General features: G+C 65.2%; 50 protein-coding genes, 1 tRNA gene and 1 pseudogene (2 of these 52 running past the window's edge). 35 read left to right on the plus strand and 17 right to left on the minus strand.

Annotation, left to right across the window (positions count from 1 at the left end; translation table 11 throughout):
• The 3 genes from galE to ACNKU3_RS15540 form a co-directional block, all read left to right on the plus strand.
• A protein-coding gene (gene galE, locus ACNKU3_RS15530; RefSeq protein ID WP_418260423.1) for a UDP-glucose 4-epimerase GalE crosses the window boundary here: on the plus strand, positions 1–83 show its 3' portion. The gene continues 934 nt to the left of window position 1, outside the view; 83 of the gene's 1,017 nt are visible here — the last part of the coding sequence; the start codon falls outside the window, past its left edge; its stop codon occupies positions 81–83.
• A gap of 143 nt (positions 84–226) precedes the next feature.
• The gene (locus ACNKU3_RS15535; protein WP_418260424.1) at positions 227–907 is read left to right on the plus strand and encodes a YdcF family protein; all 681 of its coding nucleotides are present in this window, start codon (positions 227–229) and stop codon (positions 905–907) included.
• Positions 908–1,044: 137 nt separating this feature from the next.
• Positions 1,045–2,850, plus strand: coding sequence for a diguanylate cyclase (locus ACNKU3_RS15540; protein ID WP_418260425.1), 1,806 nt, complete (start codon positions 1,045–1,047; stop codon positions 2,848–2,850).
• Here ACNKU3_RS15540 and ACNKU3_RS15545 read toward each other — a convergent pair.
• The 4 genes from ACNKU3_RS15545 to ACNKU3_RS15560 all read right to left on the minus strand — a co-directional run bounded on the left by ACNKU3_RS15545 (position 2,843) and on the right by ACNKU3_RS15560 (position 6,455).
• Positions 2,843–3,250 carry a helix-turn-helix domain-containing protein gene (locus tag ACNKU3_RS15545; RefSeq protein WP_418260426.1) on the minus strand — a complete coding sequence of 136 codons (408 nt, stop codon included), beginning with the start codon at positions 3,248–3,250 and terminating at the stop codon, positions 2,843–2,845. The genes ACNKU3_RS15540 and ACNKU3_RS15545 overlap by 8 nt on opposite strands.
• A gap of 142 nt (positions 3,251–3,392) precedes the next feature.
• A complete protein-coding gene (locus tag ACNKU3_RS15550; RefSeq protein WP_418260427.1) occupies positions 3,393–5,327 on the minus strand; it encodes a M48 family metallopeptidase in 1,935 nt (644 codons plus the stop codon).
• Between the two features lie 185 nt (positions 5,328–5,512).
• A complete protein-coding gene (locus tag ACNKU3_RS15555) occupies positions 5,513–6,106 on the minus strand; it encodes a LemA family protein (protein WP_418260428.1) in 594 nt (197 codons plus the stop codon).
• A gap of 73 nt (positions 6,107–6,179) precedes the next feature.
• Positions 6,180–6,455 carry a PqqD family protein gene (locus tag ACNKU3_RS15560; RefSeq protein WP_418260429.1) on the minus strand — a complete coding sequence of 92 codons (276 nt, stop codon included), beginning with the start codon at positions 6,453–6,455 and terminating at the stop codon, positions 6,180–6,182.
• A gap of 111 nt (positions 6,456–6,566) precedes the next feature.
• Here ACNKU3_RS15560 and ACNKU3_RS15565 point away from each other — a divergent pair, with 111 nt between their 5' ends.
• The 12 genes and pseudogenes from ACNKU3_RS15565 (at position 6,567) to ACNKU3_RS15620 (ending at position 21,987) form a co-directional block, all read left to right on the plus strand.
• Complete coding sequence (locus ACNKU3_RS15565) at positions 6,567–7,745, plus strand: multidrug effflux MFS transporter (protein ID WP_418260430.1); 1,179 nt, start codon at positions 6,567–6,569, stop codon at positions 7,743–7,745.
• 106 nt (positions 7,746–7,851) lie between these two features.
• Complete coding sequence (gene selD, locus ACNKU3_RS15570; RefSeq protein WP_418260431.1) at positions 7,852–8,892, plus strand: selenide, water dikinase SelD; 1,041 nt, start codon at positions 7,852–7,854, stop codon at positions 8,890–8,892.
• The gene (gene mnmH, locus ACNKU3_RS15575; protein ID WP_418260432.1) at positions 8,889–9,995 is read left to right on the plus strand and encodes a tRNA 2-selenouridine(34) synthase MnmH; all 1,107 of its coding nucleotides are present in this window, start codon (positions 8,889–8,891) and stop codon (positions 9,993–9,995) included. Before selD ends, mnmH begins: the two co-directional genes overlap by 4 nt.
• Positions 9,996–10,101: 106 nt before the next feature.
• Positions 10,102–10,953, plus strand: a complete 852-nt coding sequence (locus ACNKU3_RS15580) for a putative selenate ABC transporter substrate-binding protein (RefSeq protein WP_418260433.1) — start codon at positions 10,102–10,104, stop codon at positions 10,951–10,953.
• Positions 10,950–11,612, plus strand: coding sequence for an ATP-binding cassette domain-containing protein (locus tag ACNKU3_RS15585; RefSeq protein WP_418260434.1), 663 nt, complete (start codon positions 10,950–10,952; stop codon positions 11,610–11,612). The genes ACNKU3_RS15580 and ACNKU3_RS15585 overlap by 4 nt, the downstream gene beginning before the upstream one ends.
• Complete coding sequence (locus ACNKU3_RS15590; RefSeq protein ID WP_418260435.1) at positions 11,602–13,107, plus strand: PhnE/PtxC family ABC transporter permease; 1,506 nt, start codon at positions 11,602–11,604, stop codon at positions 13,105–13,107. The genes ACNKU3_RS15585 and ACNKU3_RS15590 overlap by 11 nt, the downstream gene beginning before the upstream one ends.
• A gap of 71 nt (positions 13,108–13,178) precedes the next feature.
• Positions 13,179–13,817, plus strand: a complete 639-nt coding sequence (locus tag ACNKU3_RS15595) for a TetR/AcrR family transcriptional regulator (protein ID WP_418260436.1) — start codon at positions 13,179–13,181, stop codon at positions 13,815–13,817.
• 210 nt (positions 13,818–14,027) lie between these two features.
• Positions 14,028–16,304, plus strand: coding sequence for a TonB-dependent receptor (locus tag ACNKU3_RS15600; protein ID WP_418260437.1), 2,277 nt, complete (start codon positions 14,028–14,030; stop codon positions 16,302–16,304).
• A 23-nt stretch (positions 16,305–16,327) separates the two neighbouring features.
• Positions 16,328–18,487, plus strand: a complete 2,160-nt coding sequence (locus tag ACNKU3_RS15605; RefSeq protein ID WP_418260438.1) for a hypothetical protein — start codon at positions 16,328–16,330, stop codon at positions 18,485–18,487.
• A 36-nt stretch (positions 18,488–18,523) separates the two neighbouring features.
• Positions 18,524–19,939, plus strand: a pseudogene (locus ACNKU3_RS15610) (sugar porter family MFS transporter); the annotation flags it as partial.
• 86 nt (positions 19,940–20,025) lie between these two features.
• Positions 20,026–20,841, plus strand: a complete 816-nt coding sequence (locus ACNKU3_RS15615; RefSeq protein WP_418260439.1) for an acyl-CoA thioesterase — start codon at positions 20,026–20,028, stop codon at positions 20,839–20,841.
• Between the two features lie 111 nt (positions 20,842–20,952).
• Positions 20,953–21,987 carry a hypothetical protein gene (locus tag ACNKU3_RS15620; RefSeq protein WP_418260440.1) on the plus strand — a complete coding sequence of 345 codons (1,035 nt, stop codon included), beginning with the start codon at positions 20,953–20,955 and terminating at the stop codon, positions 21,985–21,987.
• Between the two features lie 60 nt (positions 21,988–22,047).
• Here ACNKU3_RS15620 and ACNKU3_RS15625 read toward each other — a convergent pair.
• Positions 22,048–22,134: transfer RNA gene (locus ACNKU3_RS15625), tRNA-Leu, on the minus strand.
• 118 nt (positions 22,135–22,252) lie between these two features.
• Here ACNKU3_RS15625 and rnr point away from each other — a divergent pair.
• Together rnr and rlmB are read left to right on the plus strand one after the other, a co-directional pair.
• Entirely contained in the window at positions 22,253–24,598 is a 2,346-nt protein-coding gene (gene rnr / locus ACNKU3_RS15630) for a ribonuclease R (protein ID WP_418260441.1), read from the plus strand.
• Entirely contained in the window at positions 24,598–25,350 is a 753-nt protein-coding gene (rlmB, locus tag ACNKU3_RS15635; protein WP_418260442.1) for a 23S rRNA (guanosine(2251)-2'-O)-methyltransferase RlmB, read from the plus strand. The genes rnr and rlmB overlap by 1 nt, the downstream gene beginning before the upstream one ends.
• Here the strand turns inward: rlmB and ACNKU3_RS15640 are convergent.
• A complete protein-coding gene (locus ACNKU3_RS15640) occupies positions 25,347–26,321 on the minus strand; it encodes a hypothetical protein (protein ID WP_418260443.1) in 975 nt (324 codons plus the stop codon). The two genes, rlmB and ACNKU3_RS15640, sit on opposite strands and share 4 nt — an antisense overlap.
• The gene (locus ACNKU3_RS15645; RefSeq protein WP_418260444.1) at positions 26,318–27,661 is read right to left on the minus strand and encodes an MFS transporter; all 1,344 of its coding nucleotides are present in this window, start codon (positions 27,659–27,661) and stop codon (positions 26,318–26,320) included. The genes ACNKU3_RS15640 and ACNKU3_RS15645 overlap by 4 nt, the downstream gene beginning before the upstream one ends.
• A 158-nt stretch (positions 27,662–27,819) precedes the next feature.
• Between ACNKU3_RS15645 and ACNKU3_RS15650 the strand changes: the two genes are divergently transcribed.
• Positions 27,820–28,995, plus strand: coding sequence for a Rieske 2Fe-2S domain-containing protein (locus tag ACNKU3_RS15650; protein ID WP_418260445.1), 1,176 nt, complete (start codon positions 27,820–27,822; stop codon positions 28,993–28,995).
• 29 nt (positions 28,996–29,024) lie between these two features.
• On the opposite strand, the gene ACNKU3_RS15655 is transcribed toward ACNKU3_RS15650, so the two are convergent.
• From ACNKU3_RS15655 to ACNKU3_RS15675, 5 genes are all read right to left on the minus strand, one after another.
• Entirely contained in the window at positions 29,025–29,711 is a 687-nt protein-coding gene (locus ACNKU3_RS15655) for a Crp/Fnr family transcriptional regulator (RefSeq protein ID WP_418260446.1), read from the minus strand.
• A gap of 85 nt (positions 29,712–29,796) precedes the next feature.
• Positions 29,797–30,768 (minus strand): hypothetical protein, encoded by a 972-nt coding sequence (locus ACNKU3_RS15660; protein WP_418260447.1) that lies wholly within the window; start codon positions 30,766–30,768, stop codon positions 29,797–29,799.
• 51 nt (positions 30,769–30,819) lie between these two features.
• A complete protein-coding gene (locus tag ACNKU3_RS15665) occupies positions 30,820–31,806 on the minus strand; it encodes a hypothetical protein (RefSeq protein WP_418260448.1) in 987 nt (328 codons plus the stop codon).
• Between the two features lie 2 nt (positions 31,807–31,808).
• Positions 31,809–32,621, minus strand: coding sequence for a hypothetical protein (locus ACNKU3_RS15670; RefSeq protein ID WP_418260449.1), 813 nt, complete (start codon positions 32,619–32,621; stop codon positions 31,809–31,811).
• Positions 32,622–32,750: 129 nt separating this feature from the next.
• On the minus strand, positions 32,751–33,356 hold the full coding sequence (locus tag ACNKU3_RS15675; protein ID WP_418260450.1) for a hypothetical protein: 606 nt from the start codon (positions 33,354–33,356) through the stop codon (positions 32,751–32,753).
• An 85-nt stretch (positions 33,357–33,441) separates the two neighbouring features.
• Here ACNKU3_RS15675 and ACNKU3_RS15680 point away from each other — a divergent pair, with 85 nt between their 5' ends.
• Positions 33,442–34,239 carry an SDR family oxidoreductase gene (locus tag ACNKU3_RS15680; RefSeq protein WP_418260451.1) on the plus strand — a complete coding sequence of 266 codons (798 nt, stop codon included), beginning with the start codon at positions 33,442–33,444 and terminating at the stop codon, positions 34,237–34,239.
• Here the strand turns inward: ACNKU3_RS15680 and ACNKU3_RS15685 are convergent, their stop codons facing one another.
• A complete protein-coding gene (locus ACNKU3_RS15685; RefSeq protein WP_418260452.1) occupies positions 34,240–35,556 on the minus strand; it encodes an MFS transporter in 1,317 nt (438 codons plus the stop codon). It lies immediately after the preceding gene.
• 71 nt (positions 35,557–35,627) lie between these two features.
• Entirely contained in the window at positions 35,628–36,290 is a 663-nt protein-coding gene (locus ACNKU3_RS15690) for a hypothetical protein (protein ID WP_418260453.1), read from the minus strand.
• Between the two features lie 124 nt (positions 36,291–36,414).
• Between ACNKU3_RS15690 and ACNKU3_RS15695 the strand changes: the two genes are divergently transcribed.
• The 6 genes from ACNKU3_RS15695 to ACNKU3_RS15720 all read left to right on the plus strand — a co-directional run bounded on the left by ACNKU3_RS15695 (position 36,415) and on the right by ACNKU3_RS15720 (position 43,818).
• On the plus strand, positions 36,415–38,103 hold the full coding sequence (locus ACNKU3_RS15695; RefSeq protein WP_418260454.1) for a nitrilase-related carbon-nitrogen hydrolase: 1,689 nt from the start codon (positions 36,415–36,417) through the stop codon (positions 38,101–38,103).
• Positions 38,104–38,268: 165 nt separating this feature from the next.
• Positions 38,269–39,024: a hypothetical protein gene (locus ACNKU3_RS15700; protein ID WP_418260455.1), complete on the plus strand. Its 756-nt coding sequence runs from the start codon at positions 38,269–38,271 to the stop codon at positions 39,022–39,024.
• A complete protein-coding gene (locus ACNKU3_RS15705; RefSeq protein WP_418260456.1) occupies positions 39,021–40,319 on the plus strand; it encodes an acyl-CoA dehydrogenase family protein in 1,299 nt (432 codons plus the stop codon). The genes ACNKU3_RS15700 and ACNKU3_RS15705 overlap by 4 nt, the downstream gene beginning before the upstream one ends.
• Positions 40,320–40,324: 5 nt before the next feature.
• Positions 40,325–41,782 carry an aldehyde dehydrogenase family protein gene (locus ACNKU3_RS15710; protein WP_418260457.1) on the plus strand — a complete coding sequence of 486 codons (1,458 nt, stop codon included), beginning with the start codon at positions 40,325–40,327 and terminating at the stop codon, positions 41,780–41,782.
• Entirely contained in the window at positions 41,769–42,605 is an 837-nt protein-coding gene (locus ACNKU3_RS15715) for an Asp/Glu racemase (protein ID WP_418260458.1), read from the plus strand. The genes ACNKU3_RS15710 and ACNKU3_RS15715 overlap by 14 nt, the downstream gene beginning before the upstream one ends.
• Positions 42,606–42,630: 25 nt before the next feature.
• Positions 42,631–43,818, plus strand: coding sequence for an MFS transporter (locus ACNKU3_RS15720; protein WP_418260459.1), 1,188 nt, complete (start codon positions 42,631–42,633; stop codon positions 43,816–43,818).
• 32 nt (positions 43,819–43,850) lie between these two features.
• Here ACNKU3_RS15720 and ACNKU3_RS15725 read toward each other — a convergent pair whose 3' ends face one another.
• Complete coding sequence (locus tag ACNKU3_RS15725; protein ID WP_418260460.1) at positions 43,851–44,798, minus strand: hypothetical protein; 948 nt, start codon at positions 44,796–44,798, stop codon at positions 43,851–43,853.
• 83 nt (positions 44,799–44,881) lie between these two features.
• On the opposite strand from ACNKU3_RS15725, the gene ACNKU3_RS15730 reads away from it, so the two are divergent.
• The 5 genes from ACNKU3_RS15730 (at position 44,882) to ACNKU3_RS15750 (ending at position 51,404) form a co-directional block, all read left to right on the plus strand.
• Positions 44,882–45,550 (plus strand): hypothetical protein, encoded by a 669-nt coding sequence (locus ACNKU3_RS15730; RefSeq protein ID WP_418260461.1) that lies wholly within the window; start codon positions 44,882–44,884, stop codon positions 45,548–45,550.
• Positions 45,543–46,178 (plus strand): hypothetical protein, encoded by a 636-nt coding sequence (locus ACNKU3_RS15735; RefSeq protein WP_418260462.1) that lies wholly within the window; start codon positions 45,543–45,545, stop codon positions 46,176–46,178. Before ACNKU3_RS15730 ends, ACNKU3_RS15735 begins: the two co-directional genes overlap by 8 nt.
• Before the next feature lie 257 nt (positions 46,179–46,435).
• A complete protein-coding gene (locus ACNKU3_RS15740; protein WP_418260463.1) occupies positions 46,436–49,135 on the plus strand; it encodes a TonB-dependent receptor in 2,700 nt (899 codons plus the stop codon).
• A gap of 102 nt (positions 49,136–49,237) precedes the next feature.
• Positions 49,238–50,962 carry a nitrilase-related carbon-nitrogen hydrolase gene (locus tag ACNKU3_RS15745; protein ID WP_418260464.1) on the plus strand — a complete coding sequence of 575 codons (1,725 nt, stop codon included), beginning with the start codon at positions 49,238–49,240 and terminating at the stop codon, positions 50,960–50,962.
• Positions 50,952–51,404: a DUF2141 domain-containing protein gene (locus ACNKU3_RS15750; protein ID WP_418260466.1), complete on the plus strand. Its 453-nt coding sequence runs from the start codon at positions 50,952–50,954 to the stop codon at positions 51,402–51,404. The genes ACNKU3_RS15745 and ACNKU3_RS15750 overlap by 11 nt, the downstream gene beginning before the upstream one ends.
• 21 nt (positions 51,405–51,425) lie before the next feature.
• Here the strand turns inward: ACNKU3_RS15750 and ACNKU3_RS15755 are convergent, their stop codons facing one another.
• Positions 51,426–52,919 carry an aldehyde dehydrogenase family protein gene (locus ACNKU3_RS15755; protein ID WP_418260467.1) on the minus strand — a complete coding sequence of 498 codons (1,494 nt, stop codon included), beginning with the start codon at positions 52,917–52,919 and terminating at the stop codon, positions 51,426–51,428.
• Positions 52,920–53,037: 118 nt separating this feature from the next.
• Between ACNKU3_RS15755 and ACNKU3_RS15760 the strand changes: the two genes are divergently transcribed.
• From ACNKU3_RS15760 to rplI, 5 genes are all read left to right on the plus strand, one after another.
• Complete coding sequence (locus tag ACNKU3_RS15760) at positions 53,038–53,673, plus strand: glutathione S-transferase family protein (protein ID WP_418260468.1); 636 nt, start codon at positions 53,038–53,040, stop codon at positions 53,671–53,673.
• Between the two features lie 431 nt (positions 53,674–54,104).
• Positions 54,105–54,539, plus strand: a complete 435-nt coding sequence (rpsF, locus tag ACNKU3_RS15765; RefSeq protein WP_418260469.1) for a 30S ribosomal protein S6 — start codon at positions 54,105–54,107, stop codon at positions 54,537–54,539.
• A gap of 11 nt (positions 54,540–54,550) precedes the next feature.
• Positions 54,551–54,778, plus strand: coding sequence for a 30S ribosomal protein S18 (rpsR, locus tag ACNKU3_RS15770; RefSeq protein ID WP_418260470.1), 228 nt, complete (start codon positions 54,551–54,553; stop codon positions 54,776–54,778).
• 39 nt (positions 54,779–54,817) lie between these two features.
• Positions 54,818–55,696 (plus strand): hypothetical protein, encoded by an 879-nt coding sequence (locus tag ACNKU3_RS15775; RefSeq protein ID WP_418260471.1) that lies wholly within the window; start codon positions 54,818–54,820, stop codon positions 55,694–55,696.
• Positions 55,697–55,753: 57 nt separating this feature from the next.
• Positions 55,754–56,203, plus strand: coding sequence for a 50S ribosomal protein L9 (gene rplI / locus ACNKU3_RS15780; protein ID WP_418260472.1), 450 nt, complete (start codon positions 55,754–55,756; stop codon positions 56,201–56,203).
• 129 nt (positions 56,204–56,332) lie between these two features.
• Here the strand turns inward: rplI and ACNKU3_RS15785 are convergent, their stop codons facing one another.
• A protein-coding gene (locus tag ACNKU3_RS15785; RefSeq protein WP_418260473.1) for an ABC transporter permease crosses the window boundary here: on the minus strand, positions 56,333–57,091 show its 3' portion. It continues 411 nt past the right edge of the window; 759 of the gene's 1,170 nt are visible here — the last part of the coding sequence; the start codon falls outside the window, past its right edge; it ends in the stop codon at positions 56,333–56,335.

Genomic DNA, 57,091 nt, shown 5'->3' on the forward strand with positions numbered 1-57,091 from the left:
GCTGGCGCGCGACCCGCAGCGTCGAGGAAATGTGTGCCGATACCTGGCGCTGGCAGGAGGCCAATCCGGATGGTTACAGCTGAGTCCGCGGTGGGCCGGCGGCACCGCGGACTCAGCTGTGACCGGCCGGTGACGCCCGGTGCCTGATTTCGGTTTCGCACTGACCAAGCTCCTGTCTCTACTGGTCTACCCTGTAAGTCAGTGTTTACTCTTGTTGATCCTGGGGATGCTCCTCTGGCGTTGGCGAAGGTTCGCCCTGGCCTGCTGCATCCTCGCCACGTCCTGGCTTTACCTGTGCTCCACGGCCTGGTTTGCGGACTGGGTCATGGGCACCCTCGAGATGCAGTTCCCGCCGCAAGCCCTGTCGGTTATTCCACCGGCGGACGCCATCGTGGTGCTGGGTGGCGCGACCCGTGGATATACCCACATGGCCAGTCACGCCGACCTCAATGCACAGGCGGACCGGCTGGTCCAGGCCGCCCTGCTCTACCGGGCGGGCAAGGCACCGCTGGTCCTGTTTTCCGGCGGCTCGGGCACTGGTGGTCCCCCTGAAGCGGAGCAGATGGTGGGCTACCTGGAGCTGATGGGCATTCCGCGCAAGGCCATTTTGCTCGAGCGCGGCAGTACGGATACCCGCGAGAACGCGTTGAATTCCGCGCGACTCCTCAGGCTGAAAGGCCTGCAGTCGATATTGCTGGTGACCTCGGGCTTCCACATGCCGCGCGCCCAGGCGCTATTCGCCCGCCAGGGCTTGCTGGTGATCCCCGCGCCCACCGATTTCCAGCGTCCGGTCGGCCCGCCCGCTGTGCCGCGATGGCTGCCCATGGTTGATGACCTGCAGCGCACGACCTGGGCGCTCAGGGAATATGTCGGGCTGATCTGGTACCGTTTGCAGGGCTGGCTGTAAAAAACTCTCGACATTTTTCTGTGACCCGCTTCAATAATTCGTTATGGCGACGGCTTGGTGGGGTAGCCGGGGTCCTATACTGCACCTCCAAGGCACCAGTACGGGATTATATGACCCGGTCGACAATAACAGGCCCAATGGCAATCCTGCTGGCGATTCTCGTCAGCAGCCTGCTATTGCCCGCGGCCGGGGGTGCACACGCCGGTACAGCCGCCGCGGATGTGCTCGAAGTCAATGCCAGTGACCTGCACGGGGGGCTCGAACTGCGCGCCCAGTGGCACTTCCAGCCGGGAGACGATAGCGGGTGGGCGGCGCCGGGTTACGACGACAGCAACTGGCAGCGACTGAGCCTGCCACACCGCTGGGAGCGCGGCGGTTACCCGGAAACCGGGCAGATGGCCTGGTACCGCTTGACCCTGCAATTTCCTCTCGAAGTGATGGCCAGCGACAATTTGCGCGGCCAACTCGCCATCTCCATCGGCAAGGTAATGAATGCCTATGAACTTTACGCCGGGGGGCGTCGGCTCGGCGGGGTCGGCCGCATGCCGCCGTTCGCGCAGGGCATCTACGACCAGCAGCAGTTCTATGTCATCCCGGAAGCCCAGATCAGTGCCGAGGGCCGCTTGGTCCTGGCCCTGCGGGTCTGGGGTGGGGAAGACGCCGCCGTGGCCGCCTGGGGTGGCGGGCCCTATGCGGGAAGCTTCCTGGTCGGGGATTACCGCTCCCTGATCCTGAGAGGCGTGGTCGGCGGGCTGCCCGGCCTGCTTTTCTGCGCCCTGAGCCTGGCCTTTGGCGCCCACCACCTGCTGCTCTACCTGCGCAATCGCAGCCTGCGCGCCTACCTCTGGTTCAGCCTGCTGGCCGTGGACATGGCGATCTACGGCCTGATGCTGAGCCAGTGGAAATATCTGCTGCCCTTTGAGTTCCTGACCCTGAAAAAGACGGAATTCGTTAGCTTGTACATCTTTCCGGCCCTGGCCTCGCAGTTGTTGCTGACCCTGATCGACCGCCATGTGGCGTGGCCCTTGCGGGTTTACCAGTTCGGCTACCTGGTGGCGGGCGCGCTGGTGATACTGGTGCCCGGCGCGTGGATACTCTACGCCAGCCTGCCGCTGTGGCAGTTGAGCGTGGTACCGATTTTCGTATTCCTGCCCCTGGCACTGTGGCGGGAGGCCCGCCGGGGCAACCGGGAGGCGCGAACCATCCTGCCGGCGGTGGCATTGTTCCTTGCCACCTGCATCTACGACCTGTTGATCGAAGTGCTCCACCTGGAGGGTATCCGCCTGATGCCACTGGGTTTCCTCGCCATGCTCATGGGCATGTCGTTCTCCCTGGTCAACCGCTTCACCTGCATGTTCAACGAATTGGAACAGGAGGTGGCGCAGCGTACCGCCGAACTCATCGACGCCAACATGCAACTGGTCGAGGCGGCCCGGATAGACCCCCTGACCGGCATGCTCAATCGCCGGGGATTCACCGAGGAAGCCGAGGCTGAGATGTCGCGGATGGCGCGCTCCGGCGAGCGCTTCTCGATCATCCTGGCCGATGTCGACTACTTCAAACGCTTCAACGATGAATACGGCCATATCTGTGGCGACAATGTCCTGCGCCGGATGTCCGAAATCCTCTATCAGCGCACCCGCGACATCGACCAGATCGCCCGCTGGGGCGGCGAGGAATTTATCATGCTGCTGCCCGAAACCGACACCGAGGGCGCAGTGGTGCTGGCGGAAAAGTTGCGCCATGCGGTGGAAAACGCGGAATTCGATTTCGGTGGCGAGCGCATGCGGATTACCATGACCTTCGGCGTCTCCGCTTTTCGCACTGGTGACACCCTCGACAGCTGCATTGCCCGCGCCGATACCGCGATGTACCACGGCAAGAAGAATGGCCGCAACCGGGTGATGATCGGCAAGAGTTCCAGCCTCAGCGTCGTCAGTTGACCTCGCCCCACAGCCGCTGCTCCTTGTACTCGGTATAGCTCATCCCCGTCCACCGGCGGAAGGCGCGGTAAAAACTGTTTACTTCCAGGTACCCGAGTTGTGCGGCGAGGCACTTGCCGGGCAGCCAGCGCTCGCGCAACTGTTGCTCGCAGCGGTACTGGCGCGCCCGGTCCAGCAGGAACTGGTAACTGGTGTGATCCGCCCGCAGGCGCCGCCGCAGGGTGGTGGCGCTGATGCCCAGGTCCTCCGCAACGCTATCGGCCCGGATCCTGGCGAGATCGCCTTCGAGCAGGATGCGCAGCACCTGGTCGGTGGTGCGGTAAGGCCGGTAGCGGCCTGCAGGTGAGTGTTGCGGGTGAGCTTTTCCTCCCCCGTGTTCGAGGTGCAGTGAACTATCCATAAACCATAACTTCCTTGTTGTGGTTGACTGGTGGTGACCGCGCCGGGCGGTAGGTTCAGTCTAGCAAAGGTGGCGCTGGGGGCGCAGGGCTGGCCTGCTTTGATGGAATTGGCCGGGTATGGCTGCCAATACTCCTGCCTTGCTACAGCAGGTCCGGCGCCGGGCAGTCCATTACTGCGGCAATGGCGGCGAGGATCTCGCGTTCCGCGGGATTCAATTCCCCGTCCTCGCTGGCGGCGGCCACCATGGCCTTGAGCAGGCGCGGCTTGAGCAGGGGGTAGAGGCGGGCCAGTTCATGTACCGATTCGCTGAAACCGGCCACCGTACATTCTTCCCGTGGCAGCAGGGCAATGCCCGGCAGTTCGAGTTCCTCCCGACCTGCGGCAAAGGAATCCGCGGTTTCGCCGCTGCCCTCGTGGGCGAGGATGGAGAGCACCACCTGCGCTTGTTGGCTGACCTGGCCCATGCGGCGGTAGCGGGGCGAGCTGGGGCGGACCTGGGTGAACTCCGGGTCGAGGTAATGGCGCAGCAGCTGGTAGAGGCACCACTCGAACAGTTCGGTTTTGGCGTCGGCCTTGATCAGGCCCAGCAGCACGCGCTTCAGCGCAGCGTACTGGCCGGGTGAAATGGCCTTTAATGTAGGCAGGCACAGCTCGACCAGGGGCAGGCGCCGTGGCGCGCCGAGGGCGGCGATCGCGGGGTAGAGGGTGTGGGCTAGTTCCGCCAGGCCGCGCGGGCCCTGCTCCGTCACGATGGCCATTTGCGCCTGGTAGACTTCCGGCCGCGCGTGCAACAGCAGGGCGCAGACGATGGCCTGTGCGCCGAGGGGTTCATGGCTGTGGCGAACCAGTGCCAGTGGAATATCCGCGGCCGCGGCGGTCCGGGCTTCGTAGTCCGCCGCCTCGGCGACGAACTCGGCATCGGCGTTGTCGCCGGTGCTCTCCGCAGTGGCGGCGGCAGTCATGGCCGCGGCGACGATGGCCGCGCGGTCCAGCCCCGGTGTGGCGGTCTGCGTCGCGTCGATGGTGGGGTTGGGGTAGTGGCGCGGTTTGCGCTTGATGTACTCGCCGTTCCAGTCGGGTTCGAGGCGCTGGATGCGGGTATCCAGCGGCGGGTGGGTGGCGAATCCCTGCCACAGCGGGTGGATCACCTGGCCGAAAAATATATGCGACATTTCGCTGGCGCGTGCCGCATGCACCAGAGTGCCGGGCACGTAGCCGCCGATGACCTTGAGGGCGTCGGCGATCCCCTCTCGGTCGCGGGTGAACTGCACCGCGCTGGCATCGGCCAGGTATTCCCGCTGGCGGCTGATCGCCGCGCGCAGGAAGTCGGCAATCAGGCCGCCGAGCCAGCCGAGGGCGCACAGCGCCAGGCCCAGTATCGGCAGCGCGGCGCCGCCCTTGTCGCGGCTGCTGCGGGCGCGACCGCTGCTGCGCAACAGCAGATAGCCCACGTCGCCGACAAAGGTGATGCCCTTGAGCAGCGCCGCCAGGCGAATGTTGAGGCGCATGTCGCCGTTGAGGATATGGCTGAATTCGTGGCCGATTACGCCCTGCAGTTCGGCGCGCTTGAAATGGTCGATGGCGCCCCGGGTCACGGCGATGATGGCATCGGCGGGCACTATGCCCGCGGCGAAGGCATTGATGCCGCGCTCGTCCTCCAGCACATACACCGCGGGCACCGGCATGTTCGCCGCCAGTGCGATTTCCTCCACCACGTTGAGGCAGCGACGCTCCGCCGGGTCGGCAGTCTGCGGCAGGATGCGCTGCCCGCCCATGGCCTCGGCCACGACCTTGCCGCCACTGGAGAGCTGGATCCAGCGGAACAGCACCACCAGCGCCACCGCCCCGGTGATGGCGAGGCCGATAACCCCGGAGCGCTCCCAGCTGAAATAGGCCAGGAAGCCGGTCATGCCCTCGCGATGGCCGGCGTAGAGGTTGTAGTCCCTGCCGACAAACAGGAACGCGGCCACGGCGAGGTTGGTCAGCACGACCAGGATAAAAACCGCCAGAGAAAAGAACACCACCAGCAGGCGGGTGTTGCGGCGGGCGTTGTCCTGGTGGGCGAAAAAGTCCATGGCTGGCGGATAGCCTCAGGGAGCCGGCTGGCTGGGGGTGGTCGGGCCGCGGGTGACTGGTAAAGCCGCTGCCCGGGTGCCTGAAGTTTCGACGGCGCTACAGGGCGCGTCCGTTGAAGCTCCGGGCTCCGGGCATACCGGCTGCGGGCGTACCGGTGCGGCAGCAGTCAGCAGCGGCAGTCGGCTCAGCTGAACTGCACCTTGGGCGCGGCCTGGATTTGCGGCGAGTCGTCGAACTCCAGTAACTGCGCATCGTCCGGGTGGCCGAACTTCGGCGCGAAGAACACCGGCGGGAAGCTCTGGCGGTAGGTGTTGTAGGCCATTACCGCGTCGTTGTAGCCCTGGCGGGCGAAGGCGATACGGTTTTCCGTGGTGGTCAGTTCCTCGGAGAGCTGCTGCATGTTCTCGCTGGCCTTGAGGTCCGGATAGGCTTCAACGGTCACGTTGAGTTTCCCCAGCGCCCCCTGTAGCGCCGATTCCGCGCTGGACAGCTTGCTGATGTCCGCCGCGGCGAGGTCGGTGCCCTTGAGTGCCTGCAGCGCGGCCGCGGCCTCGTTGCGCGCCGCTACCACGGCTTCGAGGGTTTCCCGTTCGTGCTGCAGGTAGCCCTTTGCAGTTTCCACCAGGTTGGGAATCAGGTCGTAGCGGCGCTTCAACTGCACCTCGATCTGGGCGAAGGCGTTTTTAAAGCGGTTCTTCAGGGTAACCAGTTTGTTGTAGATGCTGATGACGTAGATCACCAGCGCCACGATCAGCAGCAAGAGCACGGTACCTGACATGGAAGCCCCCCGGGCGATAATTTGTTGATGGGTTTCAATGTTAGCACGGCCAGATGTTATCGCAGCAAGGCGATCAGCCGGAGGCCTGGAGTAATCCGCTCGCCATCAGTTCATTGAGCAGCCGTTCTACATCCTCGCGCAGCCGGGTTTCCTCTACGTCGTATTCGTCAAGCAGCACTGGAATCATGGCGGGCCATTCGGCGTGTTCGTCAATCAGCTGCCATATTCGGGCGCCAACTTCATCGAGGCCAAAATACTGCTCGCTGGCCAGGTCGAGCAGCACCATTTCGCCGGAGACTTCCTGGAAAATGACCTGTGGAGAGCGGGCCAGGCGGAAAGGGACTGCCACTGGCGATTTCCTCTCGGGTTATAAGTTGGCTTTATAGTATCCTTGCTATCCGCAGTCCGCCGCAACCAGTTGGGCGAGAGTCTAAAGTACCAGCTTTCCCGGAGCTCCCGAGTGCAACACAATCAGCCTATACACGTGGGCATTGCAATCCTGCTCGCGATGACAATGGCCATTGGCCCCTTTGCGCTGGATACTTTCCTGCCCGCCTTTCCTGCCATGGCGGTCAGTCTCGGCACCTCGGTTCACCATATCTCGCTGAGTATCTCGGTGTATGTATTCAGTCTCGCGTTCGGGCAGCTGGTGGCGGGGCCGCTGGCGGACCGGTTTGGTCGCGCCGTCGTGATGCTTTCCGGTCTGGGCATTTTCGCCGTTGCGAGCTTGTTGATCACCTGGGCTCAGAATCTGGAAGAACTGTTGGGCTTGCGCGTGCTGCAGGCCTTCGGTGGTGGCTGGGCGACGGTGTGCGTGCCGGCGATAGTCCGCGACCGCCTGAGTGGCAACGAAGCGGCGCGCTTTTTCAGCCTGATAGGCCTGATCATGATCCTTGCACCGGCTGTCGCGCCCTCACTGGGCAGTGCCGTGCTTCTGGTCTGGGGTTGGCGGGTGATTTTCCTGTTACTCGGGCTCTATGCGGTGGCTGTCGCCCTGCTGCTGTACTTCACGGTTTTTCGTCACCACCGGCGCAGCCCGCCTGCGGATACCGGGTTGAGTGCCTGGCAGCGCTACCGCGCGGTGTTCGCCACCCGCGAGGCGCTGCCCTACATGGTGCTGCAGACCCTCTGTTTCGCCGCGATGCTGCTGTTTATCACCCACGCTTCCTTCATCTACCAGCAGTACTACAGCGCCGGACCCCAGTTCTTCGCGCTCCTGTTTGGCGCCAACATTGTGGTCATGGTATTCGCCAACCTCAGCAACCGCCGGTTGCTCAGGTACTTCCCGCCCCAGCAGATCCTGCGCTGGGCGCTGAGTATCCAGGGCGTCGGGGTATTGCTGCTGGTATTGGTCAGCCTGTTTCAGCCCCGCTTGTGGCTGTTCGTGCCGGCGATGATGATTACCGTTGGCGCCATGGGCGCAATTACGCCCAACACCCAGGCCTGTTTCATGGACCACTTCGGCCGCAATGGCGGCACAGCGGCGGCCCTGATGGGCGCGACCCAGTTCTCGATCGCCGGGCTGATTTCCGCCGGTTCGGCGCTGTTGCCCGAGTCTGTGTCGGCCATCGTGCTGGCGCAGGCTGCCTGCGTCATCCCCTGTCTTGCCCTGGTCTGGCTGCGGCGCCGGGCAGGCTGAGTTCACTTCCACGGCTGATTCAGGTCCGTCGCGGGACACCTCGCGGCACAGCACAGGCGCACCTGTAGTGCTAGACTGGGCGCCAAACCAGGTGAAGCGAACGTCTATGCCGGATCCAGTCAAACTTACCGAGTTCAGTCACGGCGCGGGCTGTGGTTGCAAGATTGCCCCGCGGGTACTCGATACCATTCTCGCCGGGGCCGGCGCCAGCCTCCCGGACCCTGCGTTGCTGGTGGGCAACAGTACCCGCGACGACGCTGCCGCCTACGATCTCGGCAACGGCGAAGTCATTCTTAGTACCACCGACTTCTTCATGCCCATTGCTGATGACCCCTTCGATTTCGGCCGCATCGCCGCCGCCAACGCGATCAGCGATATCTATGCGATGGGCGGGCAGCCGATGATGGCCATCGCCATTCTCGGCTGGCCGGTCAACCAGCTGTCCGCGGAAGTGGCCGGGCAGGTAGTCGCCGGCGGGCGGGCCGTATGCAGTGAAGCAGGTATCGCCCTTGCCGGTGGCCACAGTATCGATTCGCCGGAACCCATATTTGGTCTCGCGGTCACCGGCCGGGTGCGCCGGGAGCACCTGCGCCGCAATGCCACCGCGCAGGCCGGGGACCGGCTCTACCTGACCAAGCCGCTCGGTGTGGGAATTCTCACCACCGCGCAGAAGCAGAAATTGCTGCGCCCGGAGCACGAACACCTGGCCCGCGACTGGATGTGCCGGCTGAACAGTGTGGGCGCGCGGCTGGCGCCGGTTTCCGGCGTAACCGCGATGACCGATGTGACCGGCTTTGGCTTGCTGGGCCACCTGCTGGAACTGTGTGAAGGTTCCGGGCTGGGGGCGCGACTGGACTACCCGGCGATTCCGCTGATCGGCCCGGTGCGCGATTACCTCGAGCGCGGGGCGATCCCCGGCGGCACCAGCCGCAACTTTGCCAGTTACGGTGAGCGCGTCGCACCGCTCACCGAGGAGCAGCGGCACCTGCTGTGCGACCCCCAGACCAGCGGCGGACTGCTGGTCGCGGTGCGGCCCGAGGCCTGTGATGTGGTGGAATCGATACTGCTCGAAGCGGACATTCCCGTCGCGTGCATTGGCGAAATGCAGCCGGGTGACAACCCGCTGCGGGTGGAGGTTGTCGGGTGAACGATACGGCGAACTACGCAGCGCTGTTTCTCAACGACGTGCCGCTGATGGATACCCGCGCGCCGGTGGAGTTCGCCCGGGGTAGCATGCCCGGGGCGATCAACCTGCCCCTGATGAGTGACGAGGAACGCGCCGCGGTGGGTACCTGTTACAAGGAGCGGGGCCAGGCAGCGGCGATCGAGCTCGGCCACAAACTGGTGCGCAATGAGGTTAAATACCAGCGCGTGCGCGGGTGGCTGGAATTCGCCCGGGCCAACCCCGGTGGCTACCTCTACTGTTTTCGCGGCGGCCTGCGCTCGCAGATCTGCCAGCAGTGGATGCACGATGCAGGCTGCGAATTTCCACGGGTGCTGGGTGGCTACAAGGCCATGCGCCATTTCCTGCTGGAAACGCTGGAGGAACAGTGCGGCTGGCGTCAGCTGGTCGTGGTGGCGGGGCATACCGGCGCCGCGAAAACCGAATTGCTGCAGCAACTGCCCAACAGCATCGATCTCGAGGGTCTGGCCCACCACCGCGGCAGTGCCTTCGGCAAACGCCCCGGTGGCCAGCCGACGCAGATCGATTTTGAAAACAGCATCGCGGTGGGCCTGTTGAAGCAGGCGCACCGCGCCAGCAGTGGGCTGACCGTGGTGGAAGACGAGAGCCACCTGATCGGCCGGCTGGCATTGCCCGAGGCCCTGCGCAGGGCCATGGATACGGCACCGGTGGTGCGGGTCGAGAGTTCGCTGGAGCAGCGGGTGGAGCACACGTACGAAAACTATATCCTGGATGCCCTGCGCGAGCGCCAGGCGGAATACGGCGAGCACGACGGATTTGCGGCCTTCGCAAACCACCTGCGCGAATCGCTCTACAATATCCGGCGCCGGCTGGGCGGCGCACGCTATGCCGAATTGTCCACCGTTATGGAGTCCGCCATCGAGGCCCATGGGCGCGGCAACGCCGAGGCCCACCTGGGCTGGATAGAAACCCTGCTGCAGCACTATTACGACCCGATGTACGAATACCAGATCAGTAGTAAAAAGGCGCGCGTGATCTTCTCCGGCCCGCCGCGGGACGTGCGTGAATACCTGCTGCGCTGTGGCGACGTCGGGCTCGCAAGCTGAAAAGCGGGATTAGCCCGGCCGCTGTGCCTGGACGCCATCGGCACCTTATTGCAATGATATCCGGACGGCCGAGCGAGCCCGGTCCGGGGAAACAGGGGGTTAACAATTGAAAAAACTTCTCGGCGCGTTGTGCCTGGTCCTGTTCGCCGCGCCCTCGCTGGCGGCTACGTTTACCTTCACTGCGATCCCCGACGAGGACGAGTCCCGGCTGGTTGAGCGTTTCGACAAGGTTGCCCGCTACCTGCAGCAGCGCCTGGGGGTGGAGGTGATGTACGTTCCGGTCAAATCCTATCCGGCGGCGATCACCGCCTTCCGCCTTAACCAGGTGCAGCTGGCCTGGTTCGGCGGGCTTTCCGGGGTCCAGGCGCGGCAACTGGTGCCGGGAGCCCAGGCGATCGCCCAGGGCCATGAGGACCAGTATTTCAAAAGTTACTTCATCGCCCATCACAGCACCGGCCTGCAATCCTCGCCGCAGCTCACCGACGCGATTCAGGGAATGAGCTTCACCTTTGGCGCCAAGGGCTCTACCTCCGGCCGCCTGATGCCGGAGTACTTCCTGCGCAAGCGTTTCGACAAGTCCCCGGAGGCGCTGTTTTCCCGCGTCGGTTTTTCCGGCGATCACAGCATGACCATCGCCCAGGTACAGGCGGGTGTCTACCAGGTGGGCGTGGTCAACTACCTGGTCTGGCAGAATGAAGTCGCCGCCGGCAAGGTGGACCCGGAGAAGGTTGCGGTAATCTGGGAAACCCCCAACTACCCGGATTACCAGTGGACCCTGCGCGGCGATGTCGACGCCACCTTTGGCGCGGGTTTTGCCGACAAGGTGCGCGCCGCGCTGCTGGAACTGGATGATCCCGAGTTGCTTGCCGCCTTTCCCCGCGAGTCTTTTGTGCCGGCCTCGAATGCTGACTACGCGCCGATTGAAGATGTCGCCAGGACCCTCGACCTGTTGCAATGAATGCGCTGGTTGAGCTGCGTGGCTACACCCTGGAACGCAATGGTGCGGTAATCCTGCGCAATATCGACCTGGTCATCCAGCCGGGCGAGCGGGTGGCGCTGGTGGGGCCCAGTGGCGCGGGCAAGTCATCGCTGCTGCTCGCGCTTTACGAATTACTGCGCGACCAGGCGGCGCTCTGCCCCCAGCAGCTGGGGCTGGTCGATGCGCTGTCCGCCTACCACAATATTTACATGGCGCGGCTGGAACGGCACTCGCTGCTCGCCAACCTGTGCAACCTGCTGTATCCCCTGCCCGGGCCCCGGCGCGAGGTCGGTCAACTGGCGAAGGCCTTTGCCATCGAGCCGCTGTTGCGCCGACGGGTAGTGTCGCTGTCGGGGGGGGAGCGCCAGCGGGTAGCGCTGGCGCGAGCCTGCTACCGCGGCCTGCCGGTATTTCTCGGGGATGAGCCCGTATCCAGCGTCGACCCGGACCAGGGCGGCCGCCTGCTGGCACAGGTGTGCGAGCGTCACGCCACGGTGGTCGCTGCCCTGCACAGCCCGGAACAGGCCCTGCAGAATTTTCAGCGGGTGATCGGCCTGCAGGGTGGTGCCGTCGCCTTTGACTGTCCCGCGCAGTCCATGAGCCAGCAGGCGCTGATCGATTTCTACCGTGACCCCTGAGTTCCCCGCACGCCTGCGCCGCTGGCGCCGGGAGCGGCCGGAGCTCTTCATCACCGGCGTATTCCTGCTGCTGGCTGTAGCCTCCCTCGCGCTGCTTGACCTGCAGGTACACGCCGTTGAACCCTGGCAGGAGCTCGCGCGCATCGGGCGCGGCCTGCTGACACCGCGCTGGGAGGACTGGCCGGTGCTGGGCAGGGCGCTGCTGAATACCGTGGCCTTCGCCCTGTGTGCGGTGACCATTGCCGTCGTTACCGGGGGCGTGCTTTCCCTGTTTTACCGCCTGGCGCCGGTGCGCGTGGCCTGTGCCGCCGTGCGGGCGGTGCACGAGGTTTTCTGGGGTCTGCTCCTGATGCAGTTCCTGGGGCTCTCCGCCCTGACCGGGGTGCTTGCCATCGCCATCCCCTACAGTGCGATTTTCGCCCGGGTGTTCGCCGATATTTACGCCGAGCAGTCGCCGCTGCCGCAGCAGGTGCTGGCCCGGCATCGTGTGGGAGTAAGTCGCTGGTGCTACACCGTACTGGCCCAGGGCTGGTGGTCGCTGTGCAGTTACGTGCGCTATCGCTTCGAATGCGCCCTGCGCGCCAGCGCGATCCTCGGCTTTATCGGCCTGCCGACCCTGGGTTTTCATTTCGAAACGGCGCTCAAACAGGGCAGTTACAGCGAGGCGGCCTGCCTGCTGTGGATTTTCTACCTGCTGATCGCCGGCCTGCGCTGGTGGCTGCAGTGGCGCCTGTTGCCGGTCTATTGTGTCGTCGCCTTCCTGGTATTGCCGGATTCGATGCCGGTAAGCGGAAGCTTCCTGTGGGAATTTCTCAGCCGGGATATCTGGCCTGCCGCCCTGCGCGAGGGGAATCTCACCGCGGCGCTGCGCTGGTACGGCACAGAGCTCTGGAGCGAGGCCCTGCCCGCGGCCCTGCAGACCGTGGCCCTGTCGCTGGTGGCGCTGGTGGCCAGCGGCCTGTTGGTTCTGCTGCTGTTCCCGCTGGCAGCGCGGCCCTGCGCCGGGCGCCTCGCGCCCGGCGGCCACGCCTTGCTGGTCTTCCTGCGCGCCACCCCGGAGCTGATGCTGGCCTTCGTGTTCCTGTTGTTGTTCGGCCCCTCGGCGCTGCCGGCGATCATCGCCCTGGCCCTGCACAATGGCGGGCTGATCGCCTACCTCGCTGCCCGCGAGGCGGACCGCCTGCCCCTGCGTCCGGATGCCGCCGGCGGTGCCAATCTCTGGGCTTACGAAATGGTACCGCGACTCTACCCCCGGATCAGCGCCCTGCTGCTCTACCGCTGGGAGGTCATTTTGCGCGAGAGCGCCATTCTCGGCATACTCGGGGTAACGACGCTGGGCTTCTATGTGGATTCCGCCTTCGCCGAATTCCGCATGGACCGGGCGCTGCTCCTGCTGCTGGTCACCGCCGGGCTGAATATCGCGGTGGATGCCCTGAGCCAGCGGATCAACCGCACACTGCGCCACGAGTCTGCGCAGAGTATCCCGGTGCGCTAGGCTGCGCGGCATTGACAGCCCGTTTGCTGCGGTGACAATAGCCAGTGACAGAGTCAGGTGTTAGATAACACATGTCCCAGCGGATGATTTACCAGACCGAGGAAACCCGGGCCCACATTCTCGCGGTGGCGGAACGCCTGTTCCTCGAGCGCGGATTTTTCGACACCCAGATGAAGGATGTCGCCGAAGCGGTGGGCATGAGCCGCAATACCCTGTACCGCTACTACCGCGACAAGACCGACCTCGGCGTCGCCATCCTCGAGTCGGTGCTGGCCGAGGTGGTGGGTGATTTTCTCGCCGCCCTGCAGGAGTCGGAACAAAAGCCCTGGCCCGACCGGCGCGCACAACTCGTGGCGGTATTACGGGCAGTGGTCATCGAGCAAAAACACGAGACCCAGCTGCGCTATATCGCCGAGTTCGACGCCTTTTTCTCCGGTAACCGGATTCCGGACAACTTTGCCAACCTGCAGGACCAGACACCCTGGGAACCGGTGATCGCGGCCTTCTCCGCACTGATCGAGGCAGGTATCGAGGAGGGTTCCATCCGCGATGACCTGCCTCCGGATGTGCTGCTGCAACTGCTCTTTCTGACCACCAAATCGGTCCAGACCGAATTGACCCTGCGCCGCCCGGCGCTCCGCCTCTGGGACCCAAGGATGCTGCCGGGGCTTATCGACCTGCTCGCACAGGGGCTGAAACCGCCCGCTTGAACCCGCTTCGCCCGGCACCCAGCCTCTCCCCGATTGCGGCATGACATTGAGGTCGCCCGCTTGACAGCGGCGTTTTCCTGCGCATAATTGCACCAAATATAACACGCGTAACATAACACGAGGTGCGGAAGTGGGAGCCGCCAGTTTCCCCTGGGCTTGCCCACCGCCACTGCACGCTGACACCACAATAATTATTCAAGGAGGCCATCGATGCCCGTAATTGATCATTCACCCGCCCCCCGATTCCCTGCCACGGCTGTGTCCGCGCTGGCCATCGCGGTGGCGCTGGCAGGTGCCGCGCCGGCCCAGGCCCAAAGCGGCGCCCTGGCCCTGGAAGAGGTCGTGGTGACGGCGCAGAAACGCGAGCAGAACCTGCAGGATGTGCCGGTGTCGGTGTCGGCGATCAGTGCAGCCATGATCGAACAGGCCGGCATACAGACCACCGAGGACATGACCCGGGTGGCGCCGTCGCTGACCTTCACCGGCAACGTGGACAAGCAGGGCCAGTCATTCAGCCTGCGCGGTATCGGCACCAACACCTTCGGCATCAACATCGAGCAGAGCGTGGCGTTCATCGTCGACGATGTCGCCGCTGTCCAGCAGGGGGAGTCCATTGCCAATCTCTCCGACATCGCGCGCATTGAGATCCTGCGTGGCCCGCAGAGCACCCTGTTTGGCAAGAGCGCCTCGGCCGGTGCGATCGTCGTCAGCACCAGGAATCCCGCGGAAGAGTTCGAGGGGAGCATCGGCGGCACCTCGACCAGCGACGATGAATACCGGTTGCACAGCATGGTTTCCGGGCCGCTCGGCGACAACCTCGGCTACCGCCTGAACGCCTACTGGAATGACTGGGACGGCAACATCGACAACCTGAGCACCGGTGACACCCTGAACGGCGCGGAGTCCTGGGGCCTGCGCGGCAAGCTGCGCTGGTTCGTCACCGACAACATCGAGGCCCTGTTGACCGCCTATTACAACAAGGAGGAGGGGTCCTGCTGCGCCATGACCCAGCAGGTCAGCTCCCCCGACGCCCGCCTTTTTGGCGCCATTCCCCTGAACCGGGAGGGCGTCACCCCGGGCAAGGACAACGACCGGGTTCGCTACGACCTGCCGCTGGAGGCCGATACCGAATCCGCGGGCGGCAATCTGCACCTGGAAGCCGAGCTGGGCGAGTTTTCGCTGGTGTCCATCACTGCCTACAACAGTTGGGACTACAGCCGGGTGACCGATGTCGACGGGACCGATGTGGACCTGGCTGCCCTGGTGACCGCCGGTCAGGAGCACGGCGGCATGTACGAAAGCCCGGAGATCGACAGCGAATTCTTCTCCCAGGAGTTCCGCCTGGTTTCGCCCGACTACGACAACTACGATTACCTGCTCGGCCTGTACTACGCCGACGCGACGACCGAACGCTACGGAGAGCGCAACATCGATCCCGACCTGCCGATCATCCAGGCGAATGATTACGCTGAGGCTGGTACCGAGACAGCTGCGCTGTTCGGCCAGTTCAACTGGCGCTTCAGCGAGAGCACCGGGGTTTCTGCAGGTTTGCGCTTCAATCACGAGAAGATCAGTGCAGACTACGTCGACTTTCTTAACAACGGGGCGCGAATCAGCAGCAGTGACAGTGACGACGCGGTGGTCGGCCGGCTGGCCCTGCAGCACTTCCTGGCCGACGACGTGATGCTGTTCGCCAGTTTCGCCACCGGGTACAAGGGGCAGGCCTATGACCTCTCCGATTTCAACCAGTACAAGGCCGATCACCCGGTGCAGCCGGAGACCTCGGATGCCTTTGAGCTGGGGATCAAGAGCAAGCTGTGGAACCAGCGCCTGCTGGTGAACGCGACGGCGTTCTACAGTATCTATGATGACTTCCAGGCGCAGTCGACTACCTTCGACGAAACCGGCCTGCTGACCGTTAATGTGGTCAATGTGGGCAAGCTGGAAACCTCCGGCGTGGAACTGGAATCGACGCTCCTGCTGAGCGAGAACCTCAGCCTTAGCGCAAATGCCGCGTACATGGACGCGCAGGTGAACGACTACACCGGTGCCAGCTGCTGGCCGGGGCAGACCGAGGCGCAGGGCTGCATTGGCGGAAACTTCCAGAATATCGACGGCGGGAAACTGCCCTCGGCACCGGACTGGAAATACAACCTGATGCTCGACTACCAACTGCCGCTGCCAGCCCTGCCTTTCGATGCCTTTGCCGGCATCAACTACCGCTGGCAGGACGATGTCACCTTCGACATCAACCAGGACCCGAACATGTTCCAGGGCGCCTACGGCATCGCTGATTTTCGCATGGGCATTACCGACAAGCATGATCGTTACCAGGTGACTGCTTTCATCAAGAACGTGCTCGACAAGGCCTACACATCGGGTATGCGCAACCCGTCGCCGCTCTATGGCGGTGCCGATGTGTTTGCGCAGACCCGGCCGCGCGATGTCGAGCGCTACTTTGGCATCAATGCGGAATACCGTTTCTGACCGAATACGCGAGGAATTGCACAATGACAGAAGGAACTTCCACGGGGACCTCACTGAATCGTTGGCGCAGCAGTGCCCTGTGCATTGTGCTGGCGTTGGCGGGAGGAATGGCCGCCGCCACTCCGGCGCCGGAGGCCACTGCCCAGCGGGTGGCGAGCCACTACAGCCTCGAGGACACGATGTTCAGCAAGCCCTTTATCGACATCGACGAGTGGCGTGACACCCCGGTGCGCCACCGCTATGTGCACGGCGGCTTTGCGGACACGGATACCCGCTTCTCCTTCTACCTGCCGCCAAAGGAAAAGTACGAGGGGCGCTTCTTCCAGTACATCACCCCGGTGCCCGAAAGCGAAAACCTGTCGCAGGGCAAGAGCGGGGAAGAGGACAAGATCGGCTTTGCCGTCGACAGCGGCGCCTATTTTGTCGAGACCAACGGCGGCGGCAAATTCGGTGCGGCGACACCGGGCCAGAGCATTGACCCGACTATCGGCGCATTCCGCGCCAACGCCGCCGCGGCACAGTACTCCCGGGCCGTGGCGCTGGAGATGTATGGCGGCAAACGGCCCTACGGCTACGCCTTCGGCGGCAGTGGCGGCGCCTTCCGCACGATTGGCGGGATGGAAAACACCGAGGGGGTCTGGGATGGCGCCGTGCCCTATGTGGCCGGTTCGCCGATGTCGATTCCCAATGTATTTACCGTGCGCACCTACGCGATGCGCGTCCTCGCCGACAAACTGCCCGCTATTGCCGACGCGGTGGATGTCGGCAGCGGCAAAGACCCGTTCACCGATATCGGCCTGAACGCGGAAGAGCGCGACGCGCTTCAGGAGGCCACCCGGCTGGGCTTCCCGCTGCGTGGCTGGCACGCCTGGGATCACCTCGGCCTGCATGCCTTCTCGCTGTTGTTCCCGGCGGTGGTGGCGGTGGATACCCCCTATTTCAGCGACTTCTGGGCCAAGCCTGGCTATGAAGGCTACCAGCCCACGGCCTCGCTGAAGCGGGCGCAACTCGACTTTACGGTGGCCATCGACAAGCTGGTCGGCGTGGACGAGGCGCGAGCCATGGGGCTGGAGGTCGGCCACCTGCCGGGACAGCGCCACGGCCTCGCCGACGACGCCTGGAAGGCGATGCAGGGCAAGCACCAGGCGGCGCTGCCGGTGGCGCTGAAGATCGCCGCGGTGCCCGCGCAGAATACCCTCGGTGCCGACCTGTCGGTGGCCTCCGGCGATGCGGCGGGTACCCCCCTGCCGCTGGTGCGCCTGGAAGGCGATATCGTGTTGCTGGCGCCTGGGGCCGAGGAGGCCCTGGCGAAACTGAAGGTGGGCGACAAGTTGCACTTCGACAATCGCAACTTCCTTGCCGTGCAGACCTACCATCGCCACCAGGTGCCGGGGCCGGAATACGCTGTCTGGGACCAGTTCCGCGACGCCCAGGACAAGCCCATCTACCCCCAGCGGCCGATGCTGCTCGGCCCGATGTTCGCGCAGGGCGCCTCCGGCACACTGCAAAGCGGCGACTTCAAGGGCAAGATGATCCTGCTGGAAAACCTCTACGACACCGAGGCCTTCCCCTGGCAGGCGGACTGGTACCGGGCGCGGGTGCAGGAGCACCTCGGCGAGGCCATGGACGACAACTTCCGCCTGTGGTTCAACGACCACAGCAATCACCACGACGCCACCGAGCAGCGCGATCCGCTGCACACCGTCAGTTACCTCGGGGTGCTGCAGCAGGCGCTGCGGGATGTGAGCGCCTGGGTGGAGGCGGGCGTCGAGCCGCCCGCGAATACTCGCTACGAGGTTGTTGACGGGCAGGTCGAAGTTCCCGAAGATGCCGCCCTGCGCGGCGGCATCCAGCCCACCATCGCATTGACGGCAAACGGCAGCAGCCGCGCCGAAGTGGCGGCGGGCGAAGCGGTGGACCTGGTGGCCAGCGTAGCGGTGCCCGCGGGCACCGGCAGTATTGTCGCGGCGCAGTGGGACCTCGACGGGCAGGGAACCTTTCCCGTAGCGGGCCAGATCGAGCGCGCTGCCGATGGCCAGGTAACGGTGCGCCTGGAGCACGCCTATAGCCAGCCGGGGACCTGGTTCCCGACCCTGCGGGTGGCGTCGCAGCGCGAGGGCGACGCCGGAACCGCCTTTGCCCGTATCCAGAACCTGGGGCGGGTGCGGGTGGTGGTGCGCTGACTCGCCGCGCACCAATTTTCCAATCTTGAACAGACGGAAGCCCGCGTGACCCAAAGTACTAGCGAAAACCTGGGATTGATCGTCGCCATCAGCGTGGTGGCGACGATCGGCGGCTTCCTCTTCGGCTTCGACAGCGGGGTGATCAACGGGACCGTCCAGGGCCTGCAGGTAGCCTTCGATTCAGACAGTGTCGGCACCGGCTTCAATGTCGCCTCCATGTTGCTCGGCTGTGCGCTGGGTGCATTTTTCGCGGCGCGGCTGGCGGACCGTTTCGGCCGCCGCAGCCTGTTGATCGTCGCCGCCGGGTTTTTCCTGCTCAGTGCCTGGGGCTCGGGTATCGCCGGCAGTTCAGTCGAATTCGTGTGTTACCGGGTACTCGGTGGCCTCGCGGTGGGCGCCGCCAGCGTGCTGGCGCCGGCCTACATCAGCGAGATCGCGCCGGCGCGGATGCGCGGGGCGCTCGCCTCCATCCAGCAGATCGCCATCATCGTCGGCCTGTTTGCCGCCTTTGTCAGCAACTACCTGATCGCCGCTTACGCCGGCTCCTCGCTGGCCCCGCTCTGGTGGGGTTACGAGGCCTGGCGCTGGATGTTCTGGATGGAACTGGCCCCCGCCGGCCTGTTCCTGCTCGGCCTGCTGTTCATACCAGAGAGCCCCCGCTACCTCGTATTGAGCGGCGCCAGTGAGCGCGCCAACAGGGTGCTGACCCGCCTGTTCGGGGCGCAGGCGGCCGCCGGGAAAGTCGCAGAGGTCGAAGCATCATTGGCCGCGCATAGCGATCAGCCGCGGCTGGCTGACCTGCTTGTGCCCGGTACCCGCCGGCTGCGCAAGTTGGTCTGGGTCGGCCTGGGGCTGGCTGTGTTCCAGCAACTGGTGGGCATCAATGTGGTGTTCTACTACGGCGCGGTACTCTGGCAGTCCGTGGGTTTTTCCGAGGCCGATGCGCTGCTGATCAACGTGATTACCGGTGGCACGGGCATTATCGCCTGCCTGGTCACCCTGACGCTGATCGATCGCTGGGGGCGGCGCAACTTCCTGCTGCTGGGCTCGCTGGGCATGAGCGTGGCACTGGTGGTGATGGTCGCCTGCTTCGCCAGCGCCTCGCTGGATGCGCAGGGCGTGCTGCGGATGGCCGGCAGCACCGGGCGTATCGCCCTGGTCGCGGCCATCGGCTACGCCTTCCTGTTCAACATGACCTGGGGCCCGGTGATGTGGGTGATGCTGGGGGAGATGTTCCCCAACCAGCTGCGCGGCTCCGGGCTGGCGGTGAGCGGCCTGGCCCAGTGGCTGGCGAATTTCGCCATCGTGATGACATTTCCCCTGCTGCTGGCCGGCATCGGGTTGGCCGGTGCTTACACCATTTACGCGGCGTTTGCGCTGCTCTCGGTGGTCTTTGTGTCGTTCATGGTGCACGAGACCCGCGGGATGGAGCTGGAGGACATGCGGGCTTAGGTTCCTGGCGCGCCCTGTTGCAGTAAACCGTCGCGGGGGCCATTATGGCCTCTCCAAAGTTGTAGATGTAAACATGGAGTGGCGCCATGACTGCTTCCCCCCACCCCTTCGACCAGGCCATCCGCCTGCAATCCACCGCCGACGGGCGCTGCAGCGGACAGTCCCATCCCGCCTACGCCAATCTCGTCGGCCCCTTCGGCGGGGTGACCGCGGCGACCCTGCTGAACGCGGCCATGGGCCACCCCGACGTGCTGGGTGAGCCGGTAGCGCTGACGGTGAACTACGCCGCCCCCATCGCCGACGAGCCCTTCGACATCCGGGCTCGCGCGGTCCGCACCAACCGCTCCACCCAGCACTGGATCGTGGAGATGCAGCAGGACGGCGACGCCGTCGCGACGGCCACAGCGGTGTTCGCCAGGCGACGCGAGACCTGGTCGGCGCTGGAGATTGCCCCGCCACCGGTACCGCCGGCCAGCGAGGTGCCGGTGTTTGCAATCCCGCCCTACCTGCCCAGGTGGCTGCAGAACTATGAAATGCGGCTGGTGCACGGGGATGTCGATTTCAGCAGCGCGCAGGAAACGGATGATTCCGTGACCACCCTGTGGATGCGCGACCACCCGCCGCGCCCGCTCGACCACCTCTCTCTCGCGGCGCTGAGCGACGCCTTCCTGCCGCGGATCTTTGTCCGCCGCCAGCGCTTCGTACCTATCGGTACGGTGACCCTGACCACCTACTTCCACGCCGACAGCGCGCTGTTGGCAGCCCAGGGCGAAGCGCCGTTACTGGCGACCGCGCGGGCCTCGCGCTTTCGCGACGGTTATTTCGACCAGACCGCGGAGCTGTGGGGTAGCGACGGCGAGTTGCTGGCAACGACGCACCAGTTGGTGTACTACCGGGAATAGAGCGAGCCGGGGTGGTGCCCTGCTGCCCTCTTAGCAGGTTAAACAAAGGGTAATTTGTTGCTGCCCGGCGCGCTGGGTATGCTGGTCTACGTCGCTTCAAGGAAAACTATAATGCAAAAGTTGCGCGTTATTCAGTGGACCACCGGCAAGGTGGGCAAACTCGCCCTGCGCGGGATACTCGACGACCCACGGCTGGAACTGGCGGGGGTGTACGCCTGGTCTGAAGACAAGGCCGGTCTCGATGCCGGCGAGCTATGTGGTCGCCCCGCCTGCGGCGTCCAGGCTACCAATGACATTGATGCCCTGCTTGCGCTGGGTGCCGATACCGTTCTCTATACCCCCTTCATGGTCGACCTCGACCATGTCATCCGCCTGCTGGAAGGCGGCGCCGATGTCATCAGTACCAACCTTTTCCTCAATGTCGGCGGAATCCAGGGCGAGGTGCAGCAAAGGCTCGCCGCGGCCTGCGACAAGGGGGGTAGTTCCCTGTTTATCTCCGGCGTTAATCCCGGCTGGATCAATTCCACTGCCGCGGCGCTCACCGCGGTATGTCGGGATGTGAGATGCGTGACCATTGCAGAGTCGGCCGATTGTTCCGTGTATGAATCCGCGGAGACCTGGCAGGCCATGGGTATGGGTTTTCCGGAAGCTACAGAGGAAGTCATGGCGACCGTTCGCGCCTGGCTGATGTCGTTCTACGACTCAACCCAGCGGCTGGCGGCAGCCCTCGACTATACCCTTGACGATATGGAATTTTCCGCCGAGTTCGCCACCGCGGCGGAAACCGTCGATCTTGGCTGGTTCCGCATGGAGCAGGGTACCAACGCAGCCATTCGCGCCGGCTGGGACGGCAAGGTGGCAGGGCGCACCGTGGTGTCCAACCGGATCACCTGGTACCTCACCGATAAACTGAACGAGGGCTGGGAGTTCAGTGACGATCACTACCACCTGGTCGTTGACGGCGAGCCAGGAGTGGATACCCGCATACGCTTCGTACCCCCGGAGCACTGGAGCAACCACGACTGGGATACCATGACGGCGATGCCGGCGGTGAACGCGGTGCTGGATGTGAAGGCCGGTCCGGTAGGCATCCTCACGCTCAAGGAGGTTGGCCTGGTGAGTGCCCCGGCGGGACTCTGGAACTAGATTCACTTTCCTGGCGCCAGAAAAGCAAAAGGCCAGTCATATGACTGGCCTTTCCAGATATGGTGCCCAGGAGAGGACTTGAACCTCCACGCCCTTTCGAGCACTAGCACCTGAAGCTAGCGTGTCTACCAATTTCACCACCTGGGCATTCAGCGGGTGTGCAGACGCAACCCGTTGAGGGCGCGCACTTTATTATTACCGCGCGGACTTGTCAATCCTCAAGTATACTGCCGCAGGAAGATTTTTTTCCCATTTCAGAAAATTCATGACTACAAGGCACTCTATGGCCAAAAAAGGCAATCTTGCCGATCCTCACGCAGAGCGTGAGGCCGCCAAATACGACAATCCCATCCCCAGCCGAGAACTGATTCTCGAGGTCCTGACGCAGGCCAAACGGCCCCTCAGCCACAGCAAGTTGTGCAAGAAGCTCGACCTGGCGTCCGAGGAGCAGCAGGACGCCCTGCGCAAGCGCCTGCGCGCCATGGAGCGCGACGGCCAGCTGATGTACGACCGTGGCGGTTCCTACGCGCTGGTGGACAAGCTCAACCTGCTGCACTGCAAGGTGCAGGGGCACCGCGACGGTTACGGTTTCGCCATACCGCTGCAGGGCGGTGACGACGTCTACCTTAACGCCCGGCAGATGCACTTCGTCTTCGACGGCGACGAGGTGCTGGTGCAGGTCACCGGCGAAGATCGCCGCGGGCGCCTCGAAGGCAAGGTGATCGAAGTGCTGGCGCGGGGTATCAGCAGTATCGTGGGGCGCTACCAGGAGGAGAGCGGCATCGGCTTCGTGATCCCCGACAGCGGGCGCCTCACCCAGCAGGTCCTGATTCCGCCCAACGCCCGGGGCGGCGCAAAGAATGGCCAGATCGTCACTGCGGAAATCACCGACTACCCCACGCGCACGCTCGGGGCGAAGGCCCGCATCACCGAAGTGCTCGGCGACCACCTCGACCCGGGCATGGAAATCGATATCGCGATCCGCTCCCACGGCATTCCCCATGAATGGCCCGCGGCGGTGCAGGCCGAGGCCGCGGGGCTGGAGGACGAGCCGCTGGAGGCGGACAAGGAAAACCGGGTCGACCTGCGCGAGTTGCCCTTCGTCACCATCGACGGTGAGGACGCCCGGGATTTCGACGACGCGGTCTATTGCGAGAAGAGCCGCGGCGGCTGGCGCCTTTATGTGGCGATTGCCGACGTCTCCCACTACGTGCGCCCGGGCATGGCCCTGGATATGGAGGCCGCGCTGCGCGGCAACTCGGTGTATTTCCCGGAACGCGTGGTGCCGATGCTGCCGGAAGCGCTCTCCAACGGCCTGTGCTCGCTGAAGCCGAAGGTCGATCGCCTGGCGATGGTCTGCGAGATGGAGATCAGCCGCGCCGGGCGCATGACTGCCTACAAGTTCTACGAGGCGGTGATTCACTCCGCCGCGCGGCTCACCTATACCCAGGTTGGCGCGGTGCTGGAGAAGGGTGGCAGCCACGAGGTACGCAAGTTTCTGGTGCCCCACCTCGAGCGTCTGCACGCGCTGTACAAAGTCCTGCGCGAAGCCCGTGACGTGCGCGGCGCCATCGACTTCGAAACCGTGGAAACCCGCATCATCTTTGATGAGAACCGCAAGATCGACAGTATCGTGCCGGTGCAGCGCAACGATGCTCACAAGCTGATCGAGGAGTGCATGCTGGCGGCCAACGTGGCCACCGCCGAATTCTTCGAGGCCAACGGCCTGCCCATTCTCTACCGCGTGCACGAGGGGCCAAACGAGGAAAAGCTCGAGGGCCTGCGCAAGTTCCTCGGCGAACTGGGCCTCGACCTCGGCGGCGGGGTCAAACCCTCGCCTCTGGATTACCAGCGCCTGCTGGGTCAGGTGGCGGAGCGCGAGGATGCGCACGTGATCCAGACCATGCTGCTGCGCTCGCTCAGCCAGGCGGTCTACCAGCCGGAAAACAAGGGGCACTTCGGCCTGCACTACGAGGCCTACGCCCACTTCACCTCACCCATTCGCCGCTACCCGGACCTGCTGGTGCACCGCGGCATCCGCCACCTGATCCGCTCCCGGCGCAAGGTGGAGGGCGTACAGCGTGTCCCGGGCGCGGGCACCATCCCGGTGAAACAGATCTTCCCCTACGATGAACACAGCATGGCGGTGGCGGGCGAGCAGTGTTCGATGACCGAGCGTCGCGCCGACGACGCCACCCGCGAGGTGGACGCCTGGCTCAAGTGCGAGTACCTGCAGGATCACGTCGGTGACGAGTTCGACGGGGTAATCAGCGCGGTGACCAGCTTCGGCCTGTTCGTGGAACTCAAGGACATCTATATCGAAGGGCTGGTGCACGTGACAGCCCTCCCCGGGGACTACTACAACTTCGACCACTCCAAGCAGCGCCTCACGGGCGAGCGCACCGGGCGCAGCTTCCAGCTCGGTGGCAGCGTGCGGGTGCAGGTGGCGCGGGTGGACCTGGACGACCGCAAGATAGACCTCGAACTGCTCGACGCCAAGCCGCCAAAGAAAAAGGACCGGCAACAGGACGGGGCGAAGGGCGGCAAGAAGAAAAAACCGAAGAATGAGAGCAAACAGCCGCGCAAATCCGGCCACCGGCGCCGCTACTGATGGAAGTCGTTTACGGAATCCACGCGGTGGACAGCCTGCTGCGCCACAACCCGAAGAGCATCCGTGTGCTGCGCGCGCAGCAGGGCCGCGAGGACAAGCGCCTCGCCGGCCTGCTGGAACTGGCGCGCCAGCAGGGTGTCCGGGTGGAGCGCGAGCCGCGCCGCGAGCTGGACCAGCGGGTCGACGGCCGTCACCAGGGCGTGGTGGCCGAGGTCGCAGCCAGCGATACCGGCGCGAGCGGCGACAACCTCTGGGACGAAGCCCGCCTGCTGCGCGAGCTGGACACCCTGGGCGCGCCCGCGCTGCTCCTGGTCCTGGACGGTGTCACTGACCCCCATAACCTCGGCGCCTGCCTGCGCAGCGCGGACGCCGCCGGGGCAACGGCAGTCATCGTGCCGAAGGACAAGGCCGCCGACCTCAATCCTACCTCACGCAAGGTCGCCTGCGGTGCCGCGGAGGTGGTGCCCTTCGTGCGGGTCACCAACCTGGCCCGCACCCTGGAGGCGCTCAAGGAGCGCGGCGTGTGGATTTACGGCACCGCCGGGGAAGCCGAGGAGCATATCTACGCCCGCGACCTGACCGGCTCCCTGGCCCTGGTGATGGGTGCCGAGGGGAAGGGCCTGCGGCGCCTGACCCGGGAGCACTGCGACTTCCTGATCAAGCTGCCGATGGCGGGCTCCGTGAGCAGCCTCAACGTCTCCGTGGCGACCGGGATCTGCCTCTTCGAGGTGGTGCGACAGCGCTGCGGCTAGGCCCCGGCGCTGTTGCGGGCCAGGCGCCGGTACAGGCCGAGACCGGCGAAGATCAGCAGGCCCATCAGCAGTACCAGGCCGTATTCCACCATGGGAATCCGCAGCACCACCAGGAAGCCCGTTCCCTCGCCGCGGAAAAGCAGCGCGACGGCGCCCAGGTAGAGCGCAGCCAACAGCAATAACCAGCGCCGTTGCAGTCCCAGGCCGTGCATCTGGGTGACCACGAACAGGGCGAGGAAACCGAAGAAAAACATCCGCCAGGTGCCTGCGGAGAGCGTCAGGTAGGCGACCATGGCGCCGTGCACGGCGACGAAGCATTCCAGGGTCACTGTCCACCAGCGGTTGCTGTGGTAGCGGGTGCGCGCCAGGGAGCCCTGGAACAGGATGAGGAAGGTGTAGAACAGGCCCAGCAGGTGGCCGGCGTTGTCCTCGATGGGGTGGAACCAGAAGGTGTAAATGATCGCCCAGGCGAAGTAGTAGCCGTGGTACTGGCGCAGGAAAGCGCCGGGGCGCTGCAGCCAGTTGAGGCGATGGCCGAAGAACATGCCGCGGCGCTGGTTCTCGAACAGCAGCACCATGACCAGCAGCAGGACCACCGAACCCTGGCTCGCCATTACCGATGTGTCCTGGGCCAGCCCGTCGTAGAATACCCGGGTTTGCAGCACGTGCAGCGCGATGAACAGGGCGTTGACGCCCAGCGCCACCCAGTTGAGCGGCTGCATGCCGCCGCCGGGCCCTGGCGGCTGGGCGCGGAAGCGCGCGATCAGCCACCAGATGGCCAACTGGTGGCCAAGGTACAGCAGCCACGCGCTGACCCTGCCGCCCAGCGTGGGCTCCGGCAATTTCCAGTAATACCAGTGGGTGCCCTGGTCCGGGAGGAACATGCCCGGGTGGCTGTAGGGGCCGAGGGCGATGATCAGGCCGATCAGGGTGAGGCAGGCGCCGATGCCCAGCAGGTGTACGCGATTCACAGGGGATTGACTCCGGCAATGGGTGTGGGAGTGCTGGCTGGCTGGACCTGCAATGACCACAGGCAGACCAGCGCGTTGAACAGGCCGAACAGGGCGAAGGGCGCCGAGGGCATGAAGGTGGCGAAGAGCCAGCCGCCGCCGGCGGTGCCCACCAGGATACCCAATGCCCCGGCGACACCGAAGAAACCGATCACCGTGCCGCGACGAGCGGCCGGGGCGCGCTCGCCCACCAGCGCCTGGCTGCTGACAAAAGCGCTGATCTCTGCAATTCCCATCACGAATAACAAGCCCATCATCCACGGTGCACTGGGATCATCTACGCACAGAATCGCCAGGTAGACCACCGCGGCCAGTCCGGAGGCGGCAGTCACCGCGCGTACCCGGCTGATGCGGTCGCTGAGGAAGCCCATCAGCAGCGCACCCAGCAGTGCGCCGCTGACCACCGCGAGCACCCGCGGCACGGCCAGTTCGTACATCGCCGCGCTGGGGCTGAGCCCGTGGTCGGCGACACCGACCTGGACCAGCCACAGGCTGACGAAGGCGCTGGTCACCGCGAGGTCACCGCGGGAGATAAAGGCCGCGCCATAGGCCAGTGCGACCCCCGGGTCGCGCGCCGCGGCCATGCCCTCGCGCAGCATCTGGCGCAGGGGAATGCGCAGGTTGTCGACCAGCGTTGCAGCGCGCGGCGCCAGTCCCCGCCAGGCGATCAGTGCACCGATGAGCCCGAGGCCGGCGGCGGTGTTGAAGGTCATCCTCTGGGCCTCGAGTTCGCTGGCGCCCGCGGCGACCAGTGCCTGGGGCAGGCTGGCCAGCGCCGGCGGTACAAAGGCGCCGAGGGTCGCCACCAGTCCCTGCAGGCCGTTGGCGCGGCCGCGGGTCCGGTCGCGGGTATAGTCGGCGATCACGGTTACCATCATGCCGATGATGGCGGCGCCGCCAACGGCGATCACGACGCGGTAGAGCAACAGCTCGGCGATGGCGTCCGCGCGCGGGTACAGGGCGAAGCCGGTAGCGGTTACCAGCATGCCGAAGATGTACACCGGCCGGCGGCCGTAGCGGTCCGCCAGCGCGCCGGCTGGGCCCATCAGCAGGATCATCACCACCTCCTGCAGCGCGCTGAGGTAGCCGGTGAGCGTCGCCTGTTCGACGGCGGGAATGCCTATCACCTGCAGCAGGGCCGGCTGCAGGATGGCCAGCGTACCGGCGTAACTGGAGGAAACCAGCGCCAGCAGCAGGTAGGCGAGCAGGTGGCGACGGCGGATGCCGTCGCTCAGGTCGATGCCGAGAAAGCGCAGGGTGGTGGGTCGGCTGGCGCTATCGCTGTCAGCACTGCGTGTCATGTCGATGGTGTCCGGCTGTGCCCTGCAGGCTTTATGGCATAGTATCCCCGTGAAGCGCAGGGACTTTGCGTAATGTCAATTCCTGGGCCGCTGGTCCGTGCTGTAATCCGCTGCGTATACAGGTGCAGTAATGCGACGAGCGTGGAGCAGGTAATACGATGTTGACGAATCTCTGGTACGTGGCCGAGTGGTCGAACAAGGTCACCACTAAACCGGTAAAAGTGAAATTGCTGGGCCAGAATTTCGTGCTGTTCCGCGACAGCAAGGGCAAGGTGAGCTGCCTGAGCGATATCTGCATCCACCGCGGCGCCTCGCTGGCCGGCGGCAAGACCACCAAGCGCGACTGCGTCGCCTGCCCCTACCACGGCTGGGAGTTCAATGGCGAAGGCAAGGTGGCCTTCATTCCCTCGCGCGGCGAGGGGGCGGACGTGCCCCAGCGCGCCCGCGTCGATGCCTACCCCACCGAGGAACGCTACGGCATGATCTGGGTCTTCCTCGGCGACCTGCCCGAGGAGGAGCGCTACCCGATCCCGCCCTTTCCGGAGTTCGAGGACCGCAAGAACTGGCGGCCGATCTACACCCAGTTCGACTGGACCGGCTCGGTGGACCGGGTGGTGGAAAACGGTATCGATATCGCCCACACCGCCTTCGTCCACCCGGGCTTCGGATACCCCGAGATGGCGGACAAGAACCACATCGCCAGTATCGAAGCCACCGAAAGCTCCGGTGCGTCATCCTGCGTGCTTTACCCGCCGCAGCTGGAAGGCAACCTCGGGTTGATGCGCTTCGCCCGCCGCGACAAGGCGGAGACTCACGTCCACCCCGGCTTTTACCTCTCCGGCCACTGCGTGCGCCTGCACATCCAGATCAACGCCTGGATGGAAACCATTATTTTCGACGCCAACACGCCGATCGACGAAAACCACACCCGTTCCTTCGTGGTGCAGCTGCGCAACTTCTTCAAGTGGGGCATTTTCGACAAGGGCTCGGTGAAGCGCACCCAGAAGGTGTTTGGCGAAGATGCGGCGATCGTCGAGGCCCTGTCCCCAAACTACCTGCCGGAAACCCTGCAAACCGAGGTCTCGGTGGAGCAGGACCGCTTCATGAACGCCTGGCGCCGGGTGCGCAAGGTGCATATCGACAAGGGCTGGAAGGTCGACAGCAAGGCCATGGAGCCCTTTGCGGGCGAGAAAGTGTTTACCATCCCGTCGCCGGCGCGGCGGACCAACCCCGAGATTCCCTGGGCCCTGGAGACGGTGCCGCTGGTACCGCCGGTGACCAATCCGCGCAGGGCGGCGGAACAGGAACAGGAACTGGAATCGCGCAGCGCCTGAGCGGCGCACCGCTGGCGGGGAGCTGAACGCTACTCCGCCAGCGCCATTTCCCGCAGCGCGTCGTGGTCGAGAATCTCCACCGTATGGGCGGAGAAGATATCGATCACCCCGTCGCGCTTGAGCTTGCTGAAGGCGCGGCTCACAGTCTCGATGGTGAGCCCGAGGTAGTCGGCGATATCCTGGCGGGTCATCACCAGTTCCACCATGCGGGTGCGCGCGTCCGGCTTGCGGCTGTGCAGTTGCTGGAGCAAAAAGCAGACCCGCTCGTGGGCCTTCTTCTGGCCGAGGGCAAAGACCTGGTCGAGGGCGTGGGCGAGAATATTGCCGCCGATGTCGCGCACGTTTTCCTTCAACTGGGGAATCTCCTCCTGCAGCGGCAGGAAGGAGCGCATCGGCAGTTCCCGGACCGTCGCCGGGGTCAGGGCCGATACCGAAAACTCGTAGTACTTGTACTGGGCGATGCCGATGAAGTTGCCGGGGTGGATGAAGGCCACCACCTGGCGGCGGCCCGTGGAGGAGTTGCGCTCCATCATCATCACCCCGTCCTCGACCATGTAGACCGAGCGCGCCTCGCTGTGCTGGTGCATCAGGAAGGATTCCGGCGCGATCTGGCGGCGGACGGTGCACTGGTTGAGTTTGGCGATTTCAGACTCGGACAGCCCGGTCAGCAGGGTAGTCAGTGGGGTGCTGGGGAATCTGGCTGCGCTACCGGGCACGCTGGCTCTCTCGTGGACTGTCCTGCAGCGATAGTAAACGCTCCCACCGGACGGTGCCAGCTGCCGGTGGGGGGTATTGCGCATTTCAGTCAATGTAGTGTGCGGAGAGAATGTGTTCGCCCGGTTCCCAGCGCAGCACCCCGAAAGTCGTGTAGCGCAGGCGCTGGGATTCGATGAACTGCCAGGCGCAGACGGTGGTGTAGTCCGCGTCGACCACGGTCTCCCGCGACCACAATTTGACCGCCTCGCCCAGCACGTGGCGCACCGAGTAGAGATAGCGGCCGTAGGACTTGCCGTTGCCGTGCAGGTCGGGGCCGTGGAACTGGTGGCCGCCGCCGTTGCGGGTGCGCAGGGCGGTCCACTTGCGGTTGATCACCCCGCTAATCTCGATGGTTTGCTCCGAGTGCAGCAGGTTGATCGGGCGGTGGTGCACGGTCACTGTGTTGGTGCCGATGAAATTCTGCTGGTCGTCGTAGACCTCGAATTCGCCGCGGAACACCCCCTCGTATTTCACCGGCAGGTTGAAGGGCCGCTTGGCCTCGACTTTCTCCCGCGCCAGGAAGTCCTCCACGTATTGTTGGGTGTCCGGGTTGCTGTCGTAGTCCTGGGTGACCACGTAGAGCCCGTTGAACACCCCGACCAGGGTGTCGCCTTCGAACAGCTGTGAGGAGTACACCTGCATGGCCAGCTCCGGCACCACGTGATTGACCGTGCGCAGCTGCACGTTCCAGCCCGGCGAGTAATAGTAGGAATCCACCAGCAAGCCGTAGGGCTTGCCGGAACCGTAAAAGTCGGGACCGGTGTAGATGCGGTCCTGGTCCGAGTCGATGACGCCGAACTCCATGCGCGCGCCGATCTCGAAGCGGTCCATCAGCGGGCCGGTGGCGTCGAACATCGTCTCCATCCAGAAGGTGGTGCGGCCGTCGTGGTATTCGCTGGCGCGCTTTACGCGGTTGTCGCCGACCCAGGTGCCGTCGTGCTCGAACAGTGAGGGGCAGCCGTGCCATTGGCCGTCGATCGACTGCTGCCAGTTACTGGGTTTCTTGTCCGCTGTCATGGAATGTCCTTTGCAGTTGGTCGTGAAATGTCGTTGCGCCCCGTCGCCGCGCTACTGCGGCAGCCAGGCCTGCGGGTTGCCGAGCTGGCGCGCCAGCGCCGCCAGCGCCCGGGCGTCCTGGCGGCAATAGCCGCGCAGGAAGCGGCTGATCGCTCCCAGCAGCTGGCGTCGCAGGTAGCGGGCGGGGCGGGAAATCGGGTAGTCGATAAAAGGGCGCCCGGTGCAGCCGTCCTCGGGGAAGGCCAGGGAAAAATGGTTGGCGCCGCGCAGGATGCCGAGGTAGCTGGCCGCCCGCTGCGCTGGCAGGGCCTCGTCGAAGCTGCGCCGCAGCATACCCGCGGCGTCCAGCGAGCCGGGCGCCAGCCCGTAGCGGTGCAGGCTCTCGGCGATGCAGCCGTCGCAGTCGCCGCCCAGCATCAGGGTCGGCACTTCCGCGGGCAGCGCGAACTGCGCGCCCTCGGCATAGCCGAGCGCGCTGGCGGCGCCGGCATGGGCGCCATAGGTAAAGGTGGCGCACAGCCCCGGCAGCCAGTCCCGGCGCGCGTTGAGCAGGGCGACGCTGCCCCCCGCCGAGTGGCCGCCGAGGACGATGCGTTCGAGGTCCAGCAGGCCTTCCAGCAATCCCGATCCATTGAGTGCAAGCAGCGCGTCGCGGATCGCGCCCAGCGCCGTGGCCGAGGGGCGGGAACCGTACTGGTCGGGCAGCAGGGCGGCGACATCCAGCCCCGGTGTCAGGCTGGTATAGCCGGGCATTTCCTCGCCGATCATGCAGGGCAGGACGCAGGCGAAACCCTGCGCCGCCAGCGCCTGGGCCAGCCAGGCGTAGGATTCCGGGCCGACGTTGATGCCCGGCAGCAGGATCACCACCGGGCAGGGTCCCCTGCCGTGATCCGCGGGCACGCAGCCGCTGTTGCGCTCCTCGGCCGTGTTGCCGAAGAGGGCGGGGTAGTAGACCTTGAGCTGGGCGCGGTCGTAGGGAGCGGGTTGCCCGGGCACGGCGACCGCCCGGTACAGCGCTCTTACCCGCCAGTTGCGCATGGTCAGTTGATACCGGGCCGCGGCAGGGTGCGGTTACCGCCCCACAGTGTTTCCACCATGGCGTTGGCGTTCTCCACGCCGAACATCTTGTCGGCGATGACATTGGCCGGGTCGCGCTCGCAGATCGTGCGGCGGATGGCCTCGTCGCGGGCCGCCAGTGCCGCCCGTTCCTCGACGGGGGTGGCCTCGGCGGCATCGACCCAGCCCAGCCAGCGCTCCAGGCGCTCCAGCGCGACATCGCGCAGCAGGGCGATGGTGTCGTCGGCCACCGGTGCGGTGTAGCACACAGCGGTGGGCGTCAGCGCGACCCGGGTATAGAGGTCCTGGCTGATAAAGGGGTTGAGGCGCTGGTCGGCCTGCAGGCGCAGGAACTCCTGGTTGACCTCGGTGTAGTAGCGGTCGAGGTAGTCGGGGTTGGTGGCGAGTTCGCAGCGCGGCAGGTAGTCCATGTAGACGAAGATGTCCGGCACCGTGCCCAGGGCGAAACCGAAGTGCGGCACGCGGGACTGCGGCCCCATGCTCAGGGTGATGTGCATGTTGGTGAAGGTGGATTCCGGCGAGCCGATGTAGGAGTGGATGTACCAGTCCACTTCGGGGCCGCTGAAGGCCTTGAGCGAGCCCTCGGATTCGCTGCCCAGTTCGCGGTAATCGGCGAAGCGCTCGCAGCAGGGATCGCGCTGCAGCTCGAAGCGCTGCTGGATGCGCTGGTCCATCTCGCCGAGGATCGCCCAGAGCTGCTCGAACACGCCGCGGTTGTCGACGTCAGGGGTTTGCTCCACGAGGTCGGCGATGGAGGTCAGGATGCGGTCGCTCATGCTTGCTCACTTCTCGGATAGGTTGGTGACGAGTAGTGATCATACGCCCGGCCCGGAGCGCCAGCTTGACAATAGTCAAACCTGCGGGCACCCCGCGGCGCTACCTTAGGTTGCAGTTGGCAGGAAGCCTCAGCCGGACCAGATGGTCGACTGGAAAGGGGTCTCGTGCACCGGCCCCTCGCTGCCGCGCGGGTCCAGCGGGTGGCGCCGCTCGCAACTCGGCCACAGCCGGGTGCCGCGGGCGGTGAGCGTGCGCACCGCCGCGCCGTGGCGGTAGAGCACCGTGTGGCGCACCCGCTCGCCCGGCGCGGTGAGCATGATGAAGTCCGGCTCCATGTAGGTGCTGGTGGCCGCGTCCAGTTGGCGGGCGTTGAAGGTCAGGATGCCCGGTCCGCCGGACATGCCGATGTTCTCGTAGGCGCCGGGGCCGAGGGAGTCGAATACCAGCACGCCGTCGCGCATGTAACCGCTGAAGGTTTTCACGCCGGCGGCGCGGCCGCGGATGTGCACGTTGGTGAGCTGCAGGCGCTCGCCGTCGAAGTCGAGGTAGACCAGGTTGTCGAAGGGCCCCGGGCCAGGGGTGCCCGCCCCGGCGGTCGAGTCGTCATCCAGCGGGCTGCCGTCGAGATTGAACAGCTCGATATGGTCGTGCCAGGTGCCGTGCATCTGTTGCAGGGTGTGGCCGACCGAGCCGACGGGGTGGCGGATTGCGGGTTTGTTGGTCGTGGGTCTCATGTGGTCCTCGTCAGGTCTGACGGCAGGGCTTTACTGCCGCCCGAAATTGTAGAGTGAAGGGTGTTTGATCACCCGGGGGAAAGGAATGAAAAACGTAGTAATCACCGGCAGCACCCGCGGTATTGGCCTCGGTCTCGCGCGCAGCTTCCTGGAACTGGGTTGCGCGGTAGTGATCGCCGGGCGCAGCGCGGAAGACGTCGCCATGCGGGTGGAAGCGCTGGGCGCCGAATTCGGCAGCGAGCGGGTCGCCGGGGCCGCTTGCGAAGTGACCTCCAGCGAGGACCTGCAGGGGCTGTGGCAGGCCGCCGTGGATGCCTTCGGCAGCGTGGATGTCTGGATCAACAACGCCGGAATCAGCGTGCCGCGCAAAGCCCTGTGGGAGCAGGCCCCGGAGGACCTCATGCGCCTGGTGGAGGTCAACCTCGGCGGTGTGCTGCTGGCCAGCCGGGTGGCGCTGGCGGGCATGCTGGCCCAGGGCCGGGGCCAGGTCTGGAACATGGAAGGCTTCGGCAGCGGCGGGCAGATGCAACCGGGTATGTGCGCCTACGGTGCGACCAAGCGGGCGGTGAGCTACATCAATGGCGCCCTGCAAAAAGAGGTGCGCGGCAGCGGGGTGCAGGTAAGCACCCTGAGCCCCGGAATCGTGGTGACCGACCTGCTGGTGGGCGACTATGACACCACCTCCCCCGAATGGGAAAAGAGCAAGCGTATATTCAACATTCTCGGCGACCGGGTGGAAACCGTGACGCCCTGGCTCGCCCGGCGGGTGCTGGACTCGCGCAAGAGCGGCGATAGCGTGGCCTGGCTCAGCGGCCGCAAGGCTTTCTGGCGCTTTCTCACCGCGGCCTTCAGCAAGCGCGACCTGTTCACCGACATGGCCTGATCAGGGACCGCTGGCTTCGGGCAGCGGGGCGTCGGGCTGCAGGCGCAGCAGCAGCGACCAGGCGCACACCAGGGCGGCGATCAGGCCGAAGAATACAAAGGGCCCGGCATACAGCCAGTGGTCGAAGAGGTAGCCGCCGACCACCGAGGCGATCAGGATGCCCACCGCCCCGGACAGCGTGAAGATACCCACCACCGAGCCGCGCAGGCGGTTGGGCGCCTGTTCGGCGATCAGTACCCCGCTGGTGATGATGCAGCCGACCTCCGCCATGCCGATCAGCACCAGGCAGATAATCGCCGGCAGCCCGAAGGGGCTGTCGACAAAGTAGGTCGCGCTGTAGCCCACGGCGCCGATGGCCAGGGTCAGGGCCAGCGCCGACACCCGGCGCAGGCGGTCGGAGAGCATGCCGAACACCGGTGCGCTGAGCAGCGAGGCGGAGTAGGAGATGGCCAGCAGGCCGCCGCCCTTGCTCACGGCTTCCGCGGAAGTCATGCCCAGCACCGTGGTGCCGTAGATCGAGGCCCACAGGGTGTAGAAGGTGCCCACCACGGCGAGGTTGCCGCGGGCCACGAAGGAGGCGGCGTAGGCCAGCGCGATCACCGGGCGGCGCGCCTCGCCCATGCCCTCGCGCAGTTGCTGCAGCAGGGGCGGACTGTCCTCGTGACGCTCGTCGACTCCGCGTTTCAGGCCGAAGAACATGGCGGCGGCGATGGCGATTACCACCACGGCCATGGTGGTGTAGGTCGCCCAGGCCGCCGCTTCCGCGTCCATGCCCTGGCCCTGGTACAGTGCAGGCAGGCGCAGCAGGAACAGGGCGGCGGTCATCGCCCCCAGGCCGTTCATCACGCCCAGCCAGCCGGTGGCCTTGCCGCGGCTGGAGTCGGTGACGTAGTCGGCCATCAGCGTGATCAGCATGGTGCTGATGGCGGCGATGCCCGCGGAATAGATGGCCCGCGCCAGCAGCAGGCCGTTAAGGTCGCGGGTCACGCCGTACATGAAGATGCCGGCGGCGATCAGTACAAAGCCCAGCACGGTCACCCAGCGGCGGCCGATGCGGTCGGAGAGGGAACCCCAGATGCCGACCGTGAGGATGATGACGATTTCGCCCCAGAAATTGAGATTGCCGCTGACTACCCCCTGGCGGCTGGTCTCCAGTTGCAGCACTTCGTTGAGCAGGAAGGGCTGGGTCTGTGGCACGAAGGTCGCGAGCATGATCGCCGCGTAGCACGACAGGTAAAAGGTGAGCATATGCCCTGTGGTGACGCCCGGGTTGAGGGCGATGCCGAGAAAGCGCGCTTGCGCGGAAGTAACTGACATGTAAGGTTTCCCTGTGATTTAGGGGTTGTACGCAGTGCGCGGCGAACTGGCCTTGTTTCCAGCCAGTCGCATCACAGCAGGTGCATCCCGAAGGCGGCGTTGAGGAACAGCCCGGCCCAGATACACCAGACCCAGGGCCGGCAGCGGCCGATGGTGCGGCGCAAGGTCGCGTTGGCCGCCTCGACATCCTTTCCCGCCAGCAAGTTGCCAAAGGCCGCGCCGAAAGGCCGCAGGTTGACGCGAATCATCAGGCCGCAGAAAACCATGGCCGCGAAAACAAGGATTTTCCAGCCCAGCCAGGCGCCGCTGGCCTGCAGCGCACCAACCAGAATCGCGCCGCCGACGGCGAACAGGGCCACGACCACGGTGATGCGGAACCAGAAATCCACCTCGGCAATGTATTTTGCCGCAGGCGTTCCCTCGCGCAGGTAAATCGTCAGCACCATGGCGAACCAGAGGATCACCGCCAGCCACAGGCCGAGCATGGCCGCGATGGGCAGTGCCAGCATGCCGGCACTGGTGGCCAGTTGCGCGCCGAGGGCGAGGATCAGCGGCATGGCCAGTTTCGGGCCCATGTCGCAGGCCAGCATGATGTGCAGCGCAGTGCCGCGCGCCTCGTTGCCGAGGTCCTCGCGCACCACCTGGCGGCTGGCGAGGTAGGTGCCGAGGTCGCCGCCCAGCCAGTAGACGAAGGCGATCAGGTGGGCGAATTTGAGCGCGAGGTAGATGCTCATGGCCGGTATCTCCATTGCGTTGCCGCTTGGCAAAAGTCAAAAAAACTGGCGGCGGGATTGATAGGATAGGGTGCTGTCGCCCTCGCCCGGGTGCTTTGACATTTATCACCTTTGGACATTCTTTATGACCGCCACCATCCGTGTAGCCGCCGCGCAGTTCCATGTCGGCAACGATGTCGCCGCCAATCTCGCCACCTGCCTGCGCATGCTCGACAGCGCCGCCGAATGCCGGCCGGACCTGATCCTGCTGCCCGAGTTCTGCAACCACCTGTCCTGGTATGACAGCGGCGAGCAGTGCTACGAGGTGGCGGTCGAACTGGACGGGCCCTTTCTCGCCGCAATCGCCGCGAAGGCGGCGGAGCTCGGTGTTTACGTGGCGATCAATTGCACGGTGCGCCGCCCGGGCGGCCTGACCACCGGTTCCAGCCTGCTCTACTCGCCGCAGGGTGAGTTGCTGGCGGACAACACCAAGCAGATCTACATCGGCCACGAGAACACTTTCCTGGAGAAGGCGCTGACGCCGGCGCCGGTAGTGGACACCCCGCTCGGTCGACTCGGTCTCTACGCCTGCATGGACGGCGTGATCAACGAACCGCCGCGGGCGCTGGCCCTCAACGGCGCACAGGTATTGCTCAACAGCTTCAATTCCTTCGCCACTGACGAAGGCAGCCTGCACGTGCCGGTGCGGGCAGCGGAGAACCGGGTGTTCGTGGTGGCGGCGAACAAGGTGGGGCCGCTGGTGCCGGAGGGCATGCTCGACGCGGTAAGTGCGGCCACCGGGATACCGCCACGTTTCCTCTGCGGCGCCGGCGAGAGCCAGATCGTGGCCCCGGACGGCGAGGTGCTGGCCATCGCGTCGATGGACCAGGAGGAAGTGATTTTCGCCGACATCCAGCCGGCGCTGGCGCTCGACAAGCGCCGTCCGGACGGCACCGACCTGTTCGCCAGCCGGCGTCCCGCGCTGTACCGGCCGATCACCGACGACCCCGCCGGCCAGCAACTGCCGACCATGGGTGGTGCGCAGCAACTGCAGGCTGCGCTGGTACAGTGGGGGGGCGAGGCGGACGCGGCGCAGCTGGGCGAGCAGGTCGCCGCGGCGGTGCGCGGCGGCGCAGCGCTGGTACTGCTGCCACCGCTGTTTGCTGCCGCGAGCGAGCCCGGCGCCGCGGCGGAACGTTGCGCCGCCCTGTTGCCGGTGATCAGCGCCGCGGCGGGCGAAGCGCATGTCGCCACCAGTGCAGTCCTGCCGGGCGAAACCGGACTGCAGCACTGTGCGGTGCTGCTCGATCGCCACGGCATCGCCCTGCGCCAGCCCCAGGTGCACCGCTCCGAGCGTTTCGCCTTCAGCGTACTGGCCGACACATTCAGCAGCCTGGAACTGCCCGGGGCGCGGGTCGCGGTGCTCACCAGCGACGACACGCTCTACCCGGAGACCTTCCGGCTGCTGGCCCTGCAGGGCGTCGAGGTGGCGCTGGTACCGCTGGCCCCGCTGGAGGCCTGGGAGCTGCGCACCGGGCTGGTGGAGCGCGCTGCGGAGAACCGCATCAACCTGCTGGCCTGCGTGGCTGACGCGCAGTTCGGGGAGAGTCTCGCCTGTGTGCTGCAAACCGACTTCACGGTGCTCACCGAATGGCAGGAGCGGCCCTTCGACGGCCTGCTCAGCCAGCCCGAACTGACCCGCTTCCCGGCCGGGGCCGGGGTATTTCCGGTGATCCTGCGGCCGGCCAACGCGGCGAACAAGGTGGTGTCCGAGAACACCGACCTGCTGGCGGACCGTCCCTGGCAGCCGTGTTCTGTGATAAGTGCGCCGTGATCAGTGCGTTGTAATTGGTGCCCCGCGACCGGATTGCAGCGCTTTGCTGTCTGTCAGTTTTGCGATTTATCAACACCCCGCGGCCTCCGGCCATGCACACTCAGGGCTGATTGATAGTAAATCCGGTCGCCGCCACTGCGGCGCCGGCAGCAACTGGAGCGCGATATGAGTGAGATTCAGCAATCCCTCCCGGAAGCACTTTTCCGGGGCACACTGGAGGCCATCGTGACGCGCTTTGGCCTGGTGGAGCAGGCGGGCGAAGACGGGGGACCCTGGATGACCCTGGCGAGCCAGTTGCCCATGGTACAGGGCAGCGTCGGCAACGTGCGCCTGTTCACCGGCGCGCCGCTGTTCCGCCTGGTCACCTGTTCGCTGACTGTGGCGCCGATGCAGCTGGACTCCCACATGCTGTTCGCCTTTACCCCCGGCAACTCGCCGCTGCCTCACTTCACCCTGGATTCGGTCAAGGCCGGCGAGCACTTCGCCTTTCACCTCGACCTGATTCCGCGACTCGACCTCGGGGCGAACCTCGCCTACATGGACAGCGTGTTCCAGCCGCTGACCGAAGTGTTCGAGGCCGCCCGCGACATCGAGGGCCTGTCCCGGGCGCACCTGTCGCCGCGGCAGCTCGCGGTGATGTCGCCGTGGATGCTCGCCCACCGCGCCGATGCGTCCGCCTTTCAGGCCATCGAGGGCACTGTGCAGGCCTACCGCGAGCACTGGTGCGGCCTGGTGGAAGCAGGCATTCCCGCCGAGGTGTGCGCTGGTGTCAGCGGCGAGGCGCTGCAGGCCCGCAACCTGGCCAACAAGGCCATGCTGTTCAGCCCGGAGATCGATCCGGTATGGCAGCGCATCGAAGGGCTGATCGGCGCCGAGGCAGTGGCTGCCCAGCGCGCCCTGTTGCTGGGGGACGACGAATGAGCATCGCGAATGACACACTGGCGCCGGTCCGGCTGACCGGTGAAGTGCTGGTCGAGAACATGACGGCCGCCGAACGCAGCCGCGCCGGGCGGGTGGAGTCGGTATTGCCGGCCCTGCGCGAACAGGCGGCCGCGGTGGATGCCGAAGGGGCCTTCCATCGCCCCCATGTGCAGACGCTGTCCGCAGCGGGCCTGCTCGGGCTGATCGTGCCGGAACAGTACGGCGGCCTCGGCGGCGGCCTGCGCGACCTGTGTGCGGCGACCTTTGCCCTCGCTACCGCTTGCCCGTCTACTGCGCTCACCTTCTTTTTCCACTGCAGTTCCGCCTCGCGCGGCCTGCTGGCCCTGGAGGCCATCGAGGCCGGCCTGATCAGTGCCGATGAAGAGCCCACGGTGCGCGCCTTCGCCGAGCAGGTCCTCAGCACCATGGGGCGCGGCCAGTGGCTGGCCAATTTCGCCAGCGAATCGGTGAAATCGGAAAAGGCCGCGGTCACCATCGGCACCCGCGCCCGCAAGGTCGAGGGCGGCTACCTGCTGAACGGGGTCAAGTCCTTCGGCTGCGCCACCGGCGTGGCGGACCGCTACCTGGTCACCGCGAGCCTGGAGGGCTACGACACCGCCGAGGGCCTGTGTACCTTTTTCGTCGAGCGCGACGCCGAAGGCGTCAGCGAACGGGCGAAGTGGGACGCCATCGGCATGCGCGGCACCGCCACCCACGGCATCGTGCTGGAGGAGGTGTTCGTCGCCGATGGCAACGCCATGGCGATCCCCGGCGTGTTTACCCGCTGCATGCAGATGAGCCGCGGCTCCTTTGTCGGCAACCAGGTGGCGGGGGTGGCCTGCTACCTCGGCGCGGCCTGGTCACTGTACCAGTACACCATCACCGACCTGCGTACCCGGCGCTTCGCCGACAGCGACAAGCCGGTGGGCACCGCGCCCTACCAGCAGGAGCTGATCGGCAGCATGCTCAACGACCTGGAAACCGCGCTGCTCTGGCTGCGCCGGCAGATCGACCTGGAAAGCATCGAGCCGCCATTGCTATCAAAACAGGAAGTCGTAAAGCGCTGGCGCCTGTGCAAGGGCACCGTGGCGGAGGCGGCCTTCCGGGTCGGCACCGCCTCGCTCAAGGCCTGCGGCACCGGCGGTACCGGCAACACCGGGGTGCCCGCCCGCGCCCTGCGCGACCTGGCCATGGGCCTGGTGCAGGCCTTCCCCGCAGAACGCGGCCGGCTGATGGCAGCGCAGATGGAAATCGAGGGCAGCGAACAGGCCTCCTTCGGCACCCGGGCGGGGTGAGCCCGATGTCCGGAACCGTGCAACAGTATCCGCTGTTGCTCGGCGGCCGCGCCAGCGCGCCGGCCGGCGGGCAGTATTTCGATGTCACCGCCCCCGCCGACGGCGCCCTGCTGGCCCGGGTGGGCCGTGCCGGCGCGGCGGATGTCGGGGCCGCCGTGGCGCTCGCGCGCGAGGGTTTCCGGCAGTGGTCCGCCCTCGCCCCGGCGGCGCGGGAGGCGGTATTGCTGCGCGCCGCGGACCTGGTCGCCAGCGAGGGCGAGGCGCGTTTCCTCGACACGCTGATCGATGAAAGCGGCAGCGTGATCAGCAAGGCGCGGGTGGAAATCCGCTACGCGGTGGACCTGCTGCGCACCGCCGCGGGGGAGGCGCGCCGCCTCTATGGCGACACCTTCCCCAACGACAATCCCGAGCGCCTGTCGCTGGTCCTGCGCGAGCCGCTGGGGGTGGTCGGGGTGATCTCCCCCTACAACGCGCCGCTGTCGCTGCTGGTGAAAATGAGCGCCTTCCCGCTCGCCGCCGGCAACGCCCTGGTGATCAAGCCCTCCGAAGAAACGCCGCTGACCGCCCTGGCCTTCGGCCAGTTGCTGCTCGATGCGGGCCTGCCCCCGGCGGCGATATCCATTGTCACCGGCTATGGCGCCGAGTGCGGCGCACCGCTGGTGGAGCATCCCGACCTCGATTGCATTGCCCTGACCGGCTCCACCGCGACCGGTATCGCCGTGGGCACCGCCGCCATGCGCAGGATGCGCCGCTGCCAGCTGGAGCTCGGCGGCAAGAGCGCGCTGCTGGTGCTGGCGGACGCGGACCCGGAGCGGGCCGCGGCCATCGCCGCGGACGGCATCTTCACCCACGCCGGGCAGATCTGCATGGCCAACTCCCGGGTGGTGGTGGAGGAAAGCCTGCTGGAGCCATTTTTGCAGGCCTTCGTGGCCCGGGCCGAGGCCCTGCACCTGGGTGACCTGCGCGACGAAAAGACCCGTTACGGGCCGCTGATCCATCGCGCCGCGCTGGACAAGGCTCTCGATCAGGTGCGCGCGGCGGTGGAAGGCGGCGCGCAGCTGCTGACCGGCGGCGCAGCGCTGCGCGGCCTGGTGATGCATCCCACGATCCTGCGCGAGCCGCCCCGGGACAGCGCCGTCTGGCGCGAGGAAACCTTCGCCCCGGTGGTGTCCGTGGTCGGCGCGGGCGATCTCGACGAGGCGATCGTGATCGCCAACGACAGCGACTACGGCCTCTCCGCGGCGGTGCTCACCAATGACCTGCAGCGCGGCCTGGCCGCCGCCCGCCGCCTGCGCAGCGGCAGCGTGCACATCGGCATGCACGCCTTCCAGAGCAACGCGATGGCGCCGATTGGCGGCGTCGGCTTGTCCGGCCTGGGGCGCAGTGGCGGCAAGTACAGCACCGAGGAATTTACCGAGCTGAAGTGGATCAGCGTGGAAGCGCCAGCCTATGAAAAACATTGAGGGCAGCATCGACCGGATGAAAACTCGCGAGCGCAGCCAGTACAGCGATGGCTACCTCGACAACTACGTCGGCCACCGGGCACGCATCGGGGTCATCCTGCCCTCGACCAATACCTCGGTCGAGTACGACTGCCAGCGCATCGTCCCGCGCGGGGTGAGCTGGCACTTCGGCCGCTTCCTGATCGAGCATGTCGACTTCCGCGACGACGCCAACTTCCTGCACTTCCTCGACCTGATGCGCCAGACCATCGGCGCGTCCATTGAAAGCATCCTCACCTGCCGCCCCGACCACGTCATGCTGGGCATGTCGGCGGAGACCTTCTGGGGCGGGATCAAGGGCAACGACGGCTTTGTCGATCGCATCCAGCAGTTGCTGGGGGAGGGCACTGGCCTGACTACTGGCGCCAACGCGGCGCAACGCGCGCTGGAGGTGCTCGGGGTGGCCGGCAACAGCGGCAAGACCATCTCGGTGATCACGCCCTACCAGCCGGTGGGCGACCGCAACGTGCGGCTGTTCTTCGAGGATGCCGGCTACCGGGTCAAGCATGTGCTCGGCCTGCGCTGCGCCAACGCCCACGATGCCATCGCCCTGCTGCCGGAGCAGCGGATCATGGAGGCTGTGCGCGAGGTGGACGGCGACGATGTCGACGCCATTGTGCAGGTGGGTACCAACCTCAGCACGCTGGGTATCTTCCCCACGCTGGAGAAGTGGCTGGCCAAGCCGCTGCTGCCGATCAACGTCGCCACCTGCTGGCACGCCCTGCGCAGCTGCGGTATCCGCGACCAGTTCGACCATCTGGGGAGACTTTTCGAGCAACACTGATGCAGGTGAATACCAGGGGACCGGCATGCTGATCATTTTTCTCGTTATTGTGCTGGACCTCGTGGGCTTCGGCATCATGGTGCCGATCCTCGCCTACTACGTGGTGCAGCTCGGCGGCGGACCCGAGTTGGCCACCCTGTGCATGTCGCTCTACTCCCTGGGGATGCTGGTAGCGACACCAGTGATGGGACGGCTGTCGGATATCCACGGCCGCAAGCCGGTGCTGGTACTGTCGATGGTCGGCGCCATCATCGGTTACCTCATGCTCGGCTTTGCCGAATCGATATGGGTGATCGCGCTGTCGCGGCTGCTGGCCGGATCGATGGCGGGGAACATCTCCGCGGCCCAGGCTTATATCGCCGATATCACCAGTCCCGCCGACCGGGCAAAAGGGATGGGCATGATCGGCGCCGCTTTCGGTATCGGTTTCATTCTCGGCCCCGCCCTCGGCAGCTGGCTGGCGGGGGATGACTTCGCCACCGCCAACCTGGTCACCCCGGCCCTGCTGTCTGCGGCGCTGGCGACCCTGGCCTTGCTGACGGTGATCTTCCGGCTGCCCGAGAGCCTCCACCCGACGCACCGGGCGGCCGCCCGGGAGGCGCCCCGGGTTGGCCGCATCCGCGCCCTGGGCATGCTCTGGTCGCGCAACCTGGTGCCGCAGTTTCTCATCGGCGTGCTCTTCTACAACCTCGGCGCGGGCCTGGTCGAGGCCATCTATCCCCTGTGGGTTCGCGATACCGGCATTGCCGCGGGGCCGCGGGACCTGACGCCGCTGCTGCTCGCCGGCGGGCTGGTGATGGCGGTGGTCCAGGGCGGGCTGATCGGGCCCCTGGCGCGCCGGTTTGGCGAGCGCTGCCTGTTCCAGTGGGGGGCGCTGCTGTTTACGCTGGCGATGCTGGCGACCATTGCCGCCGGGACGAAGAGTAACTACTACGCCGCGATGGCGGCGATTGCGCTGCAGTCCATCGCCTCCGCGCTGGTGCTCACTTCGATGCAGAGCCTGGTTTCACAACTGGCGGAGCCGCAGGAGCGCGGCATGCTGCTGGGGGTATATGCCTCGGCGGGCACACTGGGGCGGGCTGCCGGCACACTGTTGACCGGCCTGTTGTTCGCCCAATTGGGTATTCACAGTCCCTACTGGATCGCGGCGGGAGTCATGCTGCTGTTGCTGGTGATTGCCCGGGACGTAGCATCGCGGTCCCGGGCAGTTTGATGGCGCAGGTAATGTCCAGTGAACTCCCCCGATTATTCCCGCGCCGCGCGGCCGGTGCGCGGGTCGATGGGGGTCTTCCACAGTACCAGGAAGCAGAACACGTAGAGCAGCAGGACCGTCGCCATGGCGATCGGGTGCTTGTCCGCCCGCAGGTAGAATTCGTAGAGCAACTCGTAGAAGGCGAAGGTCTCCGGGATGAACCAGGCCACACCGACGGCACCGATGCCGTAGCGAATGGCGAGCCCCGCCTCACGCTGCTGGGTGCACTTGTACAGCAGGTAGAGCCCCCACAGGGAAACCAGCGCCGACAGGGTGTAGGTGACCGGGTGGTAGAGACCGAACAGGCGCGGGTCGATGATGGTGATCATCAGCACGTACATGAACCAGGTGACGAAGAAATATTCGAAGGCGGCCACCCGCGCCACGTTGGGCCGGTAGGCCTGGGTGGGCGGCCCGACGACTTCGCCGAGGCCGATGCGCCGGCGAATCCACACCAGCATGCGGCAGCGCACGTCCTTGTTGAGCATCAGGAAGAACAGGCTGGTCAGGCAGAACATACCGCTCATCTGCAGGAATATATGCTCGCCCAGCAGGCCCGCCATCATGTTGCCGTCCTCGGGCAGCGCCGGAGGAATCTGCGCGAGATGGGCCAGGACGGGATTGCCGGATTCGAACCAGGACATCCAGATCAGGACGCCGCCGAAATAGCCGAGCAGCGAGCCGCGCACCTCGTCGCGGCCCATCCCGCGAATCACCAGCCACACCCCGAAGGCGCCAATGACTCCGGGAACGATGTATTTCCAGGGCGCGGGCAGGACATAAATGGTGATTGCAGTGTAACTGTGCGCGAGCATTTTCTCGCACAGCATCATGGTGACGATGACCAGTCCGAGGACCGGGGCTCGCCGGAAGAAAGCCAGCGGCGCTGGCTGCGTCTGCGCAGCGGCGTCGGTAGGCGTGGTAGCAGGGGCTGTGGCCATGGGCGCTCCGTATTTCCTGTGTTTCAAAAGGCCAGACTACCGCAACAGCCGGGGTGCCGGTTTGACAAAGCGCAAGGTGCCTGATGTCGCCCTTCCTGCTTTTTTCCGCCCTGCACCTGGCCCTGTTCCTCGGTACCTTCAGTCGCTATTTCAGCGCGGCTGTTCCCCTGAATTTCCTGCGCCTGCTTTTGCTGTCACTGGCGGTCGACAACGCGGTGGTGGGCATCGGTGACGGCAATCTCGATGCGCAATGGTACGCGTGGTGTACGCGATTGCGCTACGCCCTGCACGCCCTGGTGTTGCCGGGGCTGGTGCCCTGGGGCCTGAGCCTGCTGCCGCGCCCGCTGCCCCGCTGGTTGTTGTGGGGGAGCGCAATGTTCGTGCTGGGCGCCATCGGCTACGGCGCGTGGCACGAGATCATGGCGTTGGAACTGGGGGCTTCGGTCCCGGGACAGCCGCCGCGACTGGTCAGTACCGCGCCCGGACCACCCCTGGCCACGGTGCTGGGGAATTTGCTGTTCCTGTGTCTGGCGGCCGTAATCTGGTATCGCAGCCGCTGGCCCTGGGCCTTTGCCGGCGGGCTGTTGATCCTGCTGGTGAACGGCGCCATGGCGGGACAGCCGCAGGCGCTGGTGGCCGGGGCACTGGCGGAACTGGTATTTATAGTCTCGCTGCTGGCGAGCGAATCAGGGCGGGCGCGCATCCTCGCGGCCGCCGTCAACGTGAGTAAGAAGGGGCAGGACAATGACTGACTGGAGGCGGATTCTCGGAATCTGTGTAGTGGCTGTGGGGGTAGCGCCGGCGGTTGCCGGCCCGCTGGAGTTGAGCGACGACAATGTTTGCGCCTGGGTGCTGCAGCAGGTGACCGGGAGCGAACTGGAGGCCGAAGTGGCAGTGGTGCGTACGTTCGAGGAATTCAAGGATGCCAAGGCCGAGGTAGCGCCGTTGCGGGTCAAGCAGTACCGCTCCCCGGAGCAGGGAATGGCGCAATCGGTGGCCTGCAAGCTCAGCAGCGTGGAAGGGCTCCGGGAAAAGGCCGGAGTCGCGGGGAACCTGCTGGGCGAGCAGCGCAGTTGCAAGTATGCCCACCAGCGCATGCTGGAGGTGGAGTACCAGCGCCTCGCTCCGGGCCGGCGCCAGCTGATGCCGGCGGACTTTACCCTGCTGGAGGACGAGACCACCTGGATGGGGCCCCTGTGGCTGTACCCGAACCCCTATCCGGCCCTGGTTCGCGGCGACAGTGGTGGCTGGCAGTTACAGGGGAAGGTGCTGGAGGTATCCAACGCCTGGTATGTACCCCTGCCGGCGTCGGTCAAGGGCGTGCATTACTGCACCGTGGTGGCTCCGGAATACCTGCGCAAGGTCCTCTCCGGGGATTGATTCGGCGGCGGGTGACAATTCGGTGAAAGCTTTGTAGCGGGATTTGATTTTTATCATGAGTGGCGTACCGGCGACCCGATATACATAGCCTCAAGCGAATAGTTATTCGCCACGCGCAGTTTTTACGCAAAACGCGACGAATTGGATCAGTGAAGGACAGCGAACCGCAAGCGCTCCGAACTTTCAGAATGATGGGAGAGAAAAAAATTCACCCCGTTCGCACTGAAACGTAACCGTCACCTATTAGGGGATATTGCATGTTCAAGAGAAATGCCATTGTCACGGCCATCATTATGGCAGCCTCCGCAGACAGTTTGATGGCACAAACCGAGGGGCGCCAGGTGCACGCTTTGCGTGGTGACGATTTCCTGGTTGAAGAAGTCCTGGTGACCGCCAGGAAGAAGGAGGAGAACCTGCAGTCGGTTCCCATCGGCATCGACGCCTTCACTGCGCACCAGATCGAGGAAAAGGCGATCAGCACGGTGGCCGATGTCGCCAAGTATTCCCCGAGCCTCACCTTCGAGCAGGGCGTGCTGCCCAACGACACCCGTCCCACGATTCGCGGCATGAATATCTCCCGGGGCCGTCCCAACGTGGCGATCCTGATCGACGGTGTAGACGTTTCCTCGGAAACCCTGACGGTGGCCGGAGGTGGCGCCTTCGTCAACATGGGCCTGATGGACCTCGAGCGGATCGAGGTGATCAAGGGGCCGCAGAGTGTGACCTTTGGTCGCTCCGCGTTCGCGGGTGCGGTGAACTATGTCACCAAGCGGCCCGATCCTTCCCAGGCGTTTACCAGCTACGCGGAAGGGGAGGTCAACGAACACGGCTACTGGAAAGGATCAGCCAACGCGACCTTCGCGATTATCCCCGATACCCTGGCTGCTGGGCTTACCCTGCTCACCAGCGACTTTGACGGTTACTACGACAACCCGAATACCGGCGGCGACCTCGGTGGGGTACAGCAGGATGGCGTGGCTTTCAGCCTGAACTTCACGCCGGAAGGGCCGTTTTCAGCCTACCTGCGCGGCGAGTATTCCGACGAGAAGTACACCCCGCGGGCGATCGCCGTGACCCAGTCCGTATCGAATATCAGTGCGGCAGGGGATTACTTCCTGGCCGGTACGATTGGCGAAGGGGCGCAGAACGTACCCATTCCGGGCGGTGCCTACGGCCTCCCCACGCCGACAGCGGAACAGTGCGCGAACGCGGTTCCCTTCGCCTATCTCTACGGCCAGAGTGCAGCCTGCGCCTCCATGCTGATCGGCAAGATCGATGCGCTCGGCGAGAAGGATATCGACCAGTCGCCGAATCCGCTGACCGGCAAGGACTTCGATGGCACTTCCGTCGAAAACCTGCGGGTGGCCCTGGAACTCGGCTGGGAAATGGAGTCGATGGATATTGTCTCTATCTCCAGTTTCACCGACAACGAGACCAGCGTCGAGGAGGATTTCGACCTCACCAACTTCGACCTGCAGTCCCTCGGCCCGGGCTCGGCGAACTTCGACCCCCAGTATGTCTACGCCAACCCCTTTGGGCCGGTTCCAGATTACACCCCGCTCAATAACGACCCGACTGCGGCCTATACCCAGTTCGGCGTCAATACCAACTCGGATACCTCATTTGAGTACCAGCAGTTTTCCCAGGAATTCCGCATCGTCGGCGACGTGGGCAAGCTGGACTGGATGGTCGACGGGCTCTACTGGCAGGAAGAAATGGACGCGGTGATGAACCAGATGTGGTGGGCGCGCGAGACCGTCGACGCCACCTACTGGAATTCGATTCTGTCGCGCTTTGCCGACCCGACCTGTGCGATCCCGGGCAAGGTCGATACCTGCATGTTCTTCACCGGCATCGAGACCGAGATGACACCGCTGCCAATCCCCATGTCGCGGGATACCACCCACTGGTCGGTGGCGGCCTCGTTCACTTACAGCCTTACCGACGCCCTGAGGCTGACGCTTGAAGGTCGCTATCTGGAGGAAACGCTGGAATACGAGAGCCTGCCGCTGGATACCTTCATGAACGGTTTCCTCAGGCTGCCCTACTTTGACCCGGTGACCTTCTCCACCACGCCGCAAATGCAGAAGCGTGAACTGAACTACGACGCCTTCGTGCCCCGGGTCAGCCTGGACTGGCAGATGACCGACGAGATGTTCATGTACGCCTCGATCGGCCAGGGCTTCAAGCCGGGTGGTATCGCGACTACCGATGGCAACGGCGACATTTCCACTGGCGAATACAAGCCCGAGGACCTGGTGGCCTACGAGATCGGCCTCAAGACCGACCTGCTGCAAAATCGCCTGCGCCTGAATGCGGCGCTGTTCTACAACGACTACACCGACCAGCAGGTGCCGTTCTTTATCACCAGCGCAACCGGCGTTTCCAACGTCTCGGTGACCAATGCCGGTGAGAGCGAGGTATTCGGTGGTGAAGTGGAGGTTGTCTATCGGCCGTCGATGAACTGGACCTTCCGGGTCTCCTACACTCACAACGAAACCGAATACAAGGATTTCAACCTCGGCGATGTGAGCCGGCCGGGCATCTACGACAAGATCCAGTCAGGCAATATTGAAGGGGATTTCAGTGGCAAGTCCTTCACCAATACGCCCGAGGACCTGGCGGTGATGTCTGTGCGCTATGACGGGGAGTTCGGCAACGGCTGGGGTTACTTTACCGAGTTGTTCGGCAGCTACGAATCCAAGGAGTACCTCGACGCGGGTAACCTCAGCTACCTGCCGGAAGTCTGGCTGGCTGACTTCAGCGCCGGGGTTTCCAGCGACAAGTGGCAGGTTACGGCCTATGTCGACAACCTGACCGATGAGGACCGGGCGCAGAGCGGGCTGGGCAACGTGAGCTACGGCTTCATGCCCACCGGCCAGGTGCCGCCGTTCTCCGCGAGCCAGATCCTGCGCGACCCGCGCACCGTGGGTATCCGGGCCCGCTACCGGTTCTGACCCGGTGTCGGCCATGAACATGATCAACCGCGCTTCGGCGCGGTTTTTTATCGCTGTCGGGGACGTATTGCCCTGCGAATCGAGCCACAGGAGACTACAACATTGAGCACAATCCGGGTTGCCGCACTGCAGTTTGCGACCGCAGCCACGGTGGAGGAAAACCTCCACACCTGCCTGCGGCTGATCGACCGGGCCGCGGAAGCGGAGGCGGCGCTGATGGTGCTGCCGGAATTCAGCAACCATCTTTCCTGGTACCGCGACGCGCACCACGCCTGGGCGGTCGCCGTAGAGGAGGGCGGGGAATTCCTCTCGGCCATTGCCGGTCGCGCCGCGCGCTACCGGGCGCACATCGTCGTCAATGTCTCCCTGCGCCGGGCGCGTGGAGGCATCACGGTGAGTTCCCTGCTGTACGGTCCCGAAGGGACCTGCCTGGCGGTAGCGGACAAGCAGACCCTGATGGGCCATGAAAATATCTGGTTCCAGCGCGCGCAGCAGCGCACCCCGGTGGTGCCGACCGCGCTGGGCCGGCTCGGCCTGTTCCCCTGCCGTGACGGCGTCACCTTCGAGACCGCGCGGATGCTGGCACTGGAAGGGGCGCAGATATTCTGCGACTCACTGCATTCCTTTGCCCTCGATGAAGCCACCCTGCACGTTCCGGCGCGGGCGCCGGAGAACCGTGTTTTCATGGTGGCGGCGAACAAGGTCGGGCCCCTGATTCCCGAACAGGACTTGCCGGGGGTCGCCGCACAAAGCGGGATTCCCGAGCGCTTCCTCTACGGTGCCGGCGGGAGCCAGATTGTGGCACCCGACGGCACGGTGCTGGCGCGGGCACCGGGAGAGGGCGAGGCGGTGGTCACCGCGGACATCGACCCCTCAGCGGCGGCCGACAAGCGCCGTGCGGACGGCACTGACCTGCTGGCCAGTCGGCGGCCCGGTCTGTACCGCGCCCTCGGCGCGGCACAGCCACGACTGGTGGCGAGCGATGCACCTGAGGCCCTGTCGGTGGCCTGCGTCGCGCCGCCTGCGCCGGGCGCAGCCGCGCGGGAACACCTGACACCGGGCACCCGACTGGCGGTTATCCCCGAATGCTGGGGTATGCCAGAGGACATCATGGCGGCGTTGAACAGCGGAACGCCGTATGACCGGGAGGCAGTGATTGCTGCTTCGTCTGAGCTGGTGGAGCGCCTGCGCCACTTCTGCCAGGAAAAGGGCGAACTGAAGATCGTCGCGTCGCTGCCCTGGCCCCTCGGCGAGGGCCTGTCGCTGACCGCGCTGCTGATCAGCGCACAGGGTGTCGAGGCCAGACAGCCGCAATTGCATCCGTCCCATGGCAGCCCCTGGTCCCGCCAGGGCGACGAATTACAGCTGGCGGACCTCGAGTGGGGACGCGTGGCGTTGCTCGTGGGCAATGACAGCCTGTACCCGGAGCTGGTGAAGATGGCGGCCCTCGACGGCGCCCATCTGCTGGCGGTGCCGCTGGGTGCCACCGAGCCCGCGGATACGCAGCTGGGCCTGCCCTCGCGGGCGGCGGAGAACCGGCTGTGTGTCGTGGCCAGTGGCCGCGAAGGTCACGGCGGGTTGATAGCCGGCCTGGAAGCGGAGTTCACTCTGATGGAACACTGGCCCACGCGGGTCTTTGACGGCAACATCAACACGCCGCTGCTCACCCGGCAGCGCGGGGAGGTTACCCAGGGGTGCCTCAACCTGCGGGCCGCCGCCAACAAGGTGATGTCGGCGCAGACCGATCTCCTGGCGGATCGCCCGTGGCGATTGTGTGCGCCGCTGTGGGAAGATCGGGGACAAGAGGAGATATGTGATGAGCTGTAACAAGCGATGGTGGAAGCTGGCGGCGCTCGGCCTGTTGGGAGTGGCTGCGCCGTTTTCCCTGAATGCTGCGGCGCAGGATGCGGCAACCCTGCGGGTCACGGTGGAAGGCCTGGGGCCGCAGAGCCCCAACGTCTATGTATCGGTCTACGCCGGCGACGACGACTGGCTGGGGGAAAGCCCGGTGGCGCGCGCGGAAATCGTCCCGGCCTCCGGCGAGCTGAGTGCCGAGATCAGCCTGCCGCTCGGGGAATACGCATTCAGCGCATTCCTCGATGTCAACCGCAACGGTGAGCTGGACAGCAACTTTATCGGCATTCCCAAAGAGCCGGTTGCGGTATCCAACAACGCCCGGCCGCGTTTCGGGCCGCCGAGCTATGAAGATGCCAGGTTCGAACTGGGTGCCGAAGGTGTGCTGCAGACCATCCAGCTGGTGGAACCCTAGCAGACAGGCGTCGCCAGCGCGTCAGCGCGCGCTGGAACCCCCGATCTGGTCCTGGGGTGACAGCCCGACCACCCGGGCGCCGGTGAAGAAGCGGATCGACTGCGCCGCACCTTCTTCGCCTAACCCGGAGAGTCCCCAGGCGCTCCGCGGTGCAGTACCGCTGAGGGCCAGTAGGCTGTAGCCGTTAATTTTCACACCGCCGCAGCGTATTTTCCGGCTGAAGGCGCGCGCCCGCCGCTCGTCGGCGCTGTAGACGTAAGCCGCGAGGCCAAATGCGGTGCCGTTGGCCAGAGCCAGCGCTTCCTCTTCGCTATCGAAACTGTGGATACAGGCCACGGGGCCAAAGTTTTCCTGCAGGCTCTGTTCGGGCGCGCAGTCATCCACCAGAGTGGGGGCGACGAAATAGCCGGGAAGATCGGGCAGTGGCGTGGGAGCAATCACCCGCCCGCCGAGGCTTTGCAGGCGCTCGATCTCGGTGAGAATGCCGCGGTACTGCTGCTCGTGGATCAGCGGCCCCATATCGCTGCCGGCATCCAGCGAATGGCCGAGCTTCAGTGCGGAGAGCAGTTCGCTCACGCGTTCCAGCAGCGGTGCCTTGATCGAGCGATGCACCAGCAGCCGGCCGAGTGCCCGGCACCACTGGGCGTTCATGTTGCTCAGGCCGTAGACCACGCCGCGGGCGGCGAGGTCGAGGTCGGCATCCTCAAACACGATCAGCGGGTTATTGCCGCCCAGTTCCAGCTGCAGCGGCTTGAAGTCTTCCGCCGTGGCGGCCGCGATGCTGCGGCCCCCGGCCACGCCGCCGGTAAAGGAAATGGCGCGGATGCGCGGGTCGCCGACCATCGCGGCGCCAACCTCACGGTCGCCGCACAGTAACTGGAAGGTGCCCCGCGGCAGGTCCACCTTGGCTATCGCCTCGGCCATCAGCAGGGTGGAGTGGGGCGCCCACTCGGAGGGCTTGATAATGCACGGTGCGCCCGCGGCGAGGGCGCTGGCGATCTTGTGTGAGCCGATGGCCGTCGGGCCGTTCCACGGCGAGATCAGCAGAGCCGGCCCCCAGGGGCTGCGAAAATAGTCGATGTCTCCCAGTTTTCCCGGGAGTATCTTGTGCAGTGCGCCGTTGCGCAGGTGGGCTGCAGCGCCGCGGAAAACCAGCGGGACCAGTGACGCCATCAGGCGGGTGACCTTGATAACGGCGCCGGTGGTCAGCGCATCGACCACTGCCATTTGCTCGGCGATCTCCGCAGTCGCCAGGTGATCGGCGATGGACTCCAGCAACTCGGCGCGCTGCGCCGGCGTGTGGGCCTCCCAGTCGCCCTCCTGGTATGCGCGCTGCGCCGCTGCCAGGGCAGACTCAATCTGCGCCGGACTGCTGCTGAGCTGTTGCTGCAGCTGCCGGAGGTCGTTGGGGTCTTGCAGCCAGCAGTTGTTGCTGAACTCGGGAGCGCTGCTCACACCGTCGATATGATTGCGCAGTGCGGGAAGACGCGGGGCCTGTAATTGTGTTTGGTTCATGGGGCAATTCTGCGCCAGCGCTTCCGAAGTGGTCTTGCGCTTTGTCAAATTTGGCCTTTGTCCCCGGAGTAAGATTTCGGGGTATCCTGCGCCTTCTACTATTTACGGAAAACAGTCCATGAAACTTCTGAATCTCAACCATTCGCCCTATGCCACCCGGATCCGCATGCAGATCCGCCACAAGGAACTTCCGGTGGAACTGGTGGCGCCCGACGTCCCGCTGCGCACGCCGGAGTTTCTGGCGCGCTATCCGCTGGGGAAAGTGCCGGTGCTGGTGCTGGACGACGGGCGCAGCGTCGGCGAGTCCGTGGCGATCATGCGCTACCTCGAAGCCGCCTTCCCCGAGCCCTCGCTGCTGCCCGCGAATCCCGAGCAGGTCGCCTTTGACTGCATGCTCGCCGGCTACGCCGACAGCCACCTGGCACCGGCCCTGTTTCCCCTGTTCGGCGCCATGCTCGGCCGCGGCTCGGTGGACACCGCCGCGCAACTCGCCGAAGTGGAGGGGCAGCTGAAGAAACTGGAGAACCTGCTGGCGCAGTGGCAGGTGGGTGACGCCCGGCTCACCGTCGGATCCATCTGCCTCTCCACCGTTATCGCCTTCACCCTGGAAATCTGCGGCCGCCTGGAACGCCCGGCGGTGCTCGAAGGGCTGCCCCACAGCGAGCGCTGGTGGCAGAGCCTGCAATCGATTCCGGTGGTGGAGATGACGCTGGATGAGATGTTCAGCGCGTTGCAGGCGTTCCTGCAAAAGTAGCGCCAGGGATGTGGAATGTAGCCACTTGGGAATAGAAGTTGTTCCGCCTCCGAATGAGGCGGTGGTACGGGAATCTCGTGCCTGAGGTAGAGGGTGAAGCAGGGCATACCCGCTGGAACCGTGAGGCGACATGGATGTCGCCGCCCGAGCCTGCACAGGGACGTGCGCTTTTTGGCGTGTTCCAGCGGGTATGCCCTGCTTCGCGCTCGGCGATCAGAGTCAGAGCACCGCTTTTATCGCGGACTGGCCCCCCCCCCGGGCCAGGGGGCTTCAGCCTGGTGACGAAGGGCAAATTTAATGACTTGCAGCAACTGATCAAACTACGTACAATCCGCGCCTCAAAATTTGCCCGGTGGTCTCTGGCCGCCGATTCTCCTTGCCACACCGCCCCGGAAGGGTGACGGGTGGCATTAACCCGTAAGGAGCTACTGATGCGACATTACGAAATCGTGTTCATGGTCCATCCGGACCAGTCCGAACAAGTGCCCGGCATGATCGAGCGCTACACCTCAACCATCACCAAGGACGGTGGCGCAGTACACCGCCTGGAAGACTGGGGGCGCCGCCAGCTGGCCTACCCCATCAACAAGGTGCACAAGGCCCACTACGTACTGATGAACGTCGAAGCTTCCAACGAAGCCATGGACGAACTCAGCACCACCTTCCGCTACAACGACGCCGTGATCCGTAACCTGGTGATCCGTCGCGACGACGCCGTGACTGACGAGTCCTTCATCATGAAGGCCGAGAAAGAGTCCCGCGAGCGCAAGAGCCGCAGCGACGAGCGTCGCGCAGCTGCCGAGAACGCCGACAACAACGATTCTGACGCACCGGCCGAGACCGCTGCGGAAGAAGGCGAAGAGTAAGGAGTAGAGTCATGGCCCGTTTTTTCCGTCGTCGCAAGTTCTGCCGTTTCTCCGCCGAAGGCGTCAAAGAGATCGATTACAAGGATCTCGAGACCCTGAAAGCCTACATCTCCGAAACTGGCAAGATTGTACCCAGCCGGATTACTGGCACCAAGGCCAAGTACCAGCGCCAGCTGGCTACCGCCGTGAAGCGCGCGCGCTTCCTGGCCCTGCTGCCCTACTCGGATTCACATCGCTAAAACAGCGTTGTATGCGCTTGGCCCCCGGCGAGGCCTGAGATGAAGGCACTGGCTGAGTTCGCCATGCGCGGCCGCTTCCAGGCCCTGGCACTGACTGTTGCCGGGGCAGGGAGCATACTTTTTTGCTGGCTCAGCGCCGCCATACTGGCGCTGGTCACCCTGCGCAAGGGCGTGGGAACAGGTGCCCAGCTGTTGTTCTGGGCGCTGCTGCCGTCCGGCGTACTGGTTTACACCGTCGGCGACAGCGGTCCGCTGATGCTGTTGGTAGGTACCGGGCTGATGGCCGCGGTGCTGCGGACCACGGTGAGCCTGTCGCTGGCTGTCCTGGCGAGTATTGCCGTGGGCGTGCTGGCGGGACTGGCGCTGATGTTGCTGGGCGGCCAGTACCTGGACCAGATGCAGGCTGTCTTCAACGAGTTTCTTGGCTCGCTGGAGCAGCAGCTGGCCCAGGGCGGTGCGGAACCCGTGGAGTTCGCCCGGCCCAGCGCCGTGCAGATAGCCGGCCTGATGGGCGCCGGGACCGCCATGCTGGCGACCCTGTGCCTGATGCTGGGCCGCTACTGGCAGGCGGCGCTGTACAACCCCGGTGGCTTCGGAACCGAGTTCCGCAGCCTGCGGTTTCCCCCGGCAGTAGCGGTCGCTACGGTAGCCGTGGCCCTGGTGCTCTCGAGCCTGGGGGTGGAGTACCGCACCTGGTCAGTGATAGTGCTGCTGCCCTTGAGTTTCGCCGGACTCGCGCTGGTTCATGCGCGAGTCAGGGTCAAGGGCCAGAGCTCGACCTGGCTCACGTTTTTTTACCTGGCCTGGCTGCTGCTGGACCCGGTGAAGCTGGTGGTGATGGTGCTCGCCATTGCCGACAGCTGGTTTGATTTTCGTCGTCGCTGGGCGGGCAAAGACCTGGCCAAGGGCGACGACTGACAGAATTTACAGGCTTTTAAAGAGTGGGAGTTCGCTCCCCGAAATGAGGAAAGAAAGATGGAAGTCATTCTGCTGGAGAACATCGGCAACCTGGGTTCGCTGGGCGACAAGGTTGAAGTGAAAGCCGGTTTCGGCCGCAATTTCCTGATCCCCCAGGGCAAGGCTGTACCCGCAACCGAAGCTGCGATCGCTGAATTCGAAGCACGTCGCGCCGACCTGGAAGCCGCTGCCGCAGCCGCACTGGCCGACGCCGAGAAGCGCGCCGAAGCCATCAACGCGCTGGCGCTGATCACCATCGCCGCCAACGCCGGCGAAGAAGGCAAGCTGTTCGGTTCCGTCGGTACCCGCGACATCGCCGAGGCGATCACCGCTGCTGGCTGCGAAGTCGAGAAATCCGAAGTTCGCCTGCCGGAAGGCGCGCTGCGCGAAACCGGCGAATTCGAGATCGACATCCAGGTACACGGCGAAGTCTTCGCCACCATCAACCTGGCGGTTGTTGCCGAATAAGTCCGCCGCCGGTGCGTAGCGCCGGCTCCGGATACTCTCCCGATGCACTGGCTACCCTGTAGCCAGTGCATTTTTATTGTCTGGGTATTTGCCCCGGGCCTGAAAGCGGCTGTTTGAATGGTGCTTTTATCAGCCGGAGACGCCCAGCGACTCGCGATGATAGAGTCGTGCCGCCAGCAGCCACAGCAGCAGGCCCAGTCCGAACCCGCAGGCCATGTATACGGCCCATTCCCCCGGCGCAATCGCCTCATTGCGGATCAGCTTGAGCAGCATCTGGTTCTGCGCCAGGAAAGGCACCGCGAACTGCCACAACTGGTTTTTCACCGGGTTCACCATCAGGATGATGGTGGGCACGATAGGCAGGAGCATCAACACGCTCAGGTAGCTCTGGGCCTCCTTGACCGAGCGCGCCCCGGCGGCAATGAGCGTCAGCAGGGTGGTGCCGATCAGGACCATCGGTAACAGCACCACCAGCAACTGGAACACCACCGGCAGTGAAACGTCGACCAGTTGCAGTGGCCCCGGCGCGAGTTGGAAGCTCAATTTGAAGGCCAGCACGATCAGCATCACACCCAGCATGCCGAACAGGCAGGCGGCGAGGATTTTGCCGCTCATGATGGTGGTGCGCGCGGCGGGGGTGGCCAGCAGCGGTTCCAGCGACTGCCGCTCGCGCTCCCCGGCGGTGACATCGATGACCAGGGCCGCGCTGCCGATGAAGCTGAACAGGATCAGCAGGTAGGGCAGGAAGGTCAGCAGCATGCCGCGGCGGGCTTCCGGCGTCGCGGCATCGCGCATCGCCACCGCCACTGGCTGCCCGCCCAGCGGGCTCGCTCCCCGCTGCAGCCCGCGCAGGGCGCCCATCGTGGCGCTGTACTCCGCGAGTACCTG

The sequence above is a fragment of the Haliea sp. E17 genome (assembly GCF_048323675.1).
Classification (GTDB): domain Bacteria; phylum Pseudomonadota; class Gammaproteobacteria; order Pseudomonadales; family Halieaceae; genus Mangrovimicrobium.

Bases quoted from the DNA above. Each gene is read 5' to 3' on its own strand.
- ACNKU3_RS15535 (WP_418260424.1), top strand. From the start codon at position 227: ATGCTCCTCTGGCGTTGGCGAAGGTTCGCCCTGGCCTGCTGCATCCTC.
- ACNKU3_RS15540 (WP_418260425.1), top strand. From the start codon at position 1,045: ATGGCAATCCTGCTGGCGATTCTCGTCAGCAGCCTGCTATTGCCCGCG.
- ACNKU3_RS15545 (WP_418260426.1), bottom strand. From the start codon at position 3,250: ATGGATAGTTCACTGCACCTCGAACACGGGGGAGGAAAAGCTCACCCG.
- ACNKU3_RS15550 (WP_418260427.1), bottom strand. From the start codon at position 5,327: ATGGACTTTTTCGCCCACCAGGACAACGCCCGCCGCAACACCCGCCTG.
- ACNKU3_RS15555 (WP_418260428.1), bottom strand. From the start codon at position 6,106: ATGTCAGGTACCGTGCTCTTGCTGCTGATCGTGGCGCTGGTGATCTAC.
- selD (WP_418260431.1), top strand. From the start codon at position 7,852: ATGCCGGATCCAGTCAAACTTACCGAGTTCAGTCACGGCGCGGGCTGT.
- ACNKU3_RS15585 (WP_418260434.1), top strand. From the start codon at position 10,950: ATGAATGCGCTGGTTGAGCTGCGTGGCTACACCCTGGAACGCAATGGT.
- ACNKU3_RS15595 (WP_418260436.1), top strand. From the start codon at position 13,179: ATGTCCCAGCGGATGATTTACCAGACCGAGGAAACCCGGGCCCACATT.
- ACNKU3_RS15600 (WP_418260437.1), top strand. From the start codon at position 14,028: ATGCCCGTAATTGATCATTCACCCGCCCCCCGATTCCCTGCCACGGCT.
- ACNKU3_RS15605 (WP_418260438.1), top strand. From the start codon at position 16,328: ATGACAGAAGGAACTTCCACGGGGACCTCACTGAATCGTTGGCGCAGC.
- ACNKU3_RS15615 (WP_418260439.1), top strand. From the start codon at position 20,026: ATGACTGCTTCCCCCCACCCCTTCGACCAGGCCATCCGCCTGCAATCC.
- ACNKU3_RS15620 (WP_418260440.1), top strand. From the start codon at position 20,953: ATGCAAAAGTTGCGCGTTATTCAGTGGACCACCGGCAAGGTGGGCAAA.
- rnr (WP_418260441.1), top strand. From the start codon at position 22,253: ATGACTACAAGGCACTCTATGGCCAAAAAAGGCAATCTTGCCGATCCT.
- rlmB (WP_418260442.1), top strand. From the start codon at position 24,598: ATGGAAGTCGTTTACGGAATCCACGCGGTGGACAGCCTGCTGCGCCAC.
- ACNKU3_RS15645 (WP_418260444.1), bottom strand. From the start codon at position 27,661: ATGACACGCAGTGCTGACAGCGATAGCGCCAGCCGACCCACCACCCTG.
- ACNKU3_RS15650 (WP_418260445.1), top strand. From the start codon at position 27,820: ATGTTGACGAATCTCTGGTACGTGGCCGAGTGGTCGAACAAGGTCACC.
- ACNKU3_RS15660 (WP_418260447.1), bottom strand. From the start codon at position 30,768: ATGACAGCGGACAAGAAACCCAGTAACTGGCAGCAGTCGATCGACGGC.
- ACNKU3_RS15665 (WP_418260448.1), bottom strand. From the start codon at position 31,806: ATGCGCAACTGGCGGGTAAGAGCGCTGTACCGGGCGGTCGCCGTGCCC.
- ACNKU3_RS15670 (WP_418260449.1), bottom strand. From the start codon at position 32,621: ATGAGCGACCGCATCCTGACCTCCATCGCCGACCTCGTGGAGCAAACC.
- ACNKU3_RS15675 (WP_418260450.1), bottom strand. From the start codon at position 33,356: ATGAGACCCACGACCAACAAACCCGCAATCCGCCACCCCGTCGGCTCG.
- ACNKU3_RS15680 (WP_418260451.1), top strand. From the start codon at position 33,442: ATGAAAAACGTAGTAATCACCGGCAGCACCCGCGGTATTGGCCTCGGT.
- ACNKU3_RS15685 (WP_418260452.1), bottom strand. From the start codon at position 35,556: ATGTCAGTTACTTCCGCGCAAGCGCGCTTTCTCGGCATCGCCCTCAAC.
- ACNKU3_RS15690 (WP_418260453.1), bottom strand. From the start codon at position 36,290: ATGAGCATCTACCTCGCGCTCAAATTCGCCCACCTGATCGCCTTCGTC.
- ACNKU3_RS15695 (WP_418260454.1), top strand. From the start codon at position 36,415: ATGACCGCCACCATCCGTGTAGCCGCCGCGCAGTTCCATGTCGGCAAC.
- ACNKU3_RS15700 (WP_418260455.1), top strand. From the start codon at position 38,269: ATGAGTGAGATTCAGCAATCCCTCCCGGAAGCACTTTTCCGGGGCACA.
- ACNKU3_RS15705 (WP_418260456.1), top strand. From the start codon at position 39,021: ATGAGCATCGCGAATGACACACTGGCGCCGGTCCGGCTGACCGGTGAA.
- ACNKU3_RS15710 (WP_418260457.1), top strand. From the start codon at position 40,325: ATGTCCGGAACCGTGCAACAGTATCCGCTGTTGCTCGGCGGCCGCGCC.
- ACNKU3_RS15715 (WP_418260458.1), top strand. From the start codon at position 41,769: ATGAAAAACATTGAGGGCAGCATCGACCGGATGAAAACTCGCGAGCGC.
- ACNKU3_RS15720 (WP_418260459.1), top strand. From the start codon at position 42,631: ATGCTGATCATTTTTCTCGTTATTGTGCTGGACCTCGTGGGCTTCGGC.
- ACNKU3_RS15725 (WP_418260460.1), bottom strand. From the start codon at position 44,798: ATGGCCACAGCCCCTGCTACCACGCCTACCGACGCCGCTGCGCAGACG.
- ACNKU3_RS15730 (WP_418260461.1), top strand. From the start codon at position 44,882: ATGTCGCCCTTCCTGCTTTTTTCCGCCCTGCACCTGGCCCTGTTCCTC.
- ACNKU3_RS15735 (WP_418260462.1), top strand. From the start codon at position 45,543: ATGACTGACTGGAGGCGGATTCTCGGAATCTGTGTAGTGGCTGTGGGG.
- ACNKU3_RS15740 (WP_418260463.1), top strand. From the start codon at position 46,436: ATGTTCAAGAGAAATGCCATTGTCACGGCCATCATTATGGCAGCCTCC.
- ACNKU3_RS15750 (WP_418260466.1), top strand. From the start codon at position 50,952: ATGAGCTGTAACAAGCGATGGTGGAAGCTGGCGGCGCTCGGCCTGTTG.
- ACNKU3_RS15755 (WP_418260467.1), bottom strand. From the start codon at position 52,919: ATGAACCAAACACAATTACAGGCCCCGCGTCTTCCCGCACTGCGCAAT.
- ACNKU3_RS15760 (WP_418260468.1), top strand. From the start codon at position 53,038: ATGAAACTTCTGAATCTCAACCATTCGCCCTATGCCACCCGGATCCGC.
- rpsF (WP_418260469.1), top strand. From the start codon at position 54,105: ATGCGACATTACGAAATCGTGTTCATGGTCCATCCGGACCAGTCCGAA.
- rpsR (WP_418260470.1), top strand. From the start codon at position 54,551: ATGGCCCGTTTTTTCCGTCGTCGCAAGTTCTGCCGTTTCTCCGCCGAA.
- ACNKU3_RS15775 (WP_418260471.1), top strand. From the start codon at position 54,818: ATGAAGGCACTGGCTGAGTTCGCCATGCGCGGCCGCTTCCAGGCCCTG.
- rplI (WP_418260472.1), top strand. From the start codon at position 55,754: ATGGAAGTCATTCTGCTGGAGAACATCGGCAACCTGGGTTCGCTGGGC.